This window comes from Planctomycetota bacterium (assembly GCA_038746835.1).
Taxonomy (GTDB): Bacteria; Planctomycetota; Phycisphaerae; order Tepidisphaerales; family Tepidisphaeraceae; genus JBCDKH01.
This window is the reverse complement of record JBCDKH010000003.1, coordinates 1-57,671: the sequence shown is the minus strand read 5'-3', so window position 1 is coordinate 57,671 and position 57,671 is coordinate 1. Positions and strand designations below refer to the sequence as shown.

The 57,671-nt window shown below is 66.4% G+C and carries 42 protein-coding genes (1 of these 42 running past the window's edge); 12 read left to right on the top strand and 30 right to left on the bottom strand.

All coding sequences use genetic code 11. The features are described 5' to 3' along the window. On the top strand, positions 1-2,316 hold the 3' portion of the coding sequence (gene gcvP, locus AAGI46_00920; protein ID MEM1010761.1) for an aminomethyl-transferring glycine dehydrogenase. The gene continues 600 nt to the left of window position 1, outside the view; 2,316 of the gene's 2,916 nt are visible here — the last part of the coding sequence; its start codon lies beyond the left edge, outside the window; the stop codon is at positions 2,314-2,316. A gap of 18 nt (positions 2,317-2,334) precedes the next feature. Here the strand turns inward: gcvP and AAGI46_00915 are convergent, their stop codons facing one another. After that, the gene (locus AAGI46_00915; GenBank protein MEM1010760.1) at positions 2,335-3,687 is read right to left on the bottom strand and encodes a nucleotide sugar dehydrogenase; all 1,353 of its coding nucleotides are present in this window, start codon (positions 3,685-3,687) and stop codon (positions 2,335-2,337) included. 140 nt (positions 3,688-3,827) lie between these two features. Between AAGI46_00915 and AAGI46_00910 the strand changes: the two genes are divergently transcribed. Beyond that, on the top strand, positions 3,828-7,496 hold the full coding sequence (locus AAGI46_00910; GenBank protein MEM1010759.1) for a calcium-binding protein: 3,669 nt from the start codon (positions 3,828-3,830) through the stop codon (positions 7,494-7,496). Positions 7,497-7,517: 21 nt separating this feature from the next. Next, complete coding sequence (locus AAGI46_00905) at positions 7,518-8,627, top strand: aminotransferase class I/II-fold pyridoxal phosphate-dependent enzyme (protein MEM1010758.1); 1,110 nt, start codon at positions 7,518-7,520, stop codon at positions 8,625-8,627. A gap of 11 nt (positions 8,628-8,638) precedes the next feature. Here AAGI46_00905 and AAGI46_00900 read toward each other — a convergent pair whose 3' ends face one another. After that, the gene (locus AAGI46_00900; protein ID MEM1010757.1) at positions 8,639-9,256 is read right to left on the bottom strand and encodes a chromophore lyase CpcT/CpeT; all 618 of its coding nucleotides are present in this window, start codon (positions 9,254-9,256) and stop codon (positions 8,639-8,641) included. An 84-nt stretch (positions 9,257-9,340) separates the two neighbouring features. Further along, positions 9,341-9,613 carry a DUF2283 domain-containing protein gene (locus tag AAGI46_00895; GenBank protein MEM1010756.1) on the bottom strand — a complete coding sequence of 91 codons (273 nt, stop codon included), beginning with the start codon at positions 9,611-9,613 and terminating at the stop codon, positions 9,341-9,343. A gap of 330 nt (positions 9,614-9,943) precedes the next feature. Between AAGI46_00895 and AAGI46_00890 the strand changes: the two genes are divergently transcribed. After that, complete coding sequence (locus AAGI46_00890) at positions 9,944-10,408, top strand: DinB family protein (protein ID MEM1010755.1); 465 nt, start codon at positions 9,944-9,946, stop codon at positions 10,406-10,408. Between the two features lie 64 nt (positions 10,409-10,472). On the opposite strand, the gene AAGI46_00885 is transcribed toward AAGI46_00890, so the two are convergent. The 6 genes from AAGI46_00885 to AAGI46_00860 form a co-directional block, all read right to left on the bottom strand. Continuing rightward, positions 10,473-11,642 (bottom strand): 5-(carboxyamino)imidazole ribonucleotide synthase, encoded by a 1,170-nt coding sequence (locus AAGI46_00885; GenBank protein ID MEM1010754.1) that lies wholly within the window; start codon positions 11,640-11,642, stop codon positions 10,473-10,475. Between the two features lie 77 nt (positions 11,643-11,719). Beyond that, positions 11,720-12,325 carry a DUF4190 domain-containing protein gene (locus AAGI46_00880; protein ID MEM1010753.1) on the bottom strand — a complete coding sequence of 202 codons (606 nt, stop codon included), beginning with the start codon at positions 12,323-12,325 and terminating at the stop codon, positions 11,720-11,722. Next, positions 12,322-13,326 carry a metal-dependent hydrolase gene (locus tag AAGI46_00875; GenBank protein MEM1010752.1) on the bottom strand — a complete coding sequence of 335 codons (1,005 nt, stop codon included), beginning with the start codon at positions 13,324-13,326 and terminating at the stop codon, positions 12,322-12,324. Before AAGI46_00875 ends, AAGI46_00880 begins: the two co-directional genes overlap by 4 nt. Before the next feature lie 39 nt (positions 13,327-13,365). Continuing rightward, complete coding sequence (locus tag AAGI46_00870; protein MEM1010751.1) at positions 13,366-15,249, bottom strand: hypothetical protein; 1,884 nt, start codon at positions 15,247-15,249, stop codon at positions 13,366-13,368. A 94-nt stretch (positions 15,250-15,343) separates the two neighbouring features. After that, positions 15,344-17,290: a hypothetical protein gene (locus AAGI46_00865; protein ID MEM1010750.1), complete on the bottom strand. Its 1,947-nt coding sequence runs from the start codon at positions 17,288-17,290 to the stop codon at positions 15,344-15,346. Then, positions 17,287-19,050 (bottom strand): hypothetical protein, encoded by a 1,764-nt coding sequence (locus AAGI46_00860; GenBank protein ID MEM1010749.1) that lies wholly within the window; start codon positions 19,048-19,050, stop codon positions 17,287-17,289. Before AAGI46_00860 ends, AAGI46_00865 begins: the two co-directional genes overlap by 4 nt. A 208-nt stretch (positions 19,051-19,258) precedes the next feature. Between AAGI46_00860 and AAGI46_00855 the strand changes: the two genes are divergently transcribed. The 4 genes from AAGI46_00855 (at position 19,259) to AAGI46_00840 (ending at position 21,831) form a co-directional block, all read left to right on the top strand. Further along, positions 19,259-19,561, top strand: a complete 303-nt coding sequence (locus AAGI46_00855; GenBank protein MEM1010748.1) for a hypothetical protein — start codon at positions 19,259-19,261, stop codon at positions 19,559-19,561. Between the two features lie 36 nt (positions 19,562-19,597). Continuing rightward, complete coding sequence (locus AAGI46_00850) at positions 19,598-20,563, top strand: FAD-dependent oxidoreductase (protein ID MEM1010747.1); 966 nt, start codon at positions 19,598-19,600, stop codon at positions 20,561-20,563. A gap of 116 nt (positions 20,564-20,679) precedes the next feature. Beyond that, entirely contained in the window at positions 20,680-21,204 is a 525-nt protein-coding gene (locus AAGI46_00845) for an OmpA family protein (protein MEM1010746.1), read from the top strand. A 48-nt stretch (positions 21,205-21,252) separates the two neighbouring features. Then, complete coding sequence (locus AAGI46_00840) at positions 21,253-21,831, top strand: HAD family hydrolase (protein ID MEM1010745.1); 579 nt, start codon at positions 21,253-21,255, stop codon at positions 21,829-21,831. 36 nt (positions 21,832-21,867) lie between these two features. Here AAGI46_00840 and AAGI46_00835 read toward each other — a convergent pair whose 3' ends face one another. The 13 genes from AAGI46_00835 to AAGI46_00775 form a co-directional block, all read right to left on the bottom strand. After that, positions 21,868-22,251: a LysM domain-containing protein gene (locus AAGI46_00835; GenBank protein ID MEM1010744.1), complete on the bottom strand. Its 384-nt coding sequence runs from the start codon at positions 22,249-22,251 to the stop codon at positions 21,868-21,870. 48 nt (positions 22,252-22,299) lie between these two features. Beyond that, a complete protein-coding gene (locus AAGI46_00830; GenBank protein ID MEM1010743.1) occupies positions 22,300-22,761 on the bottom strand; it encodes a hypothetical protein in 462 nt (153 codons plus the stop codon). A 139-nt stretch (positions 22,762-22,900) separates the two neighbouring features. Then, a complete protein-coding gene (locus tag AAGI46_00825; GenBank protein MEM1010742.1) occupies positions 22,901-25,243 on the bottom strand; it encodes an AAA family ATPase in 2,343 nt (780 codons plus the stop codon). 147 nt (positions 25,244-25,390) lie between these two features. Next, positions 25,391-30,403, bottom strand: coding sequence for a tetratricopeptide repeat protein (locus AAGI46_00820; protein MEM1010741.1), 5,013 nt, complete (start codon positions 30,401-30,403; stop codon positions 25,391-25,393). Positions 30,404-30,484: 81 nt separating this feature from the next. Continuing rightward, positions 30,485-31,408 carry a hypothetical protein gene (locus AAGI46_00815; GenBank protein ID MEM1010740.1) on the bottom strand — a complete coding sequence of 308 codons (924 nt, stop codon included), beginning with the start codon at positions 31,406-31,408 and terminating at the stop codon, positions 30,485-30,487. 28 nt (positions 31,409-31,436) lie between these two features. Further along, the gene (locus tag AAGI46_00810) at positions 31,437-32,801 is read right to left on the bottom strand and encodes an exosortase/archaeosortase family protein (protein MEM1010739.1); all 1,365 of its coding nucleotides are present in this window, start codon (positions 32,799-32,801) and stop codon (positions 31,437-31,439) included. A 220-nt stretch (positions 32,802-33,021) separates the two neighbouring features. Then, on the bottom strand, positions 33,022-33,399 hold the full coding sequence (rplT, locus tag AAGI46_00805) for a 50S ribosomal protein L20 (protein MEM1010738.1): 378 nt from the start codon (positions 33,397-33,399) through the stop codon (positions 33,022-33,024). Between the two features lie 108 nt (positions 33,400-33,507). After that, positions 33,508-33,786: a bL35 family ribosomal protein gene (locus AAGI46_00800; GenBank protein MEM1010737.1), complete on the bottom strand. Its 279-nt coding sequence runs from the start codon at positions 33,784-33,786 to the stop codon at positions 33,508-33,510. A 64-nt stretch (positions 33,787-33,850) separates the two neighbouring features. Next, positions 33,851-36,196: an O-antigen ligase family protein gene (locus AAGI46_00795; GenBank protein ID MEM1010736.1), complete on the bottom strand. Its 2,346-nt coding sequence runs from the start codon at positions 36,194-36,196 to the stop codon at positions 33,851-33,853. Positions 36,197-36,313: 117 nt separating this feature from the next. Beyond that, the gene (locus AAGI46_00790; protein MEM1010735.1) at positions 36,314-37,522 is read right to left on the bottom strand and encodes an MraY family glycosyltransferase; all 1,209 of its coding nucleotides are present in this window, start codon (positions 37,520-37,522) and stop codon (positions 36,314-36,316) included. 169 nt (positions 37,523-37,691) lie between these two features. Beyond that, on the bottom strand, positions 37,692-38,960 hold the full coding sequence (gene hemA, locus AAGI46_00785) for a glutamyl-tRNA reductase (protein ID MEM1010734.1): 1,269 nt from the start codon (positions 38,958-38,960) through the stop codon (positions 37,692-37,694). 162 nt (positions 38,961-39,122) lie between these two features. Beyond that, positions 39,123-39,569 (bottom strand): hypothetical protein, encoded by a 447-nt coding sequence (locus tag AAGI46_00780; protein ID MEM1010733.1) that lies wholly within the window; start codon positions 39,567-39,569, stop codon positions 39,123-39,125. Positions 39,570-40,086: 517 nt separating this feature from the next. After that, positions 40,087-41,265 (bottom strand): glycosyltransferase family 4 protein, encoded by a 1,179-nt coding sequence (locus AAGI46_00775; protein ID MEM1010732.1) that lies wholly within the window; start codon positions 41,263-41,265, stop codon positions 40,087-40,089. A gap of 71 nt (positions 41,266-41,336) precedes the next feature. On the opposite strand from AAGI46_00775, the gene AAGI46_00770 reads away from it, so the two are divergent. After that, complete coding sequence (locus AAGI46_00770) at positions 41,337-42,503, top strand: glycosyltransferase (protein MEM1010731.1); 1,167 nt, start codon at positions 41,337-41,339, stop codon at positions 42,501-42,503. An 86-nt stretch (positions 42,504-42,589) separates the two neighbouring features. Here AAGI46_00770 and AAGI46_00765 read toward each other — a convergent pair whose 3' ends face one another. From AAGI46_00765 to AAGI46_00740, 6 genes are all read right to left on the bottom strand, one after another. Continuing rightward, entirely contained in the window at positions 42,590-43,495 is a 906-nt protein-coding gene (locus AAGI46_00765; GenBank protein MEM1010730.1) for an FkbM family methyltransferase, read from the bottom strand. A gap of 10 nt (positions 43,496-43,505) precedes the next feature. Continuing rightward, on the bottom strand, positions 43,506-43,922 hold the full coding sequence (locus AAGI46_00760; GenBank protein MEM1010729.1) for a GtrA family protein: 417 nt from the start codon (positions 43,920-43,922) through the stop codon (positions 43,506-43,508). After that, on the bottom strand, positions 43,919-44,701 hold the full coding sequence (locus tag AAGI46_00755) for a methyltransferase domain-containing protein (GenBank protein ID MEM1010728.1): 783 nt from the start codon (positions 44,699-44,701) through the stop codon (positions 43,919-43,921). Before AAGI46_00755 ends, AAGI46_00760 begins: the two co-directional genes overlap by 4 nt. After that, positions 44,698-45,618: a glycosyltransferase family 2 protein gene (locus tag AAGI46_00750; protein ID MEM1010727.1), complete on the bottom strand. Its 921-nt coding sequence runs from the start codon at positions 45,616-45,618 to the stop codon at positions 44,698-44,700. Before AAGI46_00750 ends, AAGI46_00755 begins: the two co-directional genes overlap by 4 nt. Continuing rightward, the gene (locus AAGI46_00745; GenBank protein ID MEM1010726.1) at positions 45,618-47,732 is read right to left on the bottom strand and encodes a glycosyltransferase family 2 protein; all 2,115 of its coding nucleotides are present in this window, start codon (positions 47,730-47,732) and stop codon (positions 45,618-45,620) included. Before AAGI46_00745 ends, AAGI46_00750 begins: the two co-directional genes overlap by 1 nt. A gap of 193 nt (positions 47,733-47,925) precedes the next feature. After that, positions 47,926-48,789, bottom strand: a complete 864-nt coding sequence (locus AAGI46_00740; protein MEM1010725.1) for an FkbM family methyltransferase — start codon at positions 48,787-48,789, stop codon at positions 47,926-47,928. A 23-nt stretch (positions 48,790-48,812) separates the two neighbouring features. Between AAGI46_00740 and AAGI46_00735 the strand changes: the two genes are divergently transcribed. Continuing rightward, on the top strand, positions 48,813-50,285 hold the full coding sequence (locus AAGI46_00735) for a hypothetical protein (GenBank protein MEM1010724.1): 1,473 nt from the start codon (positions 48,813-48,815) through the stop codon (positions 50,283-50,285). A 7-nt stretch (positions 50,286-50,292) separates the two neighbouring features. Here the strand turns inward: AAGI46_00735 and AAGI46_00730 are convergent, their stop codons facing one another. After that, on the bottom strand, positions 50,293-51,198 hold the full coding sequence (locus tag AAGI46_00730) for a hypothetical protein (GenBank protein ID MEM1010723.1): 906 nt from the start codon (positions 51,196-51,198) through the stop codon (positions 50,293-50,295). 545 nt (positions 51,199-51,743) lie between these two features. On the opposite strand from AAGI46_00730, the gene AAGI46_00725 reads away from it, so the two are divergent. Continuing rightward, positions 51,744-54,812 carry a choice-of-anchor Q domain-containing protein gene (locus AAGI46_00725; protein MEM1010722.1) on the top strand — a complete coding sequence of 1,023 codons (3,069 nt, stop codon included), beginning with the start codon at positions 51,744-51,746 and terminating at the stop codon, positions 54,810-54,812. Between the two features lie 147 nt (positions 54,813-54,959). Beyond that, positions 54,960-56,435 (top strand): hypothetical protein, encoded by a 1,476-nt coding sequence (locus AAGI46_00720; GenBank protein MEM1010721.1) that lies wholly within the window; start codon positions 54,960-54,962, stop codon positions 56,433-56,435. 76 nt (positions 56,436-56,511) lie between these two features. Here the strand turns inward: AAGI46_00720 and AAGI46_00715 are convergent, their stop codons facing one another. After that, a complete protein-coding gene (locus AAGI46_00715; GenBank protein MEM1010720.1) occupies positions 56,512-57,501 on the bottom strand; it encodes a hypothetical protein in 990 nt (329 codons plus the stop codon). Between the last annotated feature and the right edge of the window lie 170 nt (positions 57,502-57,671).

The following is a 57,671-nucleotide window of genomic DNA, read 5'->3' as shown; positions in this document are numbered from 1 at the left end:
GGCGTCGTCTCGACGCGGGCGCGGTCGATGGGCATCGACCTGCGCGTGACGGACGTCACCAAGGACGTCGACCTCGAAGGCGTCTTCGGCGTGCTGGTCCAGTATCCAGCGACAGACGGGGCGATCCGCGATTACGGCGAGTTGGCGGAGGCCGTGCACGAGGCCGGGGGACTGATGATCGCCGCGACGGACCTGGTGGCCTGCACGCTCATCACGCCGCCCGGCGAATGGGGCGCGGACATCGCGGTCGGCAACGCCCAGCGGTTCGGCGTGCCGCTGGGCTTCGGCGGGCCGCACGCGGCGTTCATGTCGTGCCGCGAGGAGTACGCCCGTCGCATGCCCGGCCGACTGGTCGGCGTTTCCAAGGACGCCCACGGCGACACGGCGTTCCGGCTCACCCTGCAGACCCGGGAGCAACACATCCGCCGCGAGAAGGCCACGAGCAACATCTGCACGGCCCAGGTGCTCTTGGCCGTGATGAACGCGATGTACGCCGTCTACCACGGGCCGGACGGGCTCAGGCGGATCGCGGGTCGCGTGCGGGCGCTCACGTCGGCGCTCAGTGCCGGCATGCAGCGGCTGGGGCACGTCGTCTCGGGCGGGCCGGTGTTCGACACGGTGACGATCGAGCCGCAGGGCCTGCCGGTCGAGGGCATCCTGGCAGCGGCGTCGGCGGAAGGGTTCAATCTCCGGGATTTTGGGGATGGTCGCGTCGGCATCACGCTCGACGAGAAGTCGGACGCCGACGAGGTGCGTCGGCTGATCGAGTGCTTCGCCGGCGGCAGCACCTTCCGCCTCAACGTCGCCGAGCTGGCGGCCGAGAGCATGCGGGCCGTCCCGCTCGGCTGGGCGGAGCGCAAAAGCGAGTTCCTGTCGCACCCGTCGTTCAACAAGCACCACTCCGAGCACGGGCTGACGCGCTATTTGTGGCGTTTACAAGGGAAAGACCTCAGTCTCGTCCACGGCATGATCGCGCTGGGCTCGTGCACGATGAAGCTCAACGCGACCAGCGAGATGCTGCCGGTCAGCTGGCCCGAGGTCGGCAGCCTCCACCCGTTTGTCCCGGCCGAGCAAGCCAGCGGCTACGACGCGATGTGCAGCGACCTGCGCAGCTGGCTCGGCGAGATCACCGGCCTGCCGTCGGTCAGCCTGCAGCCCAATGCCGGGTCTCAAGGCGAGTATGCCGGTTTGCTCGCCATCAAGCGATACCACGAGGCCCAGGGCGACGACGCCCGGGACGTGTGCCTCATCCCCGACTCGGCGCACGGCACCAACCCCGCGTCGGCCGTGATCGCCGGAATGAAGGTCGTGGTGGTCAAAACCCGCGGCAACGGGGACGTCGACCTCGACGACCTCGTCAAGAAGGCCGACGCGAATGAAGGGAAGGTCGCGGCGATGATGCTCACCTACCCGTCGACACACGGCGTGTTCGAGGCGCACGTGAAGCAACTTTGCGATGCCGTCCACGATCGCGGCGGACTCGTCTACATGGACGGCGCGAACATGAACGCGCAGGTCGGTCTGTGCCGCCCCGGCGATTTCGGTGCAGATGTTTGCCATCTGAACCTCCACAAGACCTTCTGCATCCCCCACGGCGGCGGCGGGCCGGGGATGGGTCCGATTTGTGCAACTCTTGAGCTTGGCGGGTATCTGCCGGGGTCGCCGTTGGATACGGGCGCATACCCCGTTTCATCCGCACCGGTCGGCAGCGCGTCGATCCTGACGATCTCCTGGATGTACCTGGCCATGACCGGGCCGCGGGGTCTGCGGCGTGCGAGCGAGGTCGCCATCCTGAACGCAAACTACATGGCCAAGCGGCTCGATGGGCACTTCGACGTGCTCTTCGTCGGCGACAACAACCGGGTCGCCCACGAGTTCGTCATCGACTGCCGGCCCTTCGACAAGTCGGCGGGTGTGACCGTCGAGGACGTCGCTAAGCGGTTGATCGACTACGGGTTCCACGCCCCGACGATGAGCTGGCCGGTCGCTGGGACGCTCATGATCGAGCCGACGGAATCGGAAGATCTCGAGGAGCTGGACCGGTTCTGCGACGCGATGATCGCGATTCGTAAGGAAATCGCGATGGTCGAACGCGGCGAGTGGCCGCGGGACGATCACCCGCTGGAGCACGCCCCGCACACGGCGGCGGCAGTTTCGGCCAAGGCGTGGAATCGTCCATATTCCCGGGAAATTGCAGCGTTTCCTTCAGAAGCGACTCGCCGGAACAAGTTCTGGCCCGCCATCGGTCGGATCGACAACGTCTTCGGCGATCGCAACCTCGTCTGCTCCTGCCCGCCGATCGAGGACTTTGCGTGACCGGCTGGCGGACGTGCGTCACGCCTTGACGACGTTCCCGCCCAGGCCGGCTAAGGCGTTTCGGGTGTCGATGATCAGCGTCGCCTCCTTCGCGACCATCGGCCAGTCGATCGCCGTGTGGTTGGTGGCGACGACGATGCAGTCGTACGACGCGACCGACGCGGGCGTGAGATCGATGCTCGCCTTGTCGACGGCGTAGTGGCGCATCGACGGCGTCTTGGGGACGTGGGGGTCGTGGTAGTCGACGAGGCCGCCGAGGTGTTCGATCTGTTCGATCAGCTCGAAGCTGGGTGACTCGCGGACGTCATCCACGTCGGGCTTGTACGCCAGGCCCAGCACAAGAATCCGGCTGCCGCGGACGCTTTTGCCGGCGTCATTGAGGGCGAGCATCGTCTTGTCGACCACGAACTGCGGCATGCTCCGATTGACCTCGCCCGCGAGTTCGATGAACCGCGTCGCGTGGCCGTACTCGCGGGCTTTCCAGGTGAGGTAGTACGGGTCGATCGGAATGCAGTGCCCGCCGAGCCCCGGGCCTGGGTAAAACGCTTGAAAACCAAAGGGTTTGCTCTTGGCTGCGTCGACGACCTGCCAGACGTCGATGTCCATCGAGTCGAGCACGACCTTCATCTCGTTGACCAGCGCAATGTTGACGGCCCGGTAGATGTTCTCCAGCAGCTTCGCCGCCTCGGCGACCTCTGCGGAGTCGACGAGGACGATCTCGGCCCGGATCGCACGGGCGTAAAGCTCCTTGGCCAAGAGACCGCTGACGACATCCAGGCCGCCGACGAGCTTGGGGATCGTGGCGGTCGAAAAGTCCTTGCTGCCGGGGTTTTCCCGCTCCGGCGAGTAGGCGACGAAAAAGTCTTCACCGAGTTTCAGGCCCGACTTCTGGAACAACGGCAGCATTACGTCCCGTGTGGTCCGTGGATAGGTGCTGCTTTCCAGGACGATGATCTGCCCCGGACGGAGCGTCTTGCCGACGTCACGGGCGACGTTTTGGACATAGGACAGGTTCGGCTCCAGATGCCTGCCGAGCGGCGTCGGGACGCAAGCGAGGATCGCGTCGCACTCGCCCAGGCGGCTGTGGTCGGTGGTCGCGTCGAACCGGCTGCCGAGCATGTCGCTGACCAGCGACTTGCCGAGGTGGCCGAGGTAGTTCTCGCCGCGATGGAGCGCCTCGATCTTCGCGGGATCCTTGTCGAAGCCGACGACCGTGAACCCAGCCTGATGGAACGCCGCCAGCAGTGGCAGGCCGACGTAGCCCAGCCCGACGACACCGACCACGCCTTGGCCGCTGTCGATCTTGTGTCGCAAGGCCTTGGCGACGGCGGAGAGTTCGGGATGGTCTGCCGTGGGTGCCGGCTGAGTCATTGTCGCCGACTGTATCGGCCAACCGGCTCGCCTGGTCGACGCCACACGCACCTGAAGGCGGTTTTGTCGGCGACAGGAGCGGAGGACATCGAATAGCGTGCACTGGCTCTCCGACCCGCCCGCTGCCTTGCCCTGCTGCGATGTCCACCTCCAATCGACGCAACGCATCCCGAAGTAGCCCGATCGAACCCGTCGAGGCCCGTCGGTTGCTCGCTGTCGGCGAGGCCGTCACGAGCTTCGGCACGGCAGGCGTCGTGGCGTTGGAGTTGCAGCCGGGCGCTTCGAATCAGGCCCTGCTCGAAGTTGCCGTTGCCGAGGACGACTCGATCTTCGCCGGCGGGTTCGCGCTCGACGGCACCGGCACCGTCGCGAGCGAGTTTGTCGTCAAGCTCGACGCCGACGGCGACCTCGTCACGGCCTTCGGCGGTGACGGCATCATCGAGCTGCCTGCCCGCGGACCGTCGGCCAACGTCACCGACCTCCTGCCGCTGCCCGACGGCAACCTCCTCGTCGCCCGCGCCAACGGCGACACCGGCGAACTGCTTCGCCTTCTGCCGACCGGCGGACTCGACCCGACCTTCGCCACCACCGGCCGGCTCGACCTGCCCTTCCGCCCGGTCATCGATCGCTTCGCCGACGGCTCGCTCATCGCTGCGGGCAACCCGAGCGCCGACGACGAGGCGGCGTCGGTCGTCCGGCTCACGGCCGACGGAGTGATCGTCTCGACGACCGACTTGTTTGCCCTGGACGAACAACTCGTCGGCGGCGTCCGGGTCGAAGCCGTCCGCGCCTTCCCGGCAGCCGACGACGCGGCCCGGCTGCTCGTGCTGGTCGACGTGCAGGAGATCGATCAGGCGACCTTCGGCTTCGCCGCCAAGCCCGAACGCTCGTCGGCCTATGCGATCTCCGGCGACGGCACGCTCGATGCCGACTTCGGCGACGCCGGCGAGGCGATCGTGCCCTTCTCCAGCCTCGACTTCTTCTCGGCGACCTCGCTCGACATCTCGCCCGCCGGCGGACCCGTCATCGGCATCACCGAAGACGACGGCGAGTCGCGGCTCGCCTCCTTCGACGCCGACGGCAGCCTCGTCTTCAACAACTTCGTCAACCTGCCCGGCGGCTCGGGCTTCGGCTTCAGCAACGTCGTCGCCGACGCGTCCGTCCTCGACGACGGAACCATCGTCGTCGCCGGCTACTCCGAAGGCACAAGCGACGGCGAGATCGACCCTGCCGTCCGACTCGTCCAGAGCAACGGCCTGTCCGACACGCCCGACTTGCCCGACGGCGTCCGCATCGACGCCGGTGCCGCCACCGACCTCGTCCTCGACGCCACGCTCGACAACGACGGCAACGCGGTCCTCGTCGGCCGACGCAACGACGCGCTCGAAGGCATCGACGACGTCTTCCTGATCAAGATTGACGTCTCCGATCCCGCCCCGCCGCCACCGGCCTTTGCGACGCTCGACGGTCAGACCCTCCGCGTCGTTGGCACGCCCGGCAACGACCAGATCACCCTCGCCATCACCGGCGGCAACGTCGTCGCGACGCTCGGCATCGACTCGTCGAGCTTCCCACTCAATGCCGTGGCCAACGTCACAGTCGAAGCCTCGGCCGGGGCAGACCTCATCGACGTTGACAGCGCCTTCACCCTCCCGACGACACTCCGCGGCGGCGACGGCGACGACTCGCTCTTCGGCGGTGCTGCGTCCGACACGCTCGACGGCGGACTCGGCAACGACCGCCTCGGCGGACGAGGCGGCGACGACTTGCTCGAAGGCCACGAGGGCGACGACACCCTCCTCGCCGACACCGGCAACGACCGGCTCGTCGGCGACACCGGCCGCGACACCGCCGACTACTCCGGCCGATCGACCGACGTCGCCCTCTCGCTCGACAACCTCGCCAACGACGGCTCTGCCGGCGAGTTCGACGACCTCGACGGCTCGATCGATGTCCTCGTCACCGGGACCGGCAACGACACGCTCACCGCCGACGGCAGCGTCGAGATGATCGCCGGAGCGGGCGACGACACGCTGGTCGTCACCGATAACCCCGACTCGACTCTCGACGCTGGCTCCGGCAACGACGCCGTCGACTTCTCGGCCGTCACGAACAACCTCGTCGTCAACCTCGCGAACAGCACGCTTATCGCCAGCGGCGGCCCGACGCTCACGCTCGCCGGCGTCGAGTCCGTCACCGCAGGCACCGGCAACGACAGCCTCATCGGCACCACCGGCAGCGACACGCTCTTCGGCGACGATGGCGACGACACCCTCGTCGGCAACGGCGGCGACGACAGCCTCATCGGCGCCAGCGGCGACGACGACCTCGAAGGTGCCGGCACCCTCAACGGCGGCTCCGGCGACGACACCCTCACCTCCGCCGACAGCTCCGGCAACGAGCTTGTCGGAGCCAGCGGCAACGACCGCATCATCACCGACGGCAGCAACGCGGACGCCGTCCTCGCGGGTCCGGGCGACGACGTCATCATCGGCAGCGGCGACCTCGACGGTGGCACCGGCAACGACCGCTTCCTCGTCCAGTCGCCGTTCACGACCGTCCGCGGTGGCACCGACTTCGACGTCGCCGACTTCTCCTCGCTGCCGTCGCTCGACCTCTCGCCCACCAGCAACACCCGGGCCGAGTCCGATGTCGAGTCGGTCATCGGCACCGCCGGCGACGACGTCATCGACATGTCCGACGCGACCACGCCGATGACGCTCTTCGGCGGCACCGGCAACGACGTGCTCCTCACCGGTGCCGGCGATGATTTTGTCGACGGCGGTACTGGCGACGACACCCTTCGCACCGGTCTCGGAAGTGACACGCTGGCCGGTGGCGCGGGCAACGACAGCCTCGAAGCTGGCGAAGGAACGGACCGGCTCTATGGCCTTTCGGGTAACGACACGCTCCTCGGCCAGGGCGGCCGCGATTCGCTCCGCGCCGGCACCGGCGACGACCTGCTCGAAGGCGGCGATGACAACGACCTGCTCCTGCCCGGTCTGACCACCGACGAGAACGACACCGTCTCCGGCGGCGCGGGCGGCGACATCGTCCACTACCGCGAGTCCACCGCGAACCTCGTCCTCGAACGTGGCGGACGATTCGCCAGCGACATCGAAGTCGCCCTCGGCGGCACCGGCGACGACGACATCCGCGGCTTTCTCCGCATCGACGGCGGACCCGGCAACGACACTCTCGAAGGCCTCGACGCTGGCGGCTCTGCACTCCTCGGCGGCGAGGGCGACGACACGCTCGTCGCCAACACCGGCGACGGCAACTTCCTCGACGGCGGCCTCGGCGACGACAGCCTCCGCTCGGCCGAGGCAAACGACACCCTCGCGGCCGGCCTCGGTGCCGACGTCCTCGTCGACACCGGCGGCACCAACGACCTCACCTTCGCTGACGCCCCGGCAGGCGTGATGATCGATCTCCGCGCGACCGCCAGCATCCTCAACACCTCCGCCGGCTTCGGCACCATCGCCGGAACCTTCGCCAACGTCCAGGGCACCGCGTTCGACGACGTCCTGACCGGCGACGACGAGCGCAACTGGCTCGCGGGTGGCGACGGCGATGATCTCATTCGTGGCGGTGCCGGCCCCGACGTCCTTCGTGGCGACGACGGGGCCGACACCCTCATCGGCGACGACGGCCCTGACCTCTTCCTCCCCGCCGGCCTGACCGCCAACGACGGCTCCGTCGACCGCCTCGTCTTCGACGACTTCAGCATCGACCGCGGTCTCTTCAGCGACGGCGACGACACCGAAGGCCGCGTCCGACGACTGCTCGATCTGACCGGCCTGGCCTAGTTCCGCGGCTTAAAGTGGGTCATGCGCGACCTCGCCGCCCACCTTTCCGAACGCGCCCTCGGCGTCGATGCGTCTGGCATCCGCAAGGTCTTCGACCTCGCGGCCAAGCTCAAGGATCCGATCAACCTCTCCATCGGCCTGCCCGACTTCGACGTGCCGGACGAGGCGAAGGACGTCGCCATCCAGGCCATCCGCGACGGGCACAACCGGTACACGCCGACGCAGGGCATCGCCCCGCTACGCGAACGCCTCGCGAGCGACCACGCGTGCGACGTCGACAACGTGCTCGTCACCAGCGGCGTCTCGGGCGGCCTGTTCCTCTCGATCCTGGCGACCGTCAATCCCGGCGACGAGGTGGTCTTTCTCGACCCCTACTTCGTGATGTACCGCCACCTCGTCACGATAGCCGGCGGGAAGAGCGTGCCGGTCGACAGCTACCCCGACTTCCGCTTCGACGCCGCCAAGGTCGAGGCCGCCATCACGCCGCGGACGAAGCTGCTCATCCTCAATTCGCCCAGCAACCCGACAGGCGTGATGATGACCGAGGCCGAAGTCCGTGCCGCCGCCGAGCTGGCCAAAAAGCACGACCTGCTCGTCGTCAGCGACGAGATCTATGTGCCCTTTTTGTATGGCGAAGCGACGACCGTCCCGTCCATCGCCGATCTCTGGCCGAAGACGATTTTGCTTCGCGGCTTCAGCAAAACCTACGGCATGACCGGCTGGCGTCTCGGCTACGCGATCGCCCCGCGCGAGGTGGCCGAGCAAATGATCAAGCTGCAGCAGTACACGTTCGTCTGCGCCCCGTCCCCCTTCCAACACGCCGCCCTGGCCGCCTTGGACATCCCCGTCGACGACCACATCACCGCCTACCGCCGCAAGCGCGACATCGTGATGTCAGAGCTCGGGGAGACGTTCGAGATCGAACACCCCGATGGCGCCTTCTACGCCTTCCCGAAGGTGCCCGAGAGTCAGACCGCAATGCAGTTCGCTGAGCGGATGATCGAGAAGAACGTGCTGGTCATTCCCGGCAGCGTCTTCTCCGCCAAGGACACCCACTTCCGCCTCAGCTTCGGCCTGCCTGACGAGCGACTGATCGTGGGCTGCAAGCGACTCCGCGACGCTGCCTCGTAGCACCACCGGCTTTACGGCTCAAGCCGTTTGAACACATACGGCCCGGCCTCGGCGCCCCAGACCTGTGTGCCGTCCTGGTCGTACCCGCGGTCCCAGCTGGTGATTTCGTCCGCGAGGAGAGCCACCTCGCTGGTCGCGTACGCGGCCCCGGCCAGCGTCGACCGACACCCCGTCCCGCGCGTCGCCCCGACGAACGCATCGCCCTCCCGCGTCAGGTAGACCGTGCACCCCTCGCGCAACACCAGATCGTCGGGCGACAACACGTCAAACGCCTCAGGCGTCCGGTACTTCCCCGCAAACCGCAGCGGATCCCCGGGCAACGTGTAGACGACGCTCGCCACTTGAGCCTCGTTCGCCAGGATTCGGTACACCCGCTGCCGATACGGCCGCTCAACCGCCTGAGCCGCCGCCTGCTCGACGTACAACCACGGCCCATCCTCCCGCTCCACCCAGATCGGCCGAACGTGCAACTCGATGGCAAAGTACCGCCCATCCTCCACCGCCTGCTCCGCACTGCTGAAGTCCCCGGTCAACCACGCCGCGACCGTCTCGACGTCATTGTTCGCCTCCGCTGGCAACGTCGCGGGCGCAGCAAAGCCCAGGAGAACGAGCAGCAGGGTGTTCAGCATCCGCGAATGGTACCGGATCGTCCGTCGCCCCTGACGACCACGCACAGCCTGCCGCGGCTCCAGCCGAAGCTGACGCCTCCGTACTCAGACTGCGGCGAGAAGCGGGCTGGCGTCCTGCGGGGTGAGATCGTCAACACCCAGTCCGGACAACACATGGTTCAACTGATCAAGCCGCATCGTCACCGGTGCCAGAAGCTCCACGCCGATCGCCCGACCGTCCGCCGTGTAATCGACCACCATCTCTGCTGCTGCCGGTTCGCTGCGGGCGACGGTGTCGCCATCTCGACGCGGCAGGTAGAGGTACGCCGCCAGCGGTTTGCCTTTCCGGTACGTGACTTCGAGATAACGGCCCTTCATGTCGATTTGGAGTTATGTGACTGGATAAGCAGTGATGACAACGAGAAGCCGATCCTCTTCATCTGGCTCGACGACGATTCCCCACGGCCGACCCGAATGTCGAGCGGCGATAACGAAGCGTCCCGACGTATCGCTTGGGCTCCACACGGTGGCAGCTTCAAGCATGACTCGGAGATCGACTTCGTCGAAGGCCCTGTCTCTCATTCGCTTGAGCAGGTGAGGTGAAAGCTCCAGCTCCCAGTCCCACCACTCGGGCTTCGGTGGCATCGAGACGACAGACTACATTCCCGTGAAAGTGATCACAATGCGCCCGCCGCTACCGTGACGGCCATGAACCACCTTCAGCTCGTCGTCGATGAGATTCGGTCGCGGACGATTCGGCAGCTCGAGAAGACGGCCGATGACGAGATGCGGACGCCGGTGCCGGGGTTGCAGAATCATCTGACGTGGCACGCCGGGCACTGTCTGTGGGTTGCGGATCGGGTGATCATCGAAAAGGCGACGGGGAAGAGTGAGCTGCCGGAAGGCTGGGCCAAGACGTACGGCATGGACTGCCGCTCGCCGACCGAGACGACCGACTGGGCGACCCGGCAGGAGCTGATCGACCGGCTCACCCGGCAGAAGACCCGGCTGATCGACCTGCTCGCGATCGAGCCCGCGTCGGTCAACCCCGCCGGCGAGGCCAACCAGAAGCGGGCCCGGCAGGTCATCCACGCGATGCACGACGAGGCGAGCCACCAGGGCGAAATCCAGGTGCTCCGCAAATGGCAACGCGCCGGCCGCATCGGGGCTTGACAGCGCACTTGTCCGAGCGGCTGACGTTGCCGTGCTGTTGGAAAGTCGGAAGCGATGACGCTGCTCAGCCAGCGGGTTCCGACGACACGAGCGACTTCCGGGCTGCAAGGACGCGTTGGCGGGCCTCGTCGGGGGTGTCTGCGGTCACGACGAGGTGGCCCATTTTGCGGCCGGGGCGGGCGCTTGTCTTGCCGTAGAGGTGGAGCTTGATCGACGGGTCTGCCACCGCGGCGGGCCAGTCGGGTTCGCCGCCCTGCCAGAGGTCGCCGAGGAGGTTGGCCATGGCGACACCCCCGGCCGTCAGGCTCGTGTCGCCCAGCGGCAGGTCGCAGACGGCGCGGAGTTGTTGTTCGAATTGGCTGGTGACGCAGGCGTCGAAGGTCCAGTGGCCGGAGTTGTGGGTGCGGGGGGCGATCTCGTTGACGAGCAGGTCCGTGCCACCGCCGCCGTGGAGGTCTTCGACGACGAAGAGTTCGACGGCGATCAGGCCGACGGCGTCGAGGGCGACGGCGACATCCGTCGCAACGTCGATCGCCCGTTGTTCGATCGTCTCGCCCAAGCCGCTGGGAACGGTCGTGACGTCGAGGATGCCGCCCGCGTGGTCGTTCCGGCCGACAGGGAAGGACTTCACTTCGCCGGTATTCGTCCGGGCGAGGACGACGCTGACCTCGGCGACGAAGGGGACGAGCTGTTCGAACACCGCGGCCGGGGGATCGCCGAGCTTCTGCCATGCGGCCTCGGAGGTTTCGAGCGGAGCCGTGGCCGGGAGTCGTGACTGGCCCTTGCCGTCGTAGCCGAAGAGCGCGGTTTTGAGGATGCCTTCGCCGAGTTCCTTCGACGCGGCCGCGACGTCGGCGGGCGTGTTGCACTCGCGCCAGACGGCGTGCGGGATGCCGTGGTCTTTGAGGAAGGTCTTTTCGCGAAGTCGGTGCCGGGTCGTGTGGAGGACGAACGGCGACGGGCGGACGGGCGTGATGGCCTCGATCGCTTCGAGCGTCTCGGCCGGGACGTTTTCGAACTCGAACGTGACGACGTCGCAGTGGTTGGCGAAGTTGCGTGCGGCGTCGAGGTCGTCGTACGGCCGATTGATCTCGACGTCGGCGACCTGTCCGGCCGGGCAGTCGAGCGACGGGTCGAGCGCGTGGACGCGATAGCCCATGCGTCGTGCGGCGATGCCGAACATCCGGCCGAGCTGGCCCCCGCCGAGGATGCCGATGCGGCTGCCGGGGAGGATGGGGGCGGCGGAAGGGATGAAGCAGGAGGGATGAGGGAGGAAGGTCAGAGGGGAGAAGGCGGATCGCCGAAGGCGAGTCAGTCTGCTGTTGCTGGCGTGGCGTTTTCGATCGCTGCGGCGAGGTCGTCGAGGGCGGTGGTGGCTTCGTCTTTGGCCGTCTCGAGGTCTTTGCCGGGCATTTGGATGCGGGTGATCTGCTGTTCGAAGTCGCGCCGTGCGGCGGCGAGGACGGCTGGGTCGAGGCCGGCTTCCGCTGCGGCGGCCAGCGCTTCGTCGCCGGCGGTTTGAGTTTCGTCGATCACCGTCTGGCGATCGTCCGCGGCGGCGATCTCGGCCTCGGCGCGTTCGGCAATCTCAACGGCGGCAGTCCCGGCGGCCGCGAAGATGATGCCGACGATCACGAAGATGATCACGTAAAGCAAGAGTGCGATCGCGTTGAGGACCGTTCCGGCGACGGGCATGCCCTTGGCGATGCGCGGGTCCTTGGCTGCGGTGCTCCAGCTGACGATGCCTAGCACGATCCCGATCACGGCCATCGGGAGCGAGACGAACCAGACGCAAATCGCGAGCAGCGCCAGAATGCCCAGGACGAGCGACGCGATGCCCAGGCCGCTGGCCTGTGGTGCCGTTGCGGGCGTGCCGTATGGGACAGATTGCGGCGGGCCTGGCGGCAGTTGGCTCATGGCGTCGCGTTGTACACGAATCGGTCGTCTTTGCCGAGAATCGCGTCGATCAGTTCGCCGGCGTCGATGTCGCCTCGGCCGAAGAAACGTCGCGTCGTGCCGCCGGAGAAGTCCAGGCCCCACAGCGGATTGAAGCCTGCTGCCTCACTGCTGTAGCGGCCGTCGCCGAGACGTCTGGGCTCGGCATACGACGGCTGAACGAGCGTGTCCTGCGAGAACCAGCGGAACCGGTCGAAGTGGCGTTGCTGCTCGGCGTCCAGACTCAGATCACCCGGACGCATGATCGCGGCTGAGGTGCCTTCGAGAACGCGCGACTCACCGAAGAAGTACGGCGTGAAGACAGCGTCGACGTGGAGCTGGCCGTCGTGTTCGTAGATCGCGCGGTACAGCGAGAGCGCCGTCGGTGCTGGCAGCACACGCAAGCGATCGCCGTCATGACCGCGCGACTCGGCGAGGGTGCGGGCGGCGTCGAAGGCGCGCGTGTGCTGGCCCAGCGCGAAGCCGAGGTACGCCACCATGAAGACGCTACCGCCCACGGACCACGTCCAGCGTTTGCGAATGACGGCCACGATCGTCACCAGGACCAGCGTGACGGTGAAGATCGGATCGATGATCGGCATGATGTCCCACGCGACACGTGTGTCGGCGAAGGGCCACAGGAGCATCGTGCCATAGCTGGTGAGCGCGTCGAGTAGGCCGTGGGTCGCGGTGCCGACGAGCGCGGCGAGATAGGTTGCGCCCTTGTGTTTCCGCGCGAACGGAAAGATGAGCATGACGGCCCAGACGATCAGGGCTCCCAGTGGGATGTACGCGATGGCGTGCGTCGGGCCACGGTGCCAGTACCAGTCGGCGGTGACGTCGCCGAAGGTCGGGAAGAAGATGTCGAGGTCGGGTGCCATCCCCGCGAGCATCCCGACAAGCGCAGCAGCTCGGGGCAGGCGATGCCCCACCGCGGCATGCGTCACGATCGCACCGACGACACCCTGCGAGATCGGATCCACGCAAAAGTATACGAGAGCAAACGAGCGGCAGCACCGCAGCTACCTCAGGTTGGACGCAGTTGCTCGTTGCGGAATCGCGTGGGGCCACGCGTCGATCGAGGTGGGCTCGAGCTCGATTCGACGAAGCTTGGGGACGTCACTGTCGACCAGCTCCCACAGCTGCCAGCCGCCCAGGGGCTCGTCGACCTCGCGACCCGAGAGCCGCTCGAAGATCGGCTCGGGCAGCGTGAAGTGCCACAGCCGCCACGGGATCGCCGGCTCTTGGTAGAGGTAGAAGCGTGTGCCGGTTTCGCTCATCCAGACGGCCAGCCACGGGTCCCACGGCTCGTCGGGCACAGGGCCGGGCATGGGTCGTGGGGCGACGTCGAGCAGGACGACGACCGCTCGAGAGCCGGTCGGTAGCGGGCGGATCTTGTCGAAGTTGATGTGCCGGTTGCTGACGGCCACTTGGCCGTCGGCGACGTCGGCCTGCCGCATGTGATCGGCGGCTGCGACGAGTGTTGCGGCGTGGCCGGCCTCGAAACGCCCCGGCAACAGCGAAGGCCGTTTGGCCAGCGTCGCGTCGACGAGAAACAACGGCGCGTTGGCGACGACGAGCATCGCGGCGAAGGCGACCACGCCCCACTGCCGACGTCGTCCGGCCCCCCCGTCATCCTGAGCGAGCGGAGCGAGCCGAAGGACCTCGTCTGGACGGTCACCGGAAGTCGGGCGAGGTCCCTCGGCTGTGCTCGGGATGACGGAGGGGCCGGTCTCGGCGCGTCGTGTCACACCCTGCCAGACAAAGACGACCAGCAACGGCAGCACCGGCACGAGGTAGCGCGCGTTCGGGTTCGGCCAGAGCAACGCGAACGTCGCGACGAACGCCAAGACGCCCAGCGGCAGGTAGTGCCCTTTCCGCAACGAGCGACCGGCCGTCACCGCCACGGCCGCCAGGGCGAGCCAGCCGATGATCGCGACGACGACGTTCAAACCCGGCAGGCCGGAAGCAAACCGCGACGGGTAGAAGAGCGCCCAGCTCGCCCATAAGCCGGTGTTGGCGACGCGGGTCGCGTACTCGATGGCGAGGTTCGAGCGGTCGTTCGACGTGAACGGGTTGCCGTGGCCGCGGGACTCCTGGACGACGGCGGCCTCATCGAGGTCCGGACGGGCTTCGGATGGGCGCGTCGCCAGCGGGTCAGACGGCGGGAGTGCGTTGTCGAGGACGAACTCGGTCGTGCGATTAGGGTCGGTCTCATCGACGAAGTCCGGCCCAGCTTCGGTCGTCGGACGAATGACGAACAGCAGCAACGCCAACGTCGCAATCGTCGTCACACCCGAGATCGCCATCGGCCCGAGCCGGCGCGACCAGCGGACGTCGACGCGGCTCGCCAGGATCGCCGCGACGACGATCCAGCCGAAGATGCCCGAGTAGCGGACAAACACCGATGCCGACAGCAGAACGACCGTCGCCATCAGCCACGGCCAGCGTCCGCGTTCGGAAAAGAGCGTCGCCGTCAGCATCGCCCCGCTGCCGAGGAGGACGAAGAGCGGCTCGGTGTGCATCCACGTCGCCAGCGGGTAGACCGGGTGCATGAAGGCCGTCAGCCCGACGCCGGTCGCGGCGAGGCGTGGCGAGGCGTAGCGGCGCAGGACCGGGTAGAGCAGCAGCAAGCCCACACCGAGCATCAGCATCTGGGCCAGCTTCAAGAACCCCATCTCGACGCTGAACCGCATGAGCCCGGCGAGCACGATTGGCCAGCCGGGCGGGATGATCTTGACCGGCTCATTGGCGTAGGTGAACCCGTCCCCGCGGGCAAGGTTGCGGGCCACGGCGGCGTAGAGGTCGCTGTCGCCGCCGGGCGTCCAGTAGCCGTGGTAGGTCAGGAAGAGCGCCGTCGCGACCGCGAGCACGGCGGCGGCGAAGGGCTTCGCGTCCGTTGGCAAACAGATTGACGTGTCTTCCCCAGAACACCGAAGCGGGAGCTTCGGGTCCGAACGATCCGGAACCCGAAGCTTCCGCTTCGGCGTCGTCTGTTCCTCAGCGGTCATCGCGCTCGCCTCCGGGCCAGTGGGGGACGCGCGTTGCGATCTCGTGGAGCCGATCGCCCACAAGCGGTGGCGTGACGTGGGGCGTGAGCCACTTCCGCGGCGGCTCGTCGGGGCCGGCGAAGTTCTGCATGCGATACAGCTCGAACTGCCACTCGCGCGGGCCGGGACGTTCGCGCTGCGTGACGGCCGCGTGCTCGTCGGGCGTCAGGCGGAAGTGCCACACGCGGCCCGGCACCGTCGGGTTCTGGTGGACGTACCACGCGACGTCGTTGTCGCGGGCCCACTGCTGGAGCTTTTTGACACTCCAACCCGTCAGCGGCCCGGGCACCGGCGTCGACGGGCGATCGGCGATGTACGCGACGACGCGCTCGGCGTGCTGGTAGTCCCAGCGTTCATTCAGGTTCTCATACCGCTCGCTGACGGCGATCGAACCTTCGCTGTCGGCCAGCTCGTCGGCGACGGCCATCAGGTTCCAATGCAGGCCGGCCTCGTAACGGGCGTAGTACGTGTCGGCGTCGCCGGACCGGGCGATCCAGACGTCCGTCGCCCACATGGCCGCGTTGACGAGGACGAACATCGCGATGAACGTGACGCGTGTTACTGGCTCCAGAACGCGGATCGGATGCCAGCGATTCATGCCCCCACGTGCCGAAGCGAGTATTGCAACCGTGACTGTAAATCCGGCGAGAAGATCGAGTCCGGCAACGGAGCTGAAGAGGTCAAGCAAGGGCCGGAGCCACCAGAGCCACGAGGGCAGCGGAAGCGCCTCGAAAGGGAAAAAGAGGGTTGCGATTCCTCCGAGTCCGGCAACGCAAATCAAAAGGGCAGGGCTTTCGCGCGAAGAGGCGGCCCAATGCAGCGCGACGAGGATGCCCGCGATCAGGCCGGGCAGGATCGGGACGAGGTAGCGCGAGTTCGGGAAGGGCCAGGCTGCTGCGAGGCCAACGACATAGGCGAGCACGCCGAGGAACAGCCATCGGCCACGTCGGGCTTCGACGATCGCTGCCGTCGCGAGCAGGAGGACGGCGAGCCAGCCGACGCTGCGGTTGAGCCATTCGCCGATCGCCCCGCCGCCGCCGAAGCCTAGGAAGCGCATCGGGGCAAACAGTGTCCAGCCGACCCAGTCGGGCAGGCGTTGCAGGCGAAACCAGACCTCGCTGATGAGCGACATCTCCGGAATCTCGCGAACGAACAGTGACGGCGTGACGGACGTCGCCAGCGGGATGAGCGTTCCGGAGCGCACTAGCGAGAGGACCAGCCCGAACGCAATGGCCCCGGTGAGCAGGACCGCGATCGCGCCGGTGATACCCGCCGCGAGCTTGCCGCCGCGCCGCGTGCCAACACAGATCGCAGCTGGAACGACGGCAAAGGGAAGACCCGCCCAGCGCATCGCGATGCCGACCGCCAGGAGTCCACACGTCAGCCCGAGCCACCGCCATCGCCCCGTCGCACGGAACATCGCCGCCGCCCAGACCGACCCGCCGGCGAAGGCGACGAAGATCGCGTCCGAATGCGGCCAGAACGTCAGCGGATAGAGCGGCGAGGCGATCGCCGCCAGCATCACACTCCCGGCCGCGACGTGCCGCGTCCGTCCACGCTGCAACGCCATCAGCCAAGCGAAGAGCCCGATCGCCATGAACGCGATCTGTGCCAGCTTCATGACGACGATCCGTCCGTCGCCGAGCCACAGCAAACCTGCGAGCGTCGCGGGCCAGCCGGGTGCGACGATGCGAAGTGGCTCGCCGAGGTACGTCAGCCCGTCGCCGCTGGCGAGGTTGCGGGCGGCGGTCAGAAAGACCTCGCCGTCGCCGGTGGGCACCCAGTACGGATTGTGGACGAGCGTGAAGACGAGCAGCACGACCGCCATCGCGGCTGGGACGTCCCATCGCCGGTGCCCGCCCGGCACCGTGGCCGACGCAGCACCGGCCGAGGTCATCGGTCCTCCGACTTCAAACGCCTTCGCTCGCTCTCGGGAATCTGCAACTCGTCGATGAAGAACGGTGCCGCCCACCACGTGCGCATCGTGCCGTCGGTGTCGCGGAGTTCGAGCAGGATGCCGTCTTCCTGCCGCAGGTTGGCGGCATAGAGCGCGCCGTCACGAATGAGCGCTCCGATGTTGTAATCCTTGGGCTTGTACGGGTTGTACGGGAAGACCATCCACGTCGCGTCGCTGTCGCGGAGCGTGAGCAGCCGATCGACCCGATCCGTGATCTCGCCGAAGTTCAGGTCGCGCTGGCTGCGGACGCGGCGCTCGCTCAGGTAACTCAGCACCGGTGCCTGCGGGCCGACGAAGATCGCGTCGGGCGGCGTGTCGGTCTTCATGAGCTGGGCGAACTCCGCCAGCGGCGCGTAGACGCCGTCCTTGTAGTGCCGCAGGAACGGTGTGGATCGCTGCTCGTAGATGAGCTTGCCGATGTGGATGCCGTTGCCGACGAACACCGCGGCGATCAAGACGCCGGCAAACACGCTGCGACTGCGCATCGTTGCCAGCCAGCGGACGCCGGTGCGGAAGACGATCAACATCCAGCCGACCCACAGGATCGGCAGGACCATCAGCCAGTAGCGCGCCTCGCTGCTGAGCATGAACAGCGTGCCCATCAACACCGCGACCACCAGCGTCCACAGCGGCCGACGCAGCGACGGGTCGTCACGACGCACGGCCAGAAGAAAAACGCCGACCAGAATCGAGATCGTGAAGACGACGTTGAGGATTTCGATTCGCTCGCCGAAGAAGAGCCGGGCGATGTCCTGGTCGAAGATCTCGATGGCGATGGTTGGGAATCGATCGAGCCAGAGGCTCGGCTCGTTGACGAGCTGTTGGAGCCGTTCGAGCAGTTCGCGCTCGTAGCTGCCTCGATCGCTCAGGGCCGAGCGTGGGTCGAAGAGCCTGAAGACGATGCCGGTCAGCACGACGACGCAGAGCGTCACTGCCTCCGCGATGCCGCGACGCCGCTGGGCGGTCTCGCGCGAGCGGAGTCCGGCGATCGCGATGCCCGTCGCCCAGAGCGCTGCCGCGACCGCCAGCACCCAGGCCGTCGGCCTCATCGACAAGGCCAGCACGAAGCCGACGGCTGCCAGGACGAGCCAGCCGGCGATCTTGGGCCAGCTGGTCGACCGCATGCCGGTCCGTCCGGGCCCACCGACCACGGCCTCTAGTCCGACCAAGGCGATCATCACGCCCAGCAGGAACGGCAGGTCTGTCATCAGCTCGTGCCCCTGCTGCACGAATCGCCAGTTAAACGCCACTCCCGCCGCCACGATCGTTGCCGCCCAGTCGGGCAGGACGCTGCGCATCAGGCGATACGTCAGCAGCACGACGCCGACTGAGATCAGCAGCATCGTCACGATGCCGGGCCAGACGGCGTCGGGGCCGAAGGCACGCTCCAGCCCGGCCAGCAGGATCGGCAGGCCGGGATAGACCTTGTCGTGCGACTCGCCCAGGACCGCATAGCCCTCGCCGATCGCCAGGGAGTGACCGATGGCGCGGTACTGCGCCGAGTCCAAGCCGATGCGCCACTGCCCGTTGAACGCGGCCAGGTGCACGAGCAGCCACACGCCCACGAGCCACGGTCGAAGCTTCAGGACGATCGGCGCCCAGCTCGGCGTCCAGTCGACGAGCGTCTGCGGAGAGGGTTGCCCGGCCTCGACGGCGGGCTGGGTGGCGGAGGACAGAGGTGGCTCGGCACGAAAGAGCATGAAGGTCCCGCCCGGCCGCGGGGCAGCCGGTGGAGCATTGTCCGCCTCCCGACGCCGTGGGCAAGCCGCGTTGCCCGTTCGAGCGTAACACGCCCGTTCGAGCCAAAGACGCGTGAACGCCGATCCAGTTCCAGTGGCGTGCTTTGGTTGCTCAGGTGGCCCGACGGCCTTCGAACGAACGCGGCGACGCAAAGGTCGCCCCGTCGCTGTGTGGAGCCGGGCTGCGACGAAGTTTGCCAAGTCGCGTCTGCGGAGCCTGCACGCCCTGCCCGTCTACGAGGCCTGGACGACCCGCTATGCCGCCTGTCAGGCGTGTCCGTTGCACGTCCGCGAAGGCGGCCTCAATCACTGCGGCCGACCGATGCAGCACCGGCCACTCGCTGCCCCCGATCGCGACGCCGGCTGCGGTTGTCCGGTCATGGACAAGGCCCGCGACCCCGACGAGCACTGTCATCTGCACGAAGACGACAGCGATTGCACGTGCCCCTGGTGCCGTGCGGGCGTCGGGTAGTCGAAGTTCGCGTCGCTTGCTGGAGTACGGTTCAGCGTGAGCACGGACCCACGCGTCGCGATAACTGGTGGAGGAATCACAGCACTGACCGCCGCCGCCGAACTAGCGAGGCGGGGGCACCGCGTCGATGTCTTCGATAAGGCCCGCGGGCCGGGCGGGCGGACCAGCGTCCGCCGGGCGGAGGTCGCGGGAAGGCCGATCGTCTTCAACCACGGCTGCGCGGTCTTCGAAGCGACCGATCCTGAATTCCGCAATGCCGTCGAGGCATGGAAGCAAGCCGGCGTCGCGACGGCCTTCGCTGGCCGGGCGGTGCTCATCGACGGCGATGGCGTCACCGAGGATCCGACGCGGTTCGTCACCGGCACGCCGGCCATCAACGCCATCGCCAAACACCTCGCGGCCACGCCCGGCGTGACGTTTCATCCGAAACACCACGTCACCGAGGCCGGCTCGGGCCGGCTGGCGTTCCAGGATCAGCCTGCGATCGACGGCTTCGACGCGATCGTTCTCACGTGCCCAGCACCGCAAGTCCCGGCCATTGTCGGCGAAGCCCATCCGGACCTTGCTGCCAAGGTCGAGTCGGTCACGATGCGGCCGACGTGGGCGGCGATGGTCGCGTGGGAATCCGACGAAGCCGACTTCGGCCTTGCTCACGTGCGACGCGGTCCGATCGAGCGACTGATCCGCGCGGGCGATGGTGCGTGGGCTGTGCATCTGACGCACGACTTCAGCGAGCAATTTCTCGAAGCGCGGCCGGAGGAGATCGCGGCCGAGGCAGCGCGACACGTTGCCGCGGTCCTCGGCATGACCCAGCCGCCCGCGCATCGTGTGGCCCATCGGTGGCGCTTTGTCACCACGCCGACGCCGGTGGGCATGCCTTGTCTTTCTGAGGAAAACGGCCGATTTGTAGTAGCAGGCGACTGGTTGCTCGGGGACGGCGTCGAGGCGGCCTGGCGCAGCGGCACGGCCGGGGCGACGCGGGTCGCAGAAGCGCTAAGTTGAGCAGCACAGCAGCCGATTGCCCGTTCCGCACGAGGCGGCAACGCACGTACAACGGCCGATGTGTGGTGGTGGCGACTCGACGCCGTCACCGCCTGAACCGCTTCGCTTTCATGATCATGAACTACATCACCACCACGCTCGTCGCCGCCGCTGCGGTCATCGGTCTGACGTCCGCCGCGTCCGCCCAGTTCCAGGAGCAGGACATCGAGCTCCGCCTGAGCGGCAACTCGCAGACCGACGTCGAGTTCGACAGCACGCAGCTCGACCTCACCGCCAGCGTCGGCTACTTCTTCGCCGACCAGATCGAAGGCGGCGTCCGACAGAACGTCCGCTACAACGACATCGGCGTCAACGCACTCGACGGAAGCACCGCGGTCTTTGCCAACTACCACTTCGGCGAGGTCGGCTCCGAGCTGCAGCCATTCGTCGGTGCCAGCTTCGGCTACAACTACGGCGACTCGGTTACCGACACCTTCTTCGCCGGTCCTGAGGGCGGCGTGAAGTACTTCCTGGCCGAGAGCTGGTTCCTCTTCGGGCAGGTCGAGTACCAGTTCTTCTTCGAAGACGACGAGGCCGCTGACGATGCGATCGATGACGGCACGTTCATCTTCAGCCTGGGTCTGGGCGTCATCCTCGAATAGTCGAGCCGCCACGGTCCTCATTACCGTTTGAACTCGAGCACGCCACGCATGGACTTCCACGTGCGTGGCGTGCTTTTCGACATGGACGGCACGCTGACGCGGCCGACGCTGGACTTCGACGCGATCCGCCGCGACATCGGCCTGCCGCCGGGCCGGGCGATTCTGGAGGCGATGGACGAGCTCTCGCCGGCGGATCGTGCCGAGGCGGAGCGGGTTCTACACCGGCACGAGCAGGCCGACGCCGAGGCGAGCGAGCTCGACCCGGCGTGTCACGACGTGCTCCAAGAGCTCGGCCGACGCGGTTTGCCGTTCGCGGTCATCACGCGCAACAGCCGAATGGTCGTCGAGACCGTCTGGCGCGTGCACGGACTACCGCCGTGTCCGACGATTGCCCGCGACGACGGCTTGCCGTTCAAGCCCGATCCGACGCCGCTCCACATCGCTGCCGAACGCATCGGCCGCCGGTGTTCGGAGTGCTTGATGGTCGGCGACAGCGTCTTCGACATTGCCGCCGGCAACGCGGCCGGCTGCGTGTCGGTCTGGATCAGTCACGGCGACGATCGCCCGTTCGACGATGAACCGGCCGTGACCATTTCCTCGCTGGGTGAGCTGCTGCGTCACCTGTGACCGCGACTGGCCCGATCACCGAATCCAACACTCGCATCACGGGATGACCACCACGTCGCCCGCAGCGAGCGTGTCCGGCTGGAGGCGTGGGTTGGAGTCGAGCAGTTCGCGCCAACGGCCGCCGTGCCCGAGGTATTCTCGGGCGATGCCGAAGAGCGTTTCGCCAGGCGCGACGACGTGTCGTGTCGGCTGACGATGACCGACGACAATGGTCTGCGTCGGGACGGGCTTGGTGAAGTCGAACTGCGGCGTCGCCGTGTCGCCGACGGCCAGGACGTCGAAGTGACCCGGCGTCGCCGTTTCAGATTCGGCCGTTGGTGACTCGGGCTCGGGCAACGCGACCTGGCTCGGCGGCCGGATCGTGGCGCAGCCGGCGACGACGATCGTGAGCAGAAGTCCGGTGCCGGGCACGCTGTGCATGTCCGACAACGTCGGCCCACGCGTTCGACAGCCAGCAGAGCCAGCCCTTTACCGGACGACCTCGAAACCCTCGGCCTCCTTGCGGGCTTTCCTGGCAGCGATGAACGACTGGACCGCGATAATCACGTAGCCGCCGCAGAGAACGAGCATTCCGACAACGCTCACGATCGCCAGGGCGGACGCCTTACCCGGCAAGACGCGGGCGAAGATCGGAGGCATCGTTGCGAGTGCTCCAAGCAATCCCAGCAAAACGGCGAGATGCATTGCGATCATCCGAGGCTTCGGTCCGAGCAACGCGATGACCCCGCAGACTCCGATCGCAACACCGGGCACGAGTGGAATCAGAGCCGATCTGGTCGGGGAGTCAGCGAGTGCCTTCGTGAAGCTCTGCCCGTGATCGAGGCCTTCTTGCACATCGCCGAAACCGCCGCCGAACACGAAGCCGAGCAGCCCAAGAAGGATCAAGAGGACGCCGGCGACAATCGTCGTGCGTGGCATGTTCTGCGTCATGCACGCACGTTAGCGCGACGGTGAATCACGCAGTGGGACAGATCAGCCGTGCAAATGATGAAAACCGCGGGCTTTGAGCCAGCGGCTTGGGTGATGGTTTGAGACTCGACGACGGTGATCCTGCGAGAGGATCGGAAGGTCACCGACGGGCGGGGACGTTCTGATAGTCGTAGAAGGTCTTGATGTTCCGCGTGTAGTACCCGCCGGCGCGGCTGCGGACGGCGTTGAGGACGACGCCCAGGTGCTCGACGTTCAGGCTCGCCAGCGAGTCACGCAGTCGGCCGAGCAGGCCACGCGTGCTGCTGCGGGCGCGAACGACGCTGATGACGCCGTCGACCTGCGGGGCCAATGCACCGGTCTCACTGGTGAAGAGGATCGGGCCCGAGTCGAAGACGACGACGTCGTACTGCTCGTAGGCGTGGTCGATGACGTCGAGGAAGCCGTTGCCCTCGATGAGCTCCGTCGCCGCCGACTTGTCGGGCTTGGGCCCGGCCGGGAGGACGTGGAGGTTCGGCACGTTTTCGACGGTGGCAACGCATTCGTCGAAGCGATCGGGGTCGACCAGTGCAGTCGAGAAGCCGACCTCGTTGTCGAGGCCGAAGACCTCGTGCAGTGCAGACCGGCGGAAGTTGGCATCGATGAGGAGCACGCTCCGGCCGTTGAGCGCCAGACCCGCGGCGAGGTTGCACGCGACCGTCGTCTTGCCGTCACCCGGCTGCGGGCTGGTGACGAGGATGGAGCGTGTGGTCTCCAGCGGAGCAACGTGCGCCAGACGCGAGCGGACCATGCGGTACTGCTCGGCCGTCATCGAGTGCGGGCTGTGGGCGATGGCCAGCGAGAGCGGGTTGCCGTCGCTGGTGGCTTCGGGGTCGTCGCTCTCGTCTGGGATGGTGCCCAGGACCGTCATGTCGCCACCGCGGACGACGTCGCGTGGGCTCTTGACGGTGGTGTCGAGGACCTCGCGAAGGAACGCGAGGCCGACGACGCTGCCGACGCCCAGGAGCATGCAGAAGGCGACGGTGAGCGGCAGTCGCGGGAAGTCCGGGCTGGTCGGCGGGACCGGTTGGACGTACCACTGCAACTGCTGCTGCGGGCGGACGAAGCTTTGGCGTTCGAGCAGCGACAGGCGCGTGCGGTTCGCTTCGAGTTCGGCCGACTTGGCCATGCGATCCTGCGTCAGCAGGCTCAGTTCGGCGGCATCGCGTTCGAGCTGCTTGAGGCGACTGTCGAAACGCTCGATCTCGACGTTGGCCTGCTCTGCCTGCTCTTCGAAGAGTTCGAGTTGGGTTTGGAGCTGAGCGATCAGCCCGTCGCGCGCTCGTGCACGCGCGTCAGCCTCGGTGTCGGCTCGGAGGTTGGTCAGGGCATCGAGCTGCTCACGCAACGCTTCGATGAAGGTGTGCCCTTCGCCGAGCTTCTGCTCATTGATGGCCAGAAGCTGTCGAATGTTGTCGATCTGAGCTTCGAGGCGAAGGAGCTTCGGATCCTGGGCGACCTGGGCGTTGACCATCGGTGGGTCGTTGCCGCGCGAGATCGCGTCTTGGGCGCTTTCGAGTGCCTGACGGAACTCGGCAGCCGAGGCCTCCGCCTCGCCGCGGGCTCGGATGAGCTGGCCGAGCTCGCCCTGGACGACGGTGCGGGTGGCCGCCATGTCGTCGGCCCCGCCGCCGTCAGTGCGGACCGCGCGGATCTGACGATCGATGTCGTCGAGCCGTTCCTGCCGCTGACCAATGAGCCTGCCGAGTTCGCGGATCTCGAGGTCGAGGTCGCGGCTAGAAAGTTCTTCGACCTCACGCATGCGCGTGTTGGTGATGACGCGGAGGATGTTGGTGGCATCCTGAGCGTTGTCCGCCTCGAAGCTGACATTGATGAGTCGGCTCCCCTTGAGCGGTGACGCGTTGAAGTTCTCAAGCATCTTCTCGACGGCAATCTGCGAGTTGATGGTCGAAGCTTCGTCCATGCCAGCTTCCTTGCGAAGCCAGCTGCTGTTGCGGACCTCGCTGTTGTCCTCGAGGACCTCCATGAGAAGCTCGGGGTTCTTCAGGCCAGCGACCTGCGTCTGGAGCAGAACCTCCAGGTTCTCGCGAGCAACGGGTCGCACGCTCTCGCCGCGGCCAGTGATGTCGAACGGTACTTCCGGCGGAGCGAGCAGCTGTCCCTGAGCCTTGTAGCTCACGTGCTCCTTCAGGAGCCACTGGTTCAGCCCGAAACCCGCGACACCGCTCAGAATGCCGGCGAGGACGATCCAGATGAGGTTCTCACGCAGCACCCGCGCGACGTCATTGCCCGTGAGGCCGCCCGATCCCGATCCGCCGGCGCTGGCGGGCATGGTGACGGGCGTGGACAGGACGGGCATGCTCGGCAGTGCGGGGAGCGACGTGCCGTTGGCACTGTCGTGGCCGTTGGCGTGCCCGTTGGTGCCGCGATGCCGACCGCGTGCGGGGCCTTGCTCGTGTCGGACCGTTTGCGGAAGCGTGGTCATGGGTCGGGTCGAAGGGTCAAAAGGCAACCGGCATCCGGTCCGGCAAGGGGCGTGTGGCTGAAGAGGCGTTCTATCCGTTTGCCAAGGTCAGTCTGAAAGCAAGGTGTTAAGACGCTATCGGGTGCTACCAAAAAGGTCAGTCGCCGATTACTCGACGCCCTCCTGGGCTGCTGCGGCGTCGGCTTCGTTCTCCATTTCGCGAATGAGGTCGCGGACTTCGTTCAGCAACTGCTCGTCGCCGGGACGACGCTCTTCGGCGTTGTCGAGGCGGCGGGTGACAAAGTCGAGGCCGACGCGGGCGCTCTCGATCGCGTCGCTCAGATTGCCGTCGGCGCGGAGGGCCCTGGCGAGGTGGACGTAGACCTCCGGGAACGCGTTGCCGTCGCGTTCGGCGTTGTCGCGTGCTGTGCGGAGCAGGCGGATCGCTTCGTCGAGGCCGGCATCGTCGCCGGTGGTCATGGCGAGCTTGGCCCGTGCCCAGCCGACGGTGTCGATCACGCTCGGCGACGCGACGCCACCACGGCGACGAGCTTCATTGCGCGCCGTGGCCAGGGCGACGTCGCCGCGTTCGACGGCCTGACGCAGCAGACGCTCCTTGCCCATGTCGCTCTCTTCCGACGCATCGGCAAGCAGCGTGAGCGTGTAGGCAAGATTGTTGTTGACCGCGACGTTGTCCGGGGCGAGTTCCAACGCCCGCCGGAACGCCGATGCGGCATCATCGATCTGCGGCGGCGTGTTGGTCAGGTAGAGCGTGCCTTCCTGCTGACTCAGCAAAATCTCGGTCGAATCCCTGATCTCTTGTCCCTCGTCGGCGAAGACTTGCCGGACCTTGCGGATGAAGCCGAGCGCCCTGTCGTTCTCGTTGGCCTGGATGTAGATCCGAGCGGCGATCATCGCGGCCGACATCGTCGCCTGCGCGTCGCTCTGATCGCCTTCGACGCGATCTCGGACGAGTGCGTATGCCGAGTCTGGGTCGATGCGCTTGGCCATCTCCAGCAGGACGACATCGGCCTGGCCGGGGGCTGTGGCCGCGGCGGTGTTGAACGCGCGGATGTACGCGTCACGGGCCTCGGTTCGGCGGCCGTCGCGGGCGAATGCCTCGGCCCGACGCACCTGAAGCCAGTGCGGCTCTTCGGCACCGTTGGCGGTGACACGAGACGACCAGAAGTCGATCTCGCGAATCGCCTCGCTGATGCGACCTGAACGCAAGAGCAAGTCGAGGTAGGCGTTGAGGAAGTTTGGAATGTTCGCCGCCCGGAGCTCCTGTGCCGTCGGCGAGGCGTTGCCAGCCAGGGCGCGACGTGCGTCGACCGACGCCTCGACCGAACGTCGGCCGTAGGTGACGGCGTCGGTGGCGCGGTTGCGGTCCATCTCCATCCGGGCACGCGCGATCAGCAGTGTCGGCGAACCCGCAACAGCGGTCGCCTCGGCCGCTCGGAAGTAGCGATCGGCGGCGGCGTAGTCGGGCGGGCTCTTGGCCAGCTGCATCTGGATCAACGCCAGACGTGCGTTCAGGTCGGCATCGTCGACTTCCAGAAGACGCAGGTACGCGTCTTCGGCAGCGTCGCGTTCGCCGAGCTGCTGGTAGACGCGAGCAAGGTTGCGGTACGCGTCCAGGTTGGTCGGTCGAAGCTCCGCGGCACGCTCGAGTTGGTCGCGAGCGCCTTCAAGGTCGGGCGGATTGAGCTGACCCAGGGCAACGCCCAGCAGGTAGATCGTGCCGCCGTCATCGGGCCGAATGCGATCGGCGCGTTCCAAGAGCTCGACGGCCCGCTCGGCGTTGCCGCGATTGAGCTCGGCGAACGCTGCCGCGAGCAGCGGTCCGGGTTGAACGTCGTCGCCAGAGACGGCATCGGCGAGGCGTTCGAAGAGACGATCCTGCTCCTCGCCGGTCGCCTGCGTCGCCTGCTGGGCGAGCATCGCGACCAGACGCTGCTGGACCTGTGGCACGTCTTCGAAGCCGACGAGCACCGAGGCGGCTTCTTCGTTCTGACCACCGCGAGTGAGCAGCTGCGACAACGCCAGCAGCATGAACGCACGCTGCTCGCGCGGCGCGTCGGCGGAAAGCCGACCCAGGTGACGACGCACAACGATAATGGCCGACTGAAGGTCGTCGACGTTCGCGTAGTAGGTCGCGGCGGCACCGACAGCCGACGCGTCGTCGATGAGCGTCTCCTCGAAGCTGGGCGTCATGACACGCTGGACGGCCTCGCGGACGCGATCCTGAATGCCTTCGTCCTCGGCAAGCCGTCCCACTCGGGCGAGCTGGGCGAGGAAGCGTCCGTCGTCGGGGAACTTCTCCAGGCCTTGAAGTGCCGTGTCGACCGTTGCCCGAACGCGTTCTGCACGGAGGGCGGCGTCATCGCCGCGGACGGCGTTTTCGACGGCGGCGGCTTGGGCGGCGGCGAGACGCTGCCAGGCGGTGGCGTCTTCCGGGTTCTCTTCGACCGCACGACGACGATCGGCAAGCACCGGTTCGGCGTCGCCGTAGCGGAGCGTGAGGGTCTCGTCCAGCTGGCGAAGGCGCGGATCCCGCGGCCGCTGGACGAGGCCCTGCTGGATCACCGATTGAGCATCGTCGGCTCGGCCGGCTGCTTCGAAGGCGGTGGCGGCTTCGATGATCGCACGGACGTCGGTCGGTGCGAGCGAGAGCGCCTGGCGGGCTGCGTCTGCGGCACCGGCATTGTCGCCGACGCGACGCAGCACTTCGCTGAGTGCCATCTGTGCCTCGGCCATGCGCGGGAACCGGTTGGCGAGTGCCTTAACCTGACGCGTCGCTTCGTCGAGATCGCCCTCGGCAACCTGAATGCGGACGCGGTAGAGATCGCCGCCAGCACCGTCGGCACCACGTCGGCCGAGATCTTCTGCAACAGCGGTGGCCTTGACGGTCGCGTCGTTTCGTAGCAAGAGGTCGAAGACGGCCTCATCAATGGCGTTGCGCTGTTCGGTCGTCGCGTCGTCGGCGACGAGCGTGCGTGCCTCTTCCGCGAGGGCGATCGCCTCCTGCGGTTGGCCGTCGCGCTCGGCGACCTGGGCCTCGTAGAGCTTGCGTTGGGCGGGGTCCTCGATCGTGTCGAGCACGTCCGCGGAGCCCGGCGTCAGAGCGACCTCCAATGCCTTGAAGAGCTCGTTGTCCGGGAACTGCCGCACCACTTCGAGTGCGGCTTCGCGCTGGTTCGTGCGGAGGTAAAGCTGGGCGAGGACCTGCGCGATCCGCTCGTCTTCGGGCGCTTCGGCAAAGACCTGCTCGGTCAGCCGAACCGCAGTGTCCGTCTCGTTGGCACGCAGGGCGGCGTCGATCTTGATGCGACGCTCGCGGTCGGTGCTCTCGGGAAGCTGGGCCACCGCGGCGGCGCGATCTTCCTGCGGCGTGAGCAGCACCTCGGCCGCCTCAAGTCTGGCAACCAGGTCTGGGGTGAGCGACGGCTTGATCGGCTCGAGTCGGGTCAGGATATCTCGAGCGCGCCCGAGTTCGCCCGAGAGCCGGTAGAGCTCCATCAGGCGAATGCCGTCGTTGACATTGCCCTGAAGGTTGAAGGCACGGGCGAGGTACTCGGTTTCCGAACCGGCCTGCCCTGCTTCGCGGTTGACGTCGGCAAGGAGCCGCAGCAGCGTCACCTGCTCGGTGCGAGTGAACGGCGAGTCGATCTGTTCCAGGTCACGCAGGCCGCTCTCGAGCGTGTCCATGCCCGCAAACGTGTCGCCGCGGGCGATCTGCAACAGCCCTTCGATTTTGTCGACCGCGAACGAGCGGTTGAGCGACAGCAGGTCGGCCTTCTCGGAATAGTCGGAGAACCCGCGCTCGGCGATCTCCAGCAACTCACGCTGCTCACTGGCCGAAGAGTTGTTGGCTTGACGCTTGGAGCGACGCTCGTCCATCGCGGCATCGGCGAGGTAGAGCCCGACGTACGCCCGCTGAAGACGGGCCGTGGCGCCGGCAAAGCCGAACAGCTCGGGCAGCGGCTCATCCGCCTTGGCGGCGACGGCCTGGAGGATCTCGCGTGCCTCCTGGAACTTTCCGCGGTCGCGGAGCAGGTCGGCGTAGACGTTGATCGCCCGAACGTCCCAAGGACGGGCTTCGGCGACGCGATCGAGCACGGCCTCGGCCTCGTCGAGCTCGTTCTGGCGTCGAAGGGCTTCCACAAGCGAAAAGTGGGCGCGGACGTAGCTCGTCGAGTTGACTGAATCGCCTTCCAACAGCCGATCGACGGCCGCTCGGAACTGTGCGACCGCCTGCTCGCGAGGGGCCTGGGACGCGGCCCGGCCGGCCTCTCGGGCGATGACAGGGTCCGGAACATCGCCGGCATCGCGTGCGGCCTGGGCGATGGCGAGCTGGGCCTGGCGATCACGAAGCCCGCCGAGGGCGTCGTACATCTGACCGGCGGCGATGAGCACTTCAGCCGCATCGGTGGGCTCGCCCTCACGTGGCGTGAAGTCGGCTTCGACAGACGCGACCGCAGCCTCCGTGAGGGACTCGGCCTCGATGAGAATCTCGTCGATCACCTCGTCAGCAGTCAGACCGGAAAGACGCCGGGACAGGTCGACACGCAGTGACGAGAGCGCCGCGCCGTTGACGGGCTGATTCCGAATGACCCCGGCCAGTGCGGCTCGGGCCTCTTCGATCTCGTCTTCGGTGATGCCTTCGCTGGGCACGTTCGCCAAATCGAGCGAGGTGGCGTGGAAGTAGACGATCGCTTCGGAGTCGGTCGGGTCGATTTCGAGCAGGCGTTCAGCGGCCTCGCGGACGAAGCGCGTCGGACCGGTGACGCGACGCGTCAGGAAGCCGGGCGCGGTGGAGTAGTGACGAATCAGTCGACGCTGGACGTCGGCGTCGTCGGGGTTGTCGGTGACGAGCTGGCCCAGGATCTGGCCCATCTGCTCGAGGTTCTGGTCGCCGGCTTCCGGATCGACGGTGAGCCGGCCGAGGTTCTCGACGACCTTCAGGCCGTAGTCGGAGTCGCGTGTCGATCGGTAGGCCCGGCCCCACTGTCCTGCTGCTTTGCGGAACTCGCCTTCGGCCTCGAACGCGGTTGCGCGGCTGACTGCGCGGTCGGGGTTGTCGAGGTAGTAGTTGACGCCCAGAAACAGCCCGAGTGCCGCCACAGCGATGGCGGCGGTGAGGGCGATGAGCAGGTTGGTGTTGAGCCTTTTGCGGGCCATGGGCTGCGTTGGGTGGCGGTCGAGGGGCGCTTGAAAATGGCAGGTCGCCGATGTGGTGATTCGGCGGCCTGGATGAGGAGCTTAACCGGCTGCTGCCGTCGCTCCATTGTCGGCTGAGGCGGTCTTGCCGATGACGGCGTCCCAGTCGGGCAGGATCGCCTCGACCTCGGGCAACGCCTCCGTCAGGAAGTCGGTCATGTCCTGCATCGCCCGTTCCTCGGCCGCGGTCCCTTCGCCCCCGAAGGTGCCGATCTCGATCTTGGCGAAGTAGGCGTGGGTTTCGAACAGGTTCTGCAGACGCTTGCGGACGCCGGTGATGGCGTCGTGCTCGTAGTCGCCGTTGACGTGGAAGAAGTAGGCGACGCGATTCACTGGCCGGGCACCGCCGACGGCGTTGCTGCGGTCCTGGAACGCGCTGTAGCTGACGGGGAGACCCTCGTCGGTGTCGATGCCCGTCGCAGGGACGGCGAGCATGCGCGTGTCCCGTGCGATCATGTCGAAGCCCGCGCCGAGCATGCAGCGATCGGGAATGTGCGGCACCGTGTCGACGCTGCCCGTGTAGTACGCGACGTGCAGGTACATGCCGTTGCTGCCCGACTTCTCGGCGGCGCTCATGGCCAGGCGACGCATGAGGTCGTCGCTCTTGGTCTCGGCGTTCTCATACTCCTCGACCAGCGCAGGGTCGGCCTGACGCAGGTCGATGTACTGCCGGTGGACGTACAGCTCAGTGCCGAGCTCGTCGACGACCTCTTGGGGCATCTTGTGGTCGGCGATCATGACCCACGGGCCCATCCGCGTCGGAATGCCGAAGATCGACTCGCGTGGCTGCACAGCTTCCTTGCGGAAGTTGAGCTTCAGCGTCGGCACGGCCGCATTGAGCCCGACGGCAGCGACGGCGAGGATCGCACCGACGGCCGCCAGCGCGCGCCAACGTTGGCTCCGCTTAACGGCGGGATCGTTGGTGGGCGTGTCAGGCGAGCGGTACTCGGGGGTGAAGGCGGTCACATTTTCTCCTTGATGATCAGCATTCGTCTCAGGCAGGAGCCGGAGTCGTCGCGGGCGTCGAGGGCTCGTCTTCGTCCTCGTCGACTTCGACGAACAGGTTGTCGACGACCCACACCACACCCAACAGCAGGAAAAAGGCCGGGATCAGCATGACCAGCCCGGCGAAGTAGTGGGCGAAGCCGCTGGAAAAGTCCTCGCTGACATAGACGTCGAGCAGGCCCTGGCCGCTGACGCGGGCGACGTTCATCAGAATCGCGATCGGCACGGCACTGGCGACGATGAGCAGCCGCTGCCACATCGGACGCTGGCCGAACAGGAACGCGATCGCCCCGCCGGCGGTGAGGAACGTCATCAGCGACCTCATGCCCGCGCACGCCTCGGCCACGTTGAGCACCCGCTCGCCGCCGGCGCGTTCGATGATGATCTTGGTGCCCTCGACGTAGGTGTCGACCTGGGCGATGTTCATCACGACGACTGCAACCTTGGCAGCCAGGAACTGCAGCGGCAGCGCCACCTTGCTGTAGACCAATCCCGGCCAGGGCAAGGCGAAGACCAGGAAGGCGATCGGGAACCAGGCGTACTTCATGACGCCCCAACCGGCCAGCGTCAGAACGGCCCCGAAGGTCGCCAGGACCATGCCGAGGTCCTTGAGGTAGTCGTTCTGGCCCGGCCAGATGCCATAGCCGCTGAGGAGGACGCCGGCGATGAGGCATCCCAGGCCCCAGTCGAGCAGCAGTGCGAGCAGGCCGAGGAAGGCGGTGGCGAAGAAGAGCGGGCCGAGGTAGCCGGCGAGGTTGGAGCCGACGGTCGACTCCAGCACGCCTGTCTGGGCGAGCACTTGTCCGGAGATGCCCGTGAGCAGGAACGCGAGACCGCCCGTGAGTCGAACGATCCCGAAGCGTGCCGCTCCGACGTTGGCCAGCGTGACGATCGCTTCGACGAGCGCGAGTCCGATGAACACACCCGCCGCGGGAAGCAGGAACGGCTGCAGTTCGACCAAGCCCCCCGCCGCTCGCGAGAAGAGCCACGTCGCCGAGCACAGGAAGCCCAGCGCCACCCCGCCGCCGAGCAGCAGCGGAACGCGCGTCGTCGGCATCACCGGCTCACTTTTCGTGGCCCGCAGACCTTCACGATTGAGCCACAGGTAGCCGAGCCCGATGATCGGGACGAGGACGGAGTGCGACCAATTGTCGGCGGCCTGGCCGTAGATCGGATTGGTCTTGTCCCACAGGCGATCCAGGTTTCGCCAATAGAGCAGGACCATCAGGGCGAAGACGACGCCGATGCACGTCCAGGCGGTCTGGGTAATGCCCAGCCACGGGTCGCGCGGCTCGTCCGTCGCCGGTTTGGCGTCCGTCGAATAGGCCAGTCGAGGTGAAGGCGTCGTAGACATGTCTCCCGCGGCACGAGGGCTCGCCCGATCGTCGGTCGCATCAAGGGCCACCCGTCCGACGTCGGCAAGTCGCAGCCGACAGACGATCCGAGAGGCCAAGGCGGCCGAGTTGTCGGACGTCCGGAGACTCCTCCGGAACAAGAGCCTACCACGTCCCTGCGGTGTGGCTACCGATAACTTCCTGTTGGACGTGTCAAGCCCAACAGCGGTTCGCGCCAGGTCAGGCCGCCTTGGCGACCGGCTGGTGCACGTGCGGCTTGGCCTTGTCCACGATCGCAGCAAACGCGTCGGGATCGGCAATCGCGATCTCGCTGAGCATCTTGCGGTTCAGATCGATCCCAGCCGCCTGCAGGGCCGGAATGAACCGGCTGTAGCTGATGCCGAAGGGTCGCAGCGCCGCCGAGACCCGCGTGATCCAGAGCTGCCGGTAGAGGCGCTTCTTCTGCTTGCGGTGGGCGGTCGCGTACGCACCGGCGCGACGGACAGCGTCCTTGGCGGCGCGGTAGTTCTTGCTGCGTGGGCCGACGTAGCCGCGGGCCTGCTTCAGAATCCTCTTGCGTTTGCGGGCCTGCTTCGGACCGCCAGTGATGCGTGGCATGGTGGGTGGGAAAGGGGTTGCAGTGGGTCCAGAGGCTCATCGCGACGCGTCGTCGCGGGCTTGGCCGTGCCGGTCACGTGCCGGCAGCTTGGAGTTGTTCGTGGTCGCTCAGGCGTCCTTGGACATTGCCTTGGCTTCCTGGGCGGCCTTCATGCGGCGGACGTGGGCGGTGCGGACCGGGTTCTTGCCCGAAACGCCCATCGCGACGCGGAGCGGCTTGCTGTGGCCCTCGACAAGAACGTCCGGCCGGCACAGAGCCCGCATCTTGTCACCGCTGCGGCCACTGAGTAGGTGGCGGCGCTTGGTCCGCTGATGCTTGAGCTTGCCGGTGCCGGTCACCTTGAACCGCTGCTTGATGCTCTTGCGGGGCTTGTACTTGTAGGCCATCGGGTCGTTGGGTCAGAGTCAGGGCGCAGTGCGCCGGGCGGGGAGGGTAGGCGCGACCTCACCGCTATGGCGACTCTGCCAACGTCCGGAGCCGCTCGACTTCTTCCACCGGCAGCCGCTCGGGCTCGTCGGGAGCGAAGGCGTCGTTGAGCCGGAGGGTCTCGGCGATCTGCACTCGGCCCTCGTCGGTCGACTCGCCCAATGCCGCGGCCAGGCGCAGTCGGAAGGCGATCTCGGTCGGGTTCTTGGCGATGGTGGCACGCAGCCGGGCGATCTGCTCGTCGCGATCGCCCCGCCGCTCGGCCAGGCCGGCGAGGATGTTGTCGTACTTGGGCGACGTCAGACGGATCTCCGCCGCGTGCCGGAACGCGGCTTCGGCGAGGGAGGGCTCGTTCATCAGCAGCAACGCCCTGCCGCGACGATCGTGATAGTGGTCGTTCGGCAATGGCGAGGCATCGGCGGCGTCGGCGTAGGTCTGCTGAGCCAGGTCCAGATCGCCTTGTCGGACCAGCGTGTCCGCCCGCAACGCCAGCCGCTCGGCTTGCACCATCGGCACGACGAACCCGCCGACAAAGACGCCCGTCGCGACCACGGCGAGGCCGAAGCTTGTCCACACTAGTCGGCGCGACCCGACAGCCCGGCGTGTCCCAAGCAGCACGCCGGTGACCAGCGCAACGCCAAACAGCACCGCCGGCGAGAAGGCGACGACGGCAACCATCGACTGCACGAGCAGCATCGCCAGCATCGCCAATCCCGCCGCACACGCCGCCGGGGCAGGTGAGGTGTCCGCCTCTTCGAGTTCGGCCGACCGTGCGACCACGAGCAGCGTTCCCGCGACGACGGCCAACGCGACGACGATGCCCTGCAGCACCTCGAGTCCGACGAAACCGACGTCCGCAGTGAAGTCGATCGTCGCGACCACCGGGACCAGCGACGCGAGGGCTGCGGGCACGACGACCGAGCGCGGAGAGACCGACGACGCCGAAGCGGAAGCTTCGGGTTCTGAGGGTCCCGAATCCCCCGAACCCGAAGCTTCCGCTTCGGCGTCATGTGCTGGTCGGGCAAGGCTCCAAGCAATCAGGATCAGCGTTGCCAACCCGAGCGCCAACCCGACCAGACCCAATTCCGACAGCAAACGCAGTGGCAGGTTGTGCGGGTCCCGAACCTCCTCCGCCGCGCTGGGCACGCGGTGGAGCAGGTACGCGTCGCTGAAGCTGGAGAACCCGACGCCCAGCAGCGGATGGTCGCCGGTGACGCCTAGTGCTCCGAGCCAGTAGTAGAGCCGGAACTGCAGCGACACGTGCGGCATCGAGCCCGTCGCGAGCCCGTAGCCGAGCAGGCCGACGAAACCGAGCAGCACCAGCCCGACGATGCCGACGCCGGTCCACCTCGGCAGCTTGCTCCGAAGGACCCACGCGAGCGCCAACACGCCGAGGACGAGCACGAACGCTGCGATTGCCGCCCGGGCCTGGGTCCGCAGCATGAGGTACGTCGCCGCCGGCAGGACGAGAACGACGAGCGTCGCCAGCTTCGTCGGGTTCTTCTGGATCGCGACGCCCGCCCCGACGGCGGCGAGCGCGGTGCCCAGGCCGACGAGGATCCACGCAGTCGACTGGCCCGTCCGTTCGCCGACGCCCGCGATGATGCAGCCGAAGAACACGAGCCCGACGACGATGCCGAAGTGGCGCCACGTCGGGCAATCGGATCGCAGCGACGACCAGGCCAGCCCGATCGCGACCAGCATCAGGGATGCGATCGCCCCGGCGTAGCTGTTGATCGAGGCGTTGAAGCCCGCGTACTCGCCCCGCCGCAATCGGCCCAGAAACTGCTCTGCCGCAAAGCTGCCGGGCTCGATGTTCTGGCCACGCAGGATGCCGGCGGTGTCTTCTTCGACCTGCCGCAGCGTCTCGGGCAGCTCGATCGCCAGGAAGAAGAGCCCGCCGATGACGTTGGCGGCGAGCACGCCGACGGCCAGGCCGAAGGCCAGTCGCAGGTCAACCCAGCCGCGCGTCGTCGCCGCGATCGCCCAGGCCAACGCTGCCGCCGCGATCCACGTCGAACCCTCGACGGCCGCGGCGAACGGATCGTCGGCCCAGAGCAGACTCGCAAAGCTCCAGAGCGACAGACCCATCAGAAACGCGAGTCCGCCAAACATCGCCGGCCGGTACGTCGCGTCGATCGCCCGCCGCAGCAGCACGAGCAACAGTGGCAACAGGCACAGCGCGTCGAGGATCACCCGGACGCCGGGACCGCGGAAGTCCGTCGGCAACGGCTCGCCGGGCGGGAGCGGCATCGGGATGAACGTGTCCCGCAGGTACAGCAACGTCATCGCCCGACCCGCTGCCAGCGAGACCGCGAGCACAAACGCCACCCGCGTCAGCCAATCGAGGGCAGTCGGTGCACGCGTCACGGAGGAGCGACTCTACCCGGAACCCCTCCGTCATCCCGAGCGCAGCCGAGGGACCTCGCATCGGGACGCGTCTGCCGGGGCGGGTTCAGGCGAGGTCCTTCGACTCGCTGCGCTCGCTCAGGATGACGGAGTGGGCTCGCGTCCGCCACGTTCGAGAAGCAGGATGACGCCCAGGATCAGCAGCGTCTGGAGAAAGATCAGCCACGCGGCCAACGGACTCGTCACCAGCGGCAGCAAGAGCGCCGCCACGCCCGTCGCGGCGCTGACGAGCCAGATGCACAAGACGGCCGTTCGCTTGGTCATGCCGAGGCGAACCAGGCGATGGCTGAAATGGTTCGTGTCGCCGACGAACGGGCTCTTGCCGCGGCTCAGGCGGATCAGACTCACGACCGTCATGTCGTACAACGGCACGGCCAGCACGACCAGCGGCGCGAAGATGCCGTACCACCCGCCGCCCAGCGACGCAAAGTCGGCACCGGGTGCGACATAGGTCGTGCGGACCGTCATGACGCCGAGGACGAGGCCGACGAACAGCGAGCCGGAGTCGCCCATGAAGATGCGTGCCGGGCCGCCCCCCACCACGCGTGGCGGGAAGTTCCACCAGAGGAAGCCGACGCACGCCCCGACGAAGAGCGCCAGCGTCGCCGGGACGAAGACCTGGCCGGCGAGCATGCTGGTGAGCAGGAGGACCAGCCCCGAGATCGCCGCCACCCCGCCAGCCAGGCCGTCCATGTTGTCGAGGAAGTTAAGCGCGTTCGTCACGGCCGCGATCCAGAGCGTCGTGATGATCACGCTCGGCACGAGGCCCAGGACAGTCAGCAGCCGGACTTCCGGAAACGGCAGCACGAGCGCGACCGTCAGGCCGAGCTGGACGCCGAGCTTGACGAACGGCCCGAGTGCCCGGCGATCGTCGACGAGGCCCAGCAAGTACATGCCGAATCCGACGGCGAGGAAGGTGAGGAGAAGCGGAAGTTGGTCAACGACCCCACGCACGAGGTCTGGGTTCCACGACGTGTCAAGCGGCCCACGCATCAGAGGCGGCTCGCTGTATGGCACATCGAACCTCCACCATTGCCAGATGTCGTGCTGGAACCAGATCCAGCCGACGAACGCGACCCCGAGCACCATCGGCACCGCCACGCCGAGGAAGATGCCGGTGCCGCCGCCGAGGGGGCGGGCGTCGTCGTGAATCTTGCGGTGCCCGGGCTTGTCGACCAGCCCAATCTTTGGCGCGAACCCGATCATCGATCGCGTCGCGACCAGGCTCACGACGAGTCCCGTGACGAACAGGACGCTCAGGATCGCAACCAGAAGTCCGGGGGACACGCACCCGACGCTAGCTCCCGTGCGTGGATCGTCCGTCGGTCACCACGAAGCCGTGGGTAGAGTGAAGCGTCACCCCGGGTCTGGTTCGGAGCACCGAGGGCTTCGATCAACCGTCGTCGGACCCGGGGAGACGCTTCGCTCATCCCACGGCGTCGGAGGTGGTCGACTCCTACTCCTCGTCGAGCTGGAAGAGCTTCTCGACCGCGTGTCGGTAGGTCGCGTGGCGCTCCGGGTCGGGCATGGAGCGGAGGCTGGAGACCGGGCCGTGGAGCAGCTTGTTGACGAGCCGACGGGCCAGCTCCTCGCTGGCGTCGGCGATCTTCGCTTGGTCTTCGGCGGAGAGGCCGTCGGGGAGCTTGCGGTTGAATCGCTGGACCTCGTCCTGAGCGGCGTCGTTGGCCTGGTCGTAGAGGCGATCGATCAGCGGGCCGAGCTTTTGGCCGTTCTGCCAGGCGACGAACCGCTCGACGTGCTTCTCGACCATCCGCTCGGCGATGCTCAGCTCGTCACGACGCCCGCCGGCCGCAATCTCGGCGGCGGCCTGGAGGTCGTCGAGGTCGTACAGGTGCACGTCGTCCAACTTCGACACCGCCGGGTCGACGTCTCTCGGCAAGGCGAGGTCGATCACGAACAGCGGCTGGCCTTCACGTGCCCGCATCGCCGCCCGGACCACCGGCTCGCCGACGATCGGACGCGGGCTGCCAGTGCCGCAGACGACGAGGTCTGCCTCGGCCAGGCGGATCGGCAGCATGTCGAGGCTCCCGCCGTCACCGCCGAAGTCGGCTGCGAAGCGCGTCGCCTTTTCCTGGTTTCGCCCGATCACAGCCACGCTGGCCGGCCTGCCCGACGGTGGTCGGCTGTGGAAGTGCCGCAGGAGCAGGCGGTTCATCTTGCCCGTGCCGACGCACAACAGCTTCTTGCCGCCGAGTTTGCCCAGGACGTCTTCGGCGTGGGTCGCGGCCGTCTCTGCGACGCCGTTGCGGACTGCGGTCAGGCCGGCTTCGGCGCGGACTTCCTTGCCGACTTTGATCGCCCGTTGGAACAGACCGTGCATCGTCCGAGCAGCGGTTCCCGCGTCCCGGGCCGCGTCGTACGCCCGGCGAACCTGGCCGAGGATCTGCGCTTCGCCTGGCACCATCGAATCGAGCGACGACGCGACGCGGAACAAATGGCCGACGGCCTTGGTCCCTTCGAGCTCGAAGAGTTCGTCCGTCTCGACCTCAAGCCCGTTGAGCAACGCCTCGCGTGCATCGGCGGCATCGCCGGCGACGTAGGCCTCGACGCGATTGCAGGTACTCAGAAGGACGACCTCGTCGCACTTTGCCGCAGACAAAGCTGTTGCGAGGCGTTGTGCGAGTGCCGAACGCGACACCGCGAGACGCTCTCGCGTCTCCAGGCCACAGGTTCTGTAGTGAACGCCGGCGACCGTCAGCGGCACGCGCACCCCTCTCGAAGGGCCGCCCCTCGTGATCGCATGTGTTGGTCGTGCACCCACTGCATGTGCAGACGAGTCTATTCGGCCGGATGATCGTCATTGCGACAGAAATGAACACCCACCGCGGCACACTGCCACACCGCAGGAGTCGGGCACGCTGCGTGTTCAGAGGAATGCGTCGACCAAACGCTGGCTCGGCGTCGTGGCGGCCAAGCCGTAACGAGCGGCGGCCTGGGCATGATCCAGAAGCTCGGGCACAGGCGGAGCCTCGACGGGGCGATTCCAGACTTGTTCGCGGAGCAACAGCTGCCACGGTGCCGGCATCGGACCTGGCAGCGGGGCCACAGCGGGTCCGATCGGCGTCTCGGGCGAAACGACGAGCGGCTGGTTGTCGTGGAGGTAGACGACGTTGGTCTCTTGGATGGTGCGCGTCGCGTCTGGGCCGTCGTTGATCGCGCTGGGATGACTCGGGTGGTCCGGACCGTCGGCGTCCGCGGGATGGGTCTTGTCCGGATGGAATGGCTCCGGCTTGGCAATCGCATCCCGGATCAAGCGCACCAATGCCAGATCCGAAGCGGCAACGAGGACTGGAGCAACGGCAGCCAGCGTCATGCCACACGGGCCTCAACGCCCGTGCGTCGCGCTGAAAACGCCCTTGAGGACGCGGAAATGGGGTTGTTCGGGTCCGACTGGGCGGGTCGGTGCCTGCGGGCAACACCGCGATGCACAGCGGACGCAACGTGGCACCCTCCGGCACCGAATGCTGCAACTTCACTTCAGCCGAACCATGATGTCTGTAGCGTCGAACTATTCTTCGAAGGAGGGCTGGTGTGAAACGTCGCGTGCGACCGATGACGCAATTGGCCAACGTTGGGCCTTGGGCGTCACAAGCGGGAAGCAGCGTGCTCGCGAAAGAAAAACTCAAGTCTCGCGCGACGCGAACCCGATAAACAAACCACCGCCACATTGCATTGACAGGTACCTTGGACGCTGTATGATAAGCTGGGCAAGATAAAGGGGCTCCACCGGCGGCAGCTGGCAGTTGAAGCCCGAACGGCGCATTTTCTCCCCTCCGGAAGACACCGACCCTCGCGGGCGGTGTCTTCTTTTGGTAGCTGCTCTTTCGAACTCAACGTGCGTCACATCTCCGACGCGCCGCGGTGATCGCGGCGACGTGGCCGTCGACCATGGTCGCGACGGAAAGCCGCTTGTCGACATCGGCAAACGCCTGCTTGCCCAAACGGTCGGCCAGCGACGGGTCTGACAGCAGCTGACCAGTTTTGTTGGCGAGGTCGGCGACGTCGTGGCGTCGGTACAGCAGGCCCGTCATGTCGTGGCGAACGTTCCGCCCTTCCGGGGCGTGGGCGGCGACTTCGTCGTGGGTGATGACGGGTCGGCCGTTGGCCATCGCGTCGACGACGGCGAGTCCCGCCTCTTCGGGCAACACGACGGCCGACGACGCCGCAAACCAGAGCGCGAGTTCCGCGTCGTCGTACACGGCCCCCGGCATGATGACCGCCCCACCGAGGCCGAGTCGGGTGAGGTCGCTTGCGACGACGTCCGCCCAGCCTGCTCCGACGAGCCCGACACGGAGATCTGGGTGTTCGCTCGCCCGCAGCGTCGCCGCGGCTTCCAGCAGGAGGTCGGCCCGTCGGTCGGGCATCGCCCGGCTGACCAAGAGGACCATCGGATCGTCACCGATGCCGATGCGCTGCCGGAACGCGGTGACGTCGTTCGCCGTGAGCGACGCCGCCCGCTGTTGCACGTCGGCCACGTCGATCGTGTTGCGCGCGACGAAGACCCGATCGGCGTCGAAGCCGCGTTCGATCAATCGCTCGGCTGCCCAGTCGTCGTAGACGACAACGGTGTCCGCCAGCTTGCCGACGCGGTCGCGAATCCGCTGTTTCGCAGGCGACTCGTTCTTGCCGAAGCCGTGCCCCCAGAGGACGGTCGCGATGCCGTTTCGGCGCGCCCGCAGAATGGCCGGGACGAGCGTGGCGTACTGGACGTCCCACAGCAGCATCAACACGCGATCGCGGCTCGGATGATCGCTTTTTTTCGCCAGATGCCACTGCGTTGGCTGGTAGCTGATCGTCCTCGGCCCGACCTTCAGACGTCGAATCGATGCCGGCGACGTGGCGAAACCGTCAGGCTCGACGTTGGGCAGGTCCGGATCACTCGCGAACCAGACGTGCACGTCGATATTCGGCCGGCGGGCGAGTTCGCGAAACGGGGCGACGCGGTACTTGGCGAGCGTTGGCTGGACGAGGTCGACCCGCAGCGGGCGTTCGGGAGCCGGTGCCGACATCGTTAAGGCATAGGCATCGCCCGCCGACGTATGCGAGGTTGTCCAAACCCGCTGCGTACGTTTTGCCGTCGATGTCCACTCGCGCCGACAAGCCGATCGTCGTCAACGCGCTGTGCGTGGGCAGCGGCGGCAACGCGACGCTCGCCAAGGCTCTGCCGACAGAGTTTGCGAGACTCGGCAGGCGGACGACGCTGCTCCTGACCAAGGACAAGGAGTTGCACGTCGAGGTCGCCGATCATTTCGCCGGCCGAGACGACATCGACCTCTACTGGGCACCGGCCGCAACGGCGGAGCGATTCAAGCGGCTCGCGTGGGAGCGACGGACGTTGCCCGACTGGCTTCGTGAGCGAGATGCCCTGGCTCTCCTGCAGCTCAACGGAATGGCCGTCCGTGGGCTCGAGTGGCCGACGCTGGCGCACTTGGGCGACCCGTGGTCGTACATGCCGGCCGCCTACACGGCGATGAAGCACCACGTGATCGCGTTTGTGCGGCGTCGGGCGCATCGCATCGCTGTCCGACGGGCAGAGCGGTCGTCGCACATCACGATGTCGTTCACGAGCCACTTCCTCCGCGACCTCATCGCTCACCACCACGGGCCGAGCGCGAAGTCGATGCCGGTCTTCTACAACGGCCTGCCGGACCATCTCGTCGATGTCGACCTGAGCGATGACGTCCCGCTCACTGCGCGCGAGCCGATGATCCTGACCGTCAGCAACGTCAGTCCGTACAAGCGGCAGGAGATGATCATCCGCGCCCTGCCGCTGCTGCCCGACTCGATCGACGGCCAGCCGCTGCGATACCACATCGTCGGTTACTGCAGCTCGGACTATCGCGCGTCGCTGGAACGCCTTATTCGTGAGTTGAAGCTCGAAGATCGCGTCGTGCTCGAGGGACGGGTGGGCGACGAGCGTTTGGCCGAGGCCTACCGGACGGCACGGGTGATGGCGTTCCTGAGCGTGTGCGAGTCGTTCGGCATTCCGATCGTTGAGGCTCAGAGTCGCGGCACGCCGGTCGTCGTCAGCAACGAGGCCGCCCTGCCCGAGGTTGCGGGCGACGGAGCCATCATCGCCGACGCCGGCACGCCCGAGGCGGCGGCGGCGGCGATTCGGAAGGCGTTCGATGCCGACGCGTCTTTGATCGCCCGCGGCCGGGAGAACATCAAGCGATTCCGCTGGCACGACACCGCCAAGGGCATGGTCGCCGAGATGGACCGCCTGCACGCGGCGTTTGTCGTGTGACCGCTCACCACTGCTCTGGTGCCACGGCATTCTTGCAGTGGTCGGATCAGAGCACTGCAACGATGCAGTGGCACCAGAGCCGCGACCTACGACACGCTCAAATCGAGCACCGGAGCGGGGGTCGCGACGTCGGCCTCGTCGAAGGCGGCGACGCAGTTGTTGTCGCTCATCAATGCGGCATCGCCGGGACGGAACATCTGCCACTGGCGCTCTGCGTCTTTGCCCACCCAGCCGGCGACGTGATAACCGACGTCGGCCAAGAGTGACAGGGACTCTTCCGCCCGGTCCTTGCCGTGCATGGCGAGGATCAGTCGCGGCTTGTGCGTTGCGAACGTCTCGCGTCCGCCAGCGAGCACCAGGTGCTCGGCCCCTTCGGTGTCGACCTTCATCAGTGATGGCGGCGGCAAGTCGGGCGCCTCGGCGAGCAGCGTGTCGAGACGCCGTTCTGTGACGGTTTCGACCAGAGGAGCCAGACCGCGGACGGCGCGGGACTCGCTCGCCGCACCGCCGGTGACGCGGCTCAGGGCGGCCGAGCCGTCGGACTGGTCGTCGGTCTGCAATTCCGCGTCGCCGTCCTGATCGCTCAGGGCGAGGTCGTGGATGTCGAAGTCGCCCTGTCGCTTGGCGAGCTCGCGGTTCTTTCGCAGGATTGTCAGGTTCGCCGCCATCGGCTCGAAGGCGACAAGCTTGCGGATCGGCAGGTTCGCGAGGGACCACCGTGCGTAGTAGCCGATGTTGGCCCCGACGTCGTAAAAGACGTCACCTTCGCGGGCCATGTGCTGGAACAGGCCGAGCGTCAGGCCGTGCCCTTCGAAGCAGCGGTCGCTCATGAGCCAGTGATGTCGACGCAGGCCAAAGGCGAGCGTGCCGTCGACGTGCGGGACGACGCGCGTCACCGTGCGATCGGGCATCCGCTGGACGAGGCCACGCACGAGCGATCGCGGCAGGATGCGCTTGATGAGCGCACGAGCTTTGAGGTAAGTCCCGGCCAAGGGCGTCAATCTACGTCATCGCCGGCGACGATGCCGGTCGGCGGAAGACGAACCGCTTGTACGTGAAGAACTTTGCGACCAGCGCTCCGACAGAGACGACCGCGACGGTCAGCCGGTAATCGAGTCCGAGTCCCGTGTGCAGGCCGAGGAAGGTCAGGTACTCCAGCGGGCGAAAGACGATCGTCCCGGCCAGAAAGCCGCCGAGCTGTTTGAAGAACGACTCGCTGCCGGCTTCGAAGATGTAATAGCGGCAGAAGAGGAAGTTGCTCGCCATCACGACGACGATTCCGATCGCGTACGACGCCTCCTCCGGCAGACCAAAGACCTCGGTGAGGAGAATCGTCAGGCCCAGCAGCAGAAAGAAACTCACGCCGCTGATGAGCAGCCAGCGGAAGCCCGACTTCTTGGTGCCGATCGGCTGGGTCACTGGGGCTTCCTGGCGATGAGCACGACCGACTGTCCGGCCGGCGGGCCGTTGAAACCGGTGACGAGCGACGACACGCCGTCGACCGCCTTGAAGACCGGGACGGCGACACGAATCGCCTTGAGCTGCCAAGGCTTGAACGTCCGGCTGAAGTTGGCCTTCTTCTTGAGCACGCGGCTCTTCAGGAAGTATGGCCCGACGCCCGACAGGTTCATGAACCGCAGCTTCACGATCTCCCAACCGGCCTGCTGCGCCTTGTCGCGCAGCTCGCCGGCGGCGTAGCGGCGATAGTGCTCGCTGGCTTCATCGACCGCGCCGAAGAGCCACTTGTGGGCCGGGGTTTTGAGCAGCAGGTGTCCGCCCGGTTGGACGACGTCCAGCAGGTTCTGCAACATCGCCACGTCGTCCTCGATGTGCTCGACGACGTCGAGGCTGACGACCGTGTCGAACTGCATCGCGTTCAGTTCCGCGGCATCGGCGTCGAGGTCCGCCTGGGCGACGGAGACGTTGCCGTCGTTGGCGAATCGCTCGCGACACGCGACCAGGTTCTGCGGCGACAAGTCCACGCCGTGGGCGAGGTCGACGTGGGTCTTGACGCTCTCGAGGAAGTTGCCCGTGCCACACCCGGCGTCGAGGACGCGCTTCCCCAGCCAAGGCCGGACGAGCGACAGCGTCCACTGGTAGTACGTCTCCAGGGCGCGCATCCGCGACAGCGCGTCGAGGTGTTCCTCCTCACGCGGCAGCTTCTGGCGAACGGTGGCGTCATCGACGGTGGTGCTCATCCGGCGTTCCTCTTGTCGATCATGTCCGCCAGCAGCGCGAAGATCGTCACGTTCATCGCGAACATCAAGAGCAGGATCGTCTTGTCCGTCAGGTCACGCAAGATGAACAGGTCGTAGCCGAGGCTGGCCAGAAACGCGAGCAGCAGCAGCAGAATCAGCGGCGTCAGCACGCGGATCGGAGCGAAGTACATGCCCGTCCGTGTAATGAGCTGCACGAACCGCAGCGTGTCACGGATCGGCTTGATCTTGCTCTTGCCGACGCGGGCCGCGTAGCCGATCGGCTCGTAGTGGACATTGAACCGGTTGGTCAGCATCGCGACGCTGATCGTCGTCGTGAAGCTGAACGTGTCGGGCAGCACCGGCATGAACTTCAGCGCCACCTCGCGTCGGAAGACACGCATGCCGGAGTTCATGTCCGGGATCTTCCGGTCGCTCAACCAGCTGGCCCAGCGGACGAGGAACCACTTGGGAATCTTGCGGATGAGCGGATACGTGACCTCGTCCTTGATCGTGCGGGCCCCGACGACCATGTCCCATCGGTGTTCGACGGCCATGTCAACCAGCTCGCCGAGGCGTTCGTTGGGGTAGGTGCCGTCGGCGTCGGTGATGGCGACGAGCGGGGCCGAGGCGTTGCGGATGCCGGTCTTGAGGGCGGCGCCGTAGCCGCGGTTGAAGTCGTGGTCGACGACAGTGAGGTTTGGGTACTTGCCGGAATTGGCGGCCTCGTGGAGCAACTCGCCGGAGCGGTCTTTGCTGCCGTCGTTGACGACGATGACCTCGTGCACGCCGGCGTCTGCGAGGACGCGCTCGATCTCGTCGAGCGTCTGTACGATTGCGTCCTCCTCGTTGTAGCACGGGATCACCAGCGAAAATCGTGGCAGTTCCTCAGCGAAGGGCACGTCGGGAAGCGTCGTCATCAGTTGCTGTTGCTTTCGTTCACCACGACCGGATTGCCCAGAGCCGGCGGGACGTCGCTCAGGGCGAACGCCTGCTCGGCATCGTCGCGCGCCTGAACGAGCTCGGTGTGCTTGGCCACGCTGAGGTACTCGTAGATCGCCAGCAAACGGCAGAACACGTAGCCGGCCTTGCCGTCGAGGAACCCGCCGCGAAGGACGTACGCGTACAGGAATCGCAGCGTCGGCCGGAACGGCACGCGACGCGACAGGTTCTTGAGCCGACGCCTGCGCGACAGCACATCGCCGATCTCCTGATCGCTCTTGCCCTGCGGCTCCTCCTCGCCGCCTTCCTGCTCGTTCTGGAGCTGGACGATCGCCTCCCAGTTGGAGTAGCGATTGTGCTTCTCCATGAACGTGTGAATGTTCGGGAAGGCGAAGTGGAGCATGTCGTTGTCGAGGTAGCCGACCGGCCCCTTTGGCACGACGTGCTCGTGAACCTCGTTGTCGCCAGAGCCGGTGTTGCCGACGTCGGTCAGGCGTTCGTACTCGCCCTGGCCTCGACGGATGAGGCGCAGGTTCCACGACGGGTAGTAGCCGCAGTGCTTGATCCACCGGCCCATGAAGATGAATCGGCGGTTCACGTAAAAGCCCGCGTGCTCGGGCTTGTCGAGCACGACGTGGCCGACCTCGCGGGCGAGTTCTGGCATGATCCACTCATCGGCGTCGACGATGAGGACCCAGTCGTTGGCCAGCGGTGCCTCGCGGAGCGCCCAGTTCTTCTTCTTGGGCCAACGGCCGTTCCAGTGGAAGTGGATGACCTTGGCCCCGTAGCGCTCGGCGATCGCGGCGGTGTCGTCGCGACTGCCCGAGTCGACCACGGCCACCTCGTCGGCCCAGGTCAGGTGGTCGAGGCAGCGGGCGAGGTTCTTGCTCTCGTTGAGCGTCGGGATAACGACGCTGACCTTGGCCTTGCCGTGGCGATCGCCGCCGAACGGCTTGGCCTGCTCGGCCGGGTCGTCGCTGCGGGCGGCGCCGGCGTAGATCACTTCGCCCCAGCTCTCGGCCGACGGATCGTCCGCACCCGCGGCGACCAGCTGCGTTCCGGGTTCGGGCACCGCGCCCGGAATCGTCGGCGGCTTCTTCTCGTCGGGAGACGTGACCGCCTCGCCGAGCTGAATCTCGCCCTCGGCGCGTGCCAACCCGCCGGGCGTTTTGGACTCTTCCGGAACGACAACTGGCTTCTTGGCCGCAAAGTCTCCTCGGACGTCCTGCGGCAGCGCCTGTGTAAGCCGCCGCGGCTGCGACCGCGCCAGTCGGGCGACCTCGCGGTACTTGGCCCGGATCAGCACCTCGTAGATGCTGATCATGTTGCTCAGCTCGATCCCGGCGCGACCGTCAAGGATGCCGCCACGCAGGACCAGCATGTAGAACATCCGCTGCGACCAGGGAAACGGCACCAGCGGTAACACGCGACTCTTCAGGAACCGTCGACGCTTCGTCTGATCCTGGAAAAACCCGCCGAAACCCGGCCATGGCTCGGGATTCTCAAACAGCTCCAGGGCTTCGAGCGTGCTGTAGCGATTGTGCTTGGCGAAGAAGTGCTCCAGCCCGCGTCGATCCTCGTGGATCAGCCGCAGGCCTGCGTCCAGGAAGCCGACCTTTCCGTCGCAGACCATGTGCTCGTGGACGCGTCGGTCCTCGTACCGGCACATGCCCTGGCGGAAGAAGCGCAGGTTCCAGCTCGGGTAGTAGCCGCAGTGCCAGATCTTCGAGCCGTTGAAGACGAAGACGCGGTTGATCTGGAACCCGATCTCGCCCTCAGGTCCTGCTTCCTTCTTTGAGAGCTCCGTCAGCTTCTCCCGCAACGGCATGTCGACGGCCTCGTCGGCGTCGACGATGAGCACCCAGTCCGCCTCGAACGGCACGTTGGCCAATGCCCAATTCTTCTGCCGGGCGTACCCCTCCCACGCGTGCTCGATGACCGTCGCGCCCCACTCCGTAGCGATCTGCTTGGTGCGATCGGTGCTGCCGGAGTCGACGACAAAGACGTGCCGGATCCAGCCGCCTTCGAGGCTGCGCAGCGTGTGCGGCAGATTCCGTTCCTCGTTGAAGGTTTGGATCAGAACGTCGATCACAGCGGGCCGACACGGTACGTCACGACGTCGCAGATGCCAGTTTCAGCATGCCCCAATCGATGTCACAGGGGAAACGCAAAGACGCAAAGAGGCAAAGCCCGAGCAAAGGTAAGAAAGTGTTTTGAGGTTCCAGGAGGACCAGCACGACGCCCGGTGCTTTGCTCTGACCTTTGCCTCTTTGCGCCTTTGCGTTTCAGCCCGAAGACTGAAACAGCAAGTTGACCTGTCGATCGAGCCGGTCCAGCTGTTCCGGCGAGACCAGTGGTGCCAGATGCCCGGCTGCGTATGAGCGGACACGCGAGCACGTCCAGCCCGGCGAAACCTCCAAGAACGCACGCCACACGTCACCCGGGCGATGACCGCCGCGGGCGTCGGCGGGTGGGTTGTGCTCCAGCACGACCTTCGGTGGACGGTCCGCCGCGAGCCAGCGCGTCATCCCACGCACCGCCGCCAGCTCGCCGCCTTCGAGGTCCAGCTTCACCACGTCCGGCACGTCCTCGATCACCTCGTCCGCCCGGACGGCCTCGACGTCGAACGACTTCGTCTCGACGCCGGCGATGTCGAACCGCGACGTCTCGCCATGGTTGCGATCGCCATTGACCGGGTGGTGGAAGGTGAGCGTTTCCGACTGATCCGACAGAGCAACAGGCCGGACCGTCACGTTCGCCAGGCCGTTGCGTTGCAGGTTGCCTTTGAGCCGCTGGCGATTGTCGGGATCGGGCTCGAAGGCATCGACGCGTCCCGTCGAGCCGACGCGCCTCGCTCCCCGGCAGGTGAAGTAGCCGAGGTTCGCCCCGCCGTCGACGAAGTGCATGCCGGGCCGGAGCAGCTTCTCGAACAGTCGATCCGTGTCGCGCTCGTACAGCCCGCACGCCATCGCCACATCCGGATACGTCGCCAGATCGAGGTCGAGCGCGTTGCCTCGCCCGTCGCCGTAGACGCCCCGCCACTTCGCCCGCGGCACCAGCCGGCGCGCCACCCGTGCCAGCCGAAACCCGCCGCGTTCCGTCGGGGCGACGTCGGCATACTGCCTCAAAATGGCCAACGCGAGCGACACGCCGACACGGTACCCTCGCGGCCGTGGACGAACCGCCGATCCGGACGTTCTGGTGGTTGAAGCGGCTATTACCGGTCGCGGTGGCTTTGCCGGTGGCGTGGTTGGGATTTCACATCTGGCTCGGCAACCACATCGACGCTCGCGAGGCCGCGCTGCTCGATGAGTGGCGGCAGGACGGCTGGCCGCATCCGGACGAGACCGTTGTCAACCAAGGCGTCGTTCCACAGGACCCGCGGAACGCCGCATTCCCGCTCAACACCGCCGCCTCGGCCTTGCCGCCGCTTTCACCTGAAGACGAAGACTGGGAGGCAGACGAGTTGCGCGGTTCGCCGTTTCGTGTCGATGCCGATGGTCTGACGCATTTGCGGTCCATCGTCGAGACGACGCAACTGCAGCTGGACCTTGCGCGGCAGGCACGAGAGATCGAGGAGCCCATCTTCGACTGGGGCCTCCCGGCCGTGCAGATCAGCACCTTAATGCCGCTTTTGAATAGCTTTCGAGAAATCGCCAATCGTTTGGGCTACCTCGCGGCCGTGGAGCATGCGGAAGGTGATCTGCTGGGTGCGACTGAGGCGATCCGCGACATGCTTCGTCTGAGCGATGCAACGCCGACCTACGGCCCGTCGCTGGTCAGCGGTCTGGTCAGTTGCGGCATCGAAGCGCTCGCCGCAGCGCGGGCGGCCGATCTCGCGACAACGCCGATTCCCGGGCTGGACGATGCCGATCGCCACGAGCGCTGGCGCGCAGCTCGGCCGGCCGTCGAAGCACTCATCGCGGACCTGCTCGCCGACGCGAACGAGCCAATGCACGACGCCGCCTTTGCCTACCGCGGCGAGCGGACGATGTCAGCGGCGGCTCCGCAGTTCGTCGGACTGCCGGCCGGTGGCGTTTCGGGATGGGTCGCCAAACCGTTCTTTAAGGCGGACCTGTTGCGTACGGCAGCGTTTATCTCCGCCATGGGTGACGCGGCAGCGGAGTCAAACGACCTGCGAGGATGGATAGACCTGATCGCCAGGTCGCGTGACGATTTCGGCTTCGAGGTCGAACCGGAATCAAGCGCGGAGATGCTGAGCGAGCTGATGAGTTCGATCCTGCTGCCGAGCCTCGATCGGGGCACAGAGGCGTTCACGCGTGTGGAAGCGCAACGACGCATGGCAGCGGTTGCCCTTTCCGTCCGGCTGTACCGCGTGGACCACGACGGAGCTTTGCCGTCAGACCTCGACGCCTTGGTACCGGAGTACTTGCCGTTTGTGCCGGGCGATCCAATGGCAAGCGAATCGCCGCCACTTCGATATCGGCTGGGCGGGCCTTTGCCCGTCGTCTACAGCGTCGGCGTCAACGGACAGGACGACGGCGGACGGATGGTCCGGCCAGGTGGTAATCCGCAGCGCAGTTGGGAGCATCTGGACCTTGCCCAACCGCTCACGCCCGCTCCAGACCCAAGAGCCGAGCCTGACGAATTCGTGATCGAAATGGAGTCCCAGGAATCGCCCTGACCTCGCCTTACGGCATGCGGAGGGCGTGCCACGATAGCTGGACGTAGAAGACCATTGTTGGAAGACCGACGACCATCCAAACGAACAACAGCAAGCTGGAACTGACGACTGTCACAAGACACGCGATCGACCGAGTCGCCGAGGCATGCAGTCCTCGCCGAAGAAACCGCATCGGCACGGTCGCAGTTGCGAGCAATGCGACGAGTACGAGGACAGCAGCCGCTGTGAAGAGGACAACGACCAACCACATCGCAATCAGCTCTGGCCAAATCTCCTCTTCGCCGAGGTACGCGACACCGAGCATCGCCAACACAGTGACGCCGGCGACCGGCGTTAACGCAAGAGGCGCTGCCGCGTAGTAGCTCGCGGCGATCGCTCGGTCTCGAATCGCAGTTGACAATGACGGCAGTTGGAAGAAGTAACTCGCCACGCCCGTTGTCAGGAACAGCCACAGAAACAATCCAACCAGAAAGGCCGCGACGATCGACCCGTCGGCGAGCAAAGCGCTCGGGCTCGACGTGTCGCCCGACGGCTGGCTGTAGTACATGAACGGAGAGGGTTCCCCGGAAACGTAGCTGTCGCGAGCGTTCCACAGCCCCCACGCCGAGACCGGCCCGATGGTTAGCCACGCCAGCAGCACGCACACGAATTGAAACCGCCGAGCATCGCGATATCGAACCGGCCGGGTCGCCTGTCGTGCGAACCGCGTCGGCCGGCGGATGACAAGCCACGCGGTCTGCACGAACGCCCGAACACGCCCGATCTCATGGCGCTCCTGCCACGGAATCTGGGCCTCGGCAAGCCTCGCCGGATCGAACGCGTCTCCGCACTCCGGACAAACGTCCGACGCATTCCCGCGCAGGTCATAGCCGCAGTTGGGACACGGCAACGGCTCGTCGGTCTCCATGGTCATGCCGGCTCGCGATACGGTACCTGCTTAGGAGAAGGAGGCCTCGCTGATCTAGTCTCTAGCCTGACGCTCAACGCCATGCCACAGAACGGCTTCCTCGATGCCGATTTCAACCTACGACGGCCTGGTCAACCTGGCCGACTTCGGCATCCTGCGTGCCAGTTTCGGTCAGTCGGTCGCCGCTCCGGCAGACTCGCTGTTCAGCGACGACGAGGCGTGATCGCGTGATCGGATCTCGGGAGCGTTGTGCCGGCTGGGGCGAGAAATCGGGCGGCGGTGCGAGTGGCGCGACCTCCTCGTTTTCAGTCTTCGCAATTTGTTGTTCCATTTCGGTCCCGTGTCACTATCCTGTGGCGCTGCCGCGAGGGTCCTTACTCGCCTGGCAAACGGTGATGGTGGCGTGAATCGGGAGAACGATGCGTCCATCGTCCACGTGCTGCGAAGCCACCCGCCCCTGGCGGAGTGATGTCGCTGATTCCGCGTTCCCATCGCCACTCCTTCCCGTTTTCTCCACAGAGACTCGAACACCACTGCAAAGGGCTGAATCGATGCGTCAAACGACCCCTACCCGCCGCAAGGCAACCCGTAACCGACTGATCGAGAACCTCGAGACCCGCCGGCTCCTCGCCACGTTCACCGTCGACACGGTCTCGGACGTGACGAACCCGACCGACGGGCTGACCACGCTTCGCGAAGCCGTCCTCGAGGCCGAGGCCTCGCCGGGCGCCGACGAAATCGTCTTCGATCCGACGGTCTTCGCCACGCCGCAGACCATCACCCTCACGCAGGGCGAGATCGTGATCGGTGGCAGCAGCGACCTCACCATCACAGACTCGGCAGCAGGTGTCACGATCGGTGCCGGCGTCGAGTCTCGTCACTTCACGGTTCTGGCAGCCTCCAGTCTCACGTTCAACGGTCTGGTCCTGACCGGCGGCAACATCGCTCAGACGCCGAACCCGGCCTTTGATCCGCTCAATCCCGATGCCGCACCCGAGTTCCTGCGAGGTGCCGGCGGGTCGACCTTTGTGAACGCGGGCGCGTCGCTGACGACGGTCGGCACCACGTTCGATGACAACGAGGCCGGCGATGGCGGTGCCATCTTTGCTCAGGGCACGCTGACCTTCACCGACACCGACTTCACCAACAACACCGGTTTCGACCCGGACAGTGCGACCAGCGGTGGCGCTGTCGCGGCCTTCGGTGCGGACACGATCCTCACGATCACGGGTGGCTCGTTCGTCGGTAACAGCGCCCTCATCACGCCCGTCGCGGCCGGCACCGGCGGTGCCATTCGCGCCCAGGTCGACACGCTCAACATCGACGGCACGTCCTTCAGCAACAACGTGGGCGACGACCTCGGCGGTGCGTTGTTCCTTATCACCGACACCGTCAACATTGCAAACGCCGACTTCACCGCCAATGACACGGCGCTGACCGGCCTGTACGGCGGTGCGGTATACGCGGCGGACGACGGCTCGGTGGAGCACGTCTTGAACATCACAGACAGCGTCTTCACCAACAACTTCGCCGGCGACACCGGTGGAGCCGTGACGTCGTACGGCCCAACGACCAACATCTCGGGCAGCTCGTTCAATGCCAACTTCGCTCAGTTCCAGCAGGCCTCTGCCGACCAGAACTTCGTCACGGGTACCGGCGGTGCCGTCGAGGTTCGTTTGAACTTCGGCGAGACGCCCGTCGGCGGCACCGGCCCGCTGGGCACCGGCCTGACCATCAATAGCAGCAGCTTCCAGGCCAACTCGTCGGAAGAGAGCGGTGGTGCGGTCTTCTTCCTCGGCAACGAGACCATCGTGCCCTCGGCAGCCGCCGCGGGTCGTGCGGCGCCGGGTCCTTCGACGACCGCTTCGTCCGCTGCGTTTGTCAACGAAGACGCCAACCTGTCGACCTTCTCGTCGATCGGCCCGGATTCGATGAGCACGGTGGCACGAGAGGCTGTCGCCCTCGAGGCCGGCAACGTCGTCGGCGCGTCGGCCACCGGGTCGGTGCAGGCTCGCAACTTCGGCGATGCCCAGCTCGAGATCATCGATTCGTCCTTCCTCAGCAACCAGACCGTGAACCTCGGCGGCGGTGTCGCGTCGTTCATCGGTGGCGTGGACGTGATCAACTCGCGCTTCTTCGATAACCGCAGCATCGGCGCAGTCGACAGCGGCGGTGCCGGCGGCGGCCTGTGGGCGTCCGACAGTGACCTGTTCGTCTTCAACTCGGAGTTCAGCGGCAACAGTGCCATCAACACGACCGCTCCGGTCGATCCCGACACGTTCGGCCCCGACTACGGCTTCGGCGGCGCACTGGAAGTCCAGATTGCCGAGGCCGATCCAAACATCGGATTCGGCGTCGACGTCTACAACGTCGCGATTGTCCAGTCGACCTTCTCCGGCAACACGTCCGACGCTCGCGCGGCCATGAGCTTCAGCGCGTTCGGCGAAACCGGTGCCACAGTCGACCCGGCCTTTGTCATCAGCATCACCCAGTCGACGGTCGTCCTCAACGACGGCCTGGACTCGGCGATCGTCATCCAGCCGACCGACACGTTCCTGGATGACACGACGAGCTTCACGGTGGTCAACTCGTTCCTCGCCGGCAACACCGGCTTCGTCGACGACGACGGCGATCCGCTGACCCCGCAGGTTCAGGAGCCGGCCAACTTCGGCACGACCGCTGCCCTGCCGGGTGGCTCGACGTTCGGCGCTGGTGAGACAACCAGCAACACCATCCTCGGTACGGACATCGTCTTCGACTTCGACGGCGATGAGCTCACCCCGGCAACGCCGGCAGCCTTTGCGACCGACTCGCCGGCGCTGGCTCCGCTGGCTTTCAACGGTGGCTCCACCCGGAACCACCTGCCGCTGCCGGGCAGCGACGCGATTGACAACGGTGCCCCGGCACTGGCGGTCAACCCGGGTGCGGACAACGTTGCCGGCGACGATCCGGACACGCCTGCCGATGAGAGCCTGGACGACGTCGCGCTCGTCTTCGACCAGCGTGGTGCTCCGTTCGACCGCGTGTTCGATGACCCGATGGTCGTCGACGACTTCGTCGACATCGGTGCCATCGAGCTCTCGGCCGCTCCGCCGGAGGTCGTCGCCACTTCGTACGACGCGAGCACACTTGAGGTCGTCTTCGAAATCGACCAGGACGTGTCGTCCAGTATCGACCCGTCTGATCTGATTGCGACGAACGTGACAACTGCCACCCAGATCGACACCTCGACGGTGACGGCCGTGTTCCTACCAGGGCTCAATTTGGCAGTATTCTCGCTGGTTCCGCTGGTCCAGAGTGGATTGCTGACCAACGGCAACTACGAGTTCTCTCTGGACACGGCCGGCGTTGCCAACTCCGGCGGTGCCACGCTTGTCTCGTCGCCGTTCATCGAGGACTTCTTCCTCGCCGGCGACGCCGACCGCAGCCGCAGCGTGAACCTGGCCGACTTCGGCATCCTGCGTTCCAACTTCGGCGGCACGCCGGTCGATGGCTTCCTGAGTGCCGACTTCAACCTGGACGGTGCGGTCAACCTGGCCGACTTCGGCATCCTGCGTGCCAACTTCGGTCAGTCGGTCGCCGCTCCGGCAGACTCGCTGTTCAGCGACGACGAGCTCTAAGTCCCGCGACAACCACCGGCCGGAACGCCGGGATCAATCCAACGCAACGGCCCGCTCTTTCCGGAGCGGGCCGTTGTCATTGGCTGGGCGCCAAGGTCTTCGCTGGGAGCGCATCGGATTGGACGGCGACGTTGTACTCTGGCTGTCGTGGACGATCGGCCGATCCCGAGGTTCTGGTGGCTCAAGCGGCTGACGGCCTTGACGCTGGTGCTGATCGTGAGCGTGGTCAGCTTCCACGTCTGGCTCGGCTGGTACGTCGAACGGCAACGCCTCGCGCTCATCGAGGAGTGGCGTGGCGACGGGCTCCCACACCCGGACGATCTGGCCCGCATCACGGGTGTAGCTCCCGACACCGGCAACAACCCGGCCGTCCTGATCAACGCCGCCGCCGCGTCGATGCCGGACATGACAGCGGCGCAGAAGGAGCACGTCAGATCCGGATTCGACACGGTCTACGAACGGCGAGCCCGTGCCGCCGACGCAGACTTTGGCAGCACGTTCGCTGAGCAGCTCAACCTTCTGTCCGAGGCTGCCCTGGCGACGGAAGAGGCCGACTTTGGCATGCCTCTGTTCAACCGAGACGTAGCTGACTCATCGCTTGGAGCACATCGACAACTCTCGATGCTGCTCGGCTATGACGCGGATGCGCGGCTGCACGCCGGCGACTCGCTTGGAGCGATTCGGCGGTTGGTCGAAGTGACCCACCTCGGCGAGGCAGCGCAGCACCTGGGATATGGCATTCTTGCAGACGCCGTGGGCTTCGGCGTGGAAGCCTGGGCTGCTGCGCTTGCCGTTGAACTCATCGCCTATCCGATCGATGCGAGTCAGCCCTTGGACGCGTGGGCCGCTGCAGAGCCCGAAGTTCGCAACTTGATCGCGCGTCTCCTGATCGATCGCAAGGCTCGTGCGAGCAAGGCCTTGGCCGTCGATCGGGTCGAAGTAATCATGCAGGCTGCCGAGACCAGTTCGCCATCAACTTGGAGAGAGCGATGGATGACCGAGCGGCTGAGGACCACATCGCTCTTGCACAAGGCGCGGCTTGCCAGCGTCACATCACCCCTCCTCGCGCAGGCGGAGACGTTTCCTGATGCACGTCGGTTGGCCGAAGCGATCGGAGTCGATTCACTGAAGGAGCGCAGACGCCCTGCGACGCTTGCGGGGTGTCTCTTCAACGGAGGGCGTCGAACGGCGATTCAAGGTGCTTACCGATGGATGGCACGGGGGCACTTCGTGACCACTGCCCAGCATCGACTCACTGCGACTGCGCTAGCGATCAAGCTTTATCAGGCTGATCACGACGGGCGGCTCCCCAACACCCTTGAGGATCTTGTTCCCGGTTACCTTCCAGACGTGCCGATCGACCCATTCGCCGACGGTTCGCAGCCGATTGGATATCGGCCCGATGCTCTTATCCCGCTCGTCTACAGCGTCTGGGAAGACGGCATCGATCAGGGTGGGTCACAGCGGCGACAGGGTGATCGGACGTGGTTCGGGCCTGTCAACAAGTGGCGGACCCTCGATCGCGTTGTTCCGCTCGAAGCTTCGCCAGATCCGGACGTCGATCCATGGACTTATCTCTTCGACGGTGGGCGGCGAGCGCAAGCGATCAATCCGCAGCGATAATCAAAGTCGGCTCAATTGCTCGCGATTGATGAGATGCAGGTCGCCGCGATTTGACAATCAACGATCGATTGAACCTTCATCGCAGGTTGTCGAGTGCGTGCCACGCGATCTGTAGATAAAACGCGAGGAACGGCAGACCCAAAACGAGAGGGATCAACAGCACGAGCCATCCCGCGATGAGGCTTGGAACGATGGCGAAAGATCGAAAGATGCCGACGTCGAGTCCGCGGACGAGGGCTACATACGGGAGCGTGCAGACGTAGAGCAGTTGCACGCAGATCGTTGTTGGAATCAGAAAGGCAATCGCGATGTCCAGCGGGCCTTTGAATGGAGACAAGAAGAACTTAGCTGTGAGAAGGATGTATTCCCACAGCGTTTCGCCGGGATATTGGCTACTAGAAAATCCTCGAAAGTGAGCGACGTAGTCTATCCCGAGCATGAAGACAATCAGCGGGCTCAGCGCCAATGGGGCCGCGGTGTAGTAGCCGATGGCGAGGCGGCGTTCGCGGGTTGGGGCGTGGCGTTCGCGGGTTTCCAGGGCGTAGGTCGCCAGGCCCGAGCCGAGGAAGAGCCAGAGCCCCGTGCCAAGGCAGAGGGCGGCGATGATGGAGGTGTCGGCGATCAGTTCGGGCCAGCCGACGAAGTCGTCCCACTCAGGCGGGTCGTCCCGCTGCCAGTTGGCGACGTCTTCCAGCAGCGGGTCTTGCATCGCGGCTGGGTAGAACTGCCAGGCCGTACGCCAGACCATCGGCACCAGACACCCGGCCGCGAGGAGCACGCAGATTAGCCGGAACCGCTTGGCCGGCTTGAGCGAGACCGGCGTGTCGATCTGCCGGGCGAACAGGATCGGGTGCCGAAGGACCAGCCAGACGGTCGCGATAAACGAGCGGATCGACCACCACCGGTGCCGATCGTTCCAAGGGATCTCGGGTTTTCCGAGCGTGGCCGGGTCGAAGGTCTTGCCGCACTCCGGGCAGACGTCGCCGGTCGCGCCGCGGAGGTCGTACCGGCAGTGCGGACAATGCAGCGTCGCCTCGGCGGACATATCGGCAACGACCGTTCCCACGGGATCAGCGTCGTCGCTCGCGTCATCCGCTGCAACCACCGCGTGACGCGTTGCGCCCAGAGAAGCGGGTGCCGCCGGGGGGGGGGCCCCCGCGGGGGGGGGGGGGCCCACCCAGGCGACCCACCAGGACCCCCCGCGGGAAACCCCCCCGCCCCCCCCCCCGCGGGGGG

Coding starts and splice junctions, on each gene's coding strand:
- AAGI46_00915 (MEM1010760.1), bottom strand. CDS start 3,687: ATGACTCAGCCGGCACCCACGGCAGACCATCCCGAACTCTCCGCCGTC.
- AAGI46_00910 (MEM1010759.1), top strand. CDS start 3,828: ATGTCCACCTCCAATCGACGCAACGCATCCCGAAGTAGCCCGATCGAA.
- AAGI46_00905 (MEM1010758.1), top strand. CDS start 7,518: ATGCGCGACCTCGCCGCCCACCTTTCCGAACGCGCCCTCGGCGTCGAT.
- AAGI46_00900 (MEM1010757.1), bottom strand. CDS start 9,256: ATGCTGAACACCCTGCTGCTCGTTCTCCTGGGCTTTGCTGCGCCCGCG.
- AAGI46_00895 (MEM1010756.1), bottom strand. CDS start 9,613: ATGAAGGGCCGTTATCTCGAAGTCACGTACCGGAAAGGCAAACCGCTG.
- AAGI46_00890 (MEM1010755.1), top strand. CDS start 9,944: ATGAACCACCTTCAGCTCGTCGTCGATGAGATTCGGTCGCGGACGATT.
- AAGI46_00880 (MEM1010753.1), bottom strand. CDS start 12,325: ATGAGCCAACTGCCGCCAGGCCCGCCGCAATCTGTCCCATACGGCACG.
- AAGI46_00865 (MEM1010750.1), bottom strand. CDS start 17,290: ATGACCTCGGCCGGTGCTGCGTCGGCCACGGTGCCGGGCGGGCACCGG.
- AAGI46_00860 (MEM1010749.1), bottom strand. CDS start 19,050: ATGCTCTTTCGTGCCGAGCCACCTCTGTCCTCCGCCACCCAGCCCGCC.
- AAGI46_00845 (MEM1010746.1), top strand. CDS start 20,680: ATGAACTACATCACCACCACGCTCGTCGCCGCCGCTGCGGTCATCGGT.
- AAGI46_00840 (MEM1010745.1), top strand. CDS start 21,253: ATGGACTTCCACGTGCGTGGCGTGCTTTTCGACATGGACGGCACGCTG.
- AAGI46_00835 (MEM1010744.1), bottom strand. CDS start 22,251: ATGCACAGCGTGCCCGGCACCGGACTTCTGCTCACGATCGTCGTCGCC.
- AAGI46_00830 (MEM1010743.1), bottom strand. CDS start 22,761: ATGACGCAGAACATGCCACGCACGACGATTGTCGCCGGCGTCCTCTTG.
- AAGI46_00825 (MEM1010742.1), bottom strand. CDS start 25,243: ATGACCACGCTTCCGCAAACGGTCCGACACGAGCAAGGCCCCGCACGC.
- AAGI46_00820 (MEM1010741.1), bottom strand. CDS start 30,403: ATGGCCCGCAAAAGGCTCAACACCAACCTGCTCATCGCCCTCACCGCC.
- AAGI46_00810 (MEM1010739.1), bottom strand. CDS start 32,801: ATGTCTACGACGCCTTCACCTCGACTGGCCTATTCGACGGACGCCAAA.
- rplT (MEM1010738.1), bottom strand. CDS start 33,399: ATGCCACGCATCACTGGCGGTCCGAAGCAGGCCCGCAAACGCAAGAGG.
- AAGI46_00800 (MEM1010737.1), bottom strand. CDS start 33,786: ATGGCCTACAAGTACAAGCCCCGCAAGAGCATCAAGCAGCGGTTCAAG.
- AAGI46_00780 (MEM1010733.1), bottom strand. CDS start 39,569: ATGACGCTGGCTGCCGTTGCTCCAGTCCTCGTTGCCGCTTCGGATCTG.
- AAGI46_00775 (MEM1010732.1), bottom strand. CDS start 41,265: ATGTCGGCACCGGCTCCCGAACGCCCGCTGCGGGTCGACCTCGTCCAG.
- AAGI46_00770 (MEM1010731.1), top strand. CDS start 41,337: ATGTCCACTCGCGCCGACAAGCCGATCGTCGTCAACGCGCTGTGCGTG.
- AAGI46_00755 (MEM1010728.1), bottom strand. CDS start 44,701: ATGAGCACCACCGTCGATGACGCCACCGTTCGCCAGAAGCTGCCGCGT.
- AAGI46_00750 (MEM1010727.1), bottom strand. CDS start 45,618: ATGACGACGCTTCCCGACGTGCCCTTCGCTGAGGAACTGCCACGATTT.
- AAGI46_00730 (MEM1010723.1), bottom strand. CDS start 51,198: ATGACCATGGAGACCGACGAGCCGTTGCCGTGTCCCAACTGCGGCTAT.
- AAGI46_00725 (MEM1010722.1), top strand. CDS start 51,744: ATGCGTCAAACGACCCCTACCCGCCGCAAGGCAACCCGTAACCGACTG.